Origin of the sequence: Streptomyces sp. NPDC058375, assembly GCF_042723425.1 — a bacterium.
GTDB classification, from domain to species: domain Bacteria; phylum Actinomycetota; class Actinomycetes; order Streptomycetales; family Streptomycetaceae; genus Streptomyces; species Streptomyces durocortorensis.
Genome location: NZ_JBHXJG010000018.1, coordinates 997 through 47,874, shown reverse-complemented (window position 1 = coordinate 47,874; position 46,878 = coordinate 997). Strand labels below are relative to the sequence as shown.

44 protein-coding genes, 3 pseudogenes and 1 riboswitch are annotated in these 46,878 nt (G+C 72.2%); of the genes and pseudogenes, 26 read left to right on the top strand and 21 right to left on the bottom strand.

Annotated features, from left to right (window positions below; genetic code table 11):
• Window positions 1-75 precede the first annotated feature (75 nt).
• The 8 genes from ACFWM7_RS05440 to ACFWM7_RS05405 all read left to right on the top strand — a co-directional run bounded on the left by ACFWM7_RS05440 (window position 76) and on the right by ACFWM7_RS05405 (window position 6,779).
• Window positions 76-990 (top strand): DUF881 domain-containing protein, encoded by a 915-nt coding sequence (locus ACFWM7_RS05440; protein WP_383255349.1) that lies wholly within the window; start codon window positions 76-78, stop codon window positions 988-990.
• Window positions 987-1,319, top strand: coding sequence for a small basic family protein (locus ACFWM7_RS05435; RefSeq protein ID WP_003970459.1), 333 nt, complete (start codon window positions 987-989; stop codon window positions 1,317-1,319). Before ACFWM7_RS05440 ends, ACFWM7_RS05435 begins: the two co-directional genes overlap by 4 nt.
• Window positions 1,320-1,324: 5 nt before the next feature.
• Window positions 1,325-2,134, top strand: coding sequence for a DUF881 domain-containing protein (locus ACFWM7_RS05430; RefSeq protein ID WP_383255347.1), 810 nt, complete (start codon window positions 1,325-1,327; stop codon window positions 2,132-2,134).
• A 190-nt stretch (window positions 2,135-2,324) separates the two neighbouring features.
• Complete coding sequence (locus ACFWM7_RS05425; RefSeq protein ID WP_383255345.1) at window positions 2,325-3,104, top strand: FHA domain-containing protein; 780 nt, start codon at window positions 2,325-2,327, stop codon at window positions 3,102-3,104.
• Window positions 3,105-3,146: 42 nt separating this feature from the next.
• A complete protein-coding gene (locus ACFWM7_RS05420; RefSeq protein ID WP_383255344.1) occupies window positions 3,147-3,890 on the top strand; it encodes a MerR family transcriptional regulator in 744 nt (247 codons plus the stop codon).
• 53 nt (window positions 3,891-3,943) lie between these two features.
• Window positions 3,944-4,417 (top strand): bifunctional nuclease family protein, encoded by a 474-nt coding sequence (locus tag ACFWM7_RS05415; protein WP_006123076.1) that lies wholly within the window; start codon window positions 3,944-3,946, stop codon window positions 4,415-4,417.
• A 170-nt stretch (window positions 4,418-4,587) separates the two neighbouring features.
• Window positions 4,588-5,214 (top strand): MerR family transcriptional regulator, encoded by a 627-nt coding sequence (locus ACFWM7_RS05410; RefSeq protein ID WP_383255341.1) that lies wholly within the window; start codon window positions 4,588-4,590, stop codon window positions 5,212-5,214.
• Between the two features lie 110 nt (window positions 5,215-5,324).
• A complete protein-coding gene (locus ACFWM7_RS05405; protein WP_383255339.1) occupies window positions 5,325-6,779 on the top strand; it encodes a DNA polymerase IV in 1,455 nt (484 codons plus the stop codon).
• On the opposite strand, the gene ACFWM7_RS05400 is transcribed toward ACFWM7_RS05405, so the two are convergent.
• Window positions 6,701-7,072 carry a PRC-barrel domain-containing protein gene (locus tag ACFWM7_RS05400; RefSeq protein WP_383255338.1) on the bottom strand — a complete coding sequence of 124 codons (372 nt, stop codon included), beginning with the start codon at window positions 7,070-7,072 and terminating at the stop codon, window positions 6,701-6,703. The two genes, ACFWM7_RS05405 and ACFWM7_RS05400, sit on opposite strands and share 79 nt — an antisense overlap.
• 132 nt (window positions 7,073-7,204) lie before the next feature.
• Window positions 7,205-7,302, top strand: a riboswitch (glycine riboswitch).
• A 193-nt stretch (window positions 7,303-7,495) separates the two neighbouring features.
• On the opposite strand from ACFWM7_RS05400, the gene gcvP reads away from it, so the two are divergent.
• Window positions 7,496-10,381: an aminomethyl-transferring glycine dehydrogenase gene (gcvP, locus tag ACFWM7_RS05395; protein WP_383255336.1), complete on the top strand. Its 2,886-nt coding sequence runs from the start codon at window positions 7,496-7,498 to the stop codon at window positions 10,379-10,381.
• 119 nt (window positions 10,382-10,500) lie between these two features.
• On the opposite strand, the gene ACFWM7_RS05390 is transcribed toward gcvP, so the two are convergent.
• Window positions 10,501-10,707 (bottom strand): DUF5999 family protein, encoded by a 207-nt coding sequence (locus ACFWM7_RS05390; RefSeq protein ID WP_205083960.1) that lies wholly within the window; start codon window positions 10,705-10,707, stop codon window positions 10,501-10,503.
• Window positions 10,708-11,034: 327 nt separating this feature from the next.
• Window positions 11,035-11,619 (bottom strand): hypothetical protein, encoded by a 585-nt coding sequence (locus tag ACFWM7_RS05385; protein WP_356561583.1) that lies wholly within the window; start codon window positions 11,617-11,619, stop codon window positions 11,035-11,037.
• Between the two features lie 484 nt (window positions 11,620-12,103).
• Between ACFWM7_RS05385 and ACFWM7_RS05380 the strand changes: the two genes are divergently transcribed.
• Window positions 12,104-13,609 (top strand): glutamate--cysteine ligase, encoded by a 1,506-nt coding sequence (locus tag ACFWM7_RS05380; protein WP_383255333.1) that lies wholly within the window; start codon window positions 12,104-12,106, stop codon window positions 13,607-13,609.
• A gap of 88 nt (window positions 13,610-13,697) precedes the next feature.
• Here the strand turns inward: ACFWM7_RS05380 and ACFWM7_RS05375 are convergent.
• A pseudogene (locus tag ACFWM7_RS05375) lies at window positions 13,698-15,481 on the bottom strand (substrate-binding and VWA domain-containing protein).
• A 200-nt stretch (window positions 15,482-15,681) separates the two neighbouring features.
• Here ACFWM7_RS05375 and ACFWM7_RS05370 point away from each other — a divergent pair.
• Window positions 15,682-16,461, top strand: a complete 780-nt coding sequence (locus ACFWM7_RS05370; RefSeq protein ID WP_383255331.1) for a CPBP family intramembrane glutamic endopeptidase — start codon at window positions 15,682-15,684, stop codon at window positions 16,459-16,461.
• On the opposite strand, the pseudogene ACFWM7_RS05365 reads toward ACFWM7_RS05370, so the two are convergent.
• Both ACFWM7_RS05365 and ACFWM7_RS05360 read right to left on the bottom strand, forming a co-directional pair.
• Window positions 16,458-17,146: pseudogene (locus tag ACFWM7_RS05365) on the bottom strand (integrase core domain-containing protein). The gene ACFWM7_RS05370 and the pseudogene ACFWM7_RS05365 sit on opposite strands and share 4 nt — an antisense overlap.
• A gap of 116 nt (window positions 17,147-17,262) precedes the next feature.
• A complete protein-coding gene (locus ACFWM7_RS05360; protein WP_383255329.1) occupies window positions 17,263-18,084 on the bottom strand; it encodes a PhzF family phenazine biosynthesis protein in 822 nt (273 codons plus the stop codon).
• A gap of 190 nt (window positions 18,085-18,274) precedes the next feature.
• On the opposite strand from ACFWM7_RS05360, the gene ACFWM7_RS05355 reads away from it, so the two are divergent.
• Window positions 18,275-18,838, top strand: coding sequence for a dihydrofolate reductase family protein (locus ACFWM7_RS05355; RefSeq protein ID WP_383255327.1), 564 nt, complete (start codon window positions 18,275-18,277; stop codon window positions 18,836-18,838).
• Here ACFWM7_RS05355 and ACFWM7_RS05350 read toward each other — a convergent pair.
• The 3 genes and pseudogenes from ACFWM7_RS05350 to ACFWM7_RS05340 all read right to left on the bottom strand — a co-directional run.
• Window positions 18,810-19,064, bottom strand: a complete 255-nt coding sequence (locus tag ACFWM7_RS05350) for a hypothetical protein (RefSeq protein WP_383255325.1) — start codon at window positions 19,062-19,064, stop codon at window positions 18,810-18,812. The genes ACFWM7_RS05355 and ACFWM7_RS05350 overlap by 29 nt on opposite strands.
• Entirely contained in the window at window positions 19,048-19,518 is a 471-nt protein-coding gene (locus ACFWM7_RS05345) for a DUF6400 family protein (RefSeq protein WP_383255324.1), read from the bottom strand. Before ACFWM7_RS05345 ends, ACFWM7_RS05350 begins: the two co-directional genes overlap by 17 nt.
• Window positions 19,519-19,546: 28 nt before the next feature.
• Window positions 19,547-20,788, bottom strand: a pseudogene (locus tag ACFWM7_RS05340) (MFS transporter); the annotation flags it as partial.
• A gap of 410 nt (window positions 20,789-21,198) precedes the next feature.
• On the opposite strand from ACFWM7_RS05340, the gene ACFWM7_RS05335 reads away from it, so the two are divergent.
• On the top strand, window positions 21,199-21,816 hold the full coding sequence (locus tag ACFWM7_RS05335) for a PadR family transcriptional regulator (RefSeq protein ID WP_383255322.1): 618 nt from the start codon (window positions 21,199-21,201) through the stop codon (window positions 21,814-21,816).
• Between the two features lie 138 nt (window positions 21,817-21,954).
• On the opposite strand, the gene ACFWM7_RS05330 is transcribed toward ACFWM7_RS05335, so the two are convergent.
• A complete protein-coding gene (locus tag ACFWM7_RS05330; protein WP_383255320.1) occupies window positions 21,955-22,386 on the bottom strand; it encodes an SRPBCC family protein in 432 nt (143 codons plus the stop codon).
• Between the two features lie 79 nt (window positions 22,387-22,465).
• Window positions 22,466-22,660, bottom strand: coding sequence for a hypothetical protein (locus tag ACFWM7_RS05325; RefSeq protein WP_383255318.1), 195 nt, complete (start codon window positions 22,658-22,660; stop codon window positions 22,466-22,468).
• A gap of 245 nt (window positions 22,661-22,905) precedes the next feature.
• Here ACFWM7_RS05325 and ACFWM7_RS05320 point away from each other — a divergent pair, with 245 nt between their 5' ends.
• From ACFWM7_RS05320 to ACFWM7_RS05310, 3 genes are all read left to right on the top strand, one after another.
• On the top strand, window positions 22,906-23,445 hold the full coding sequence (locus tag ACFWM7_RS05320; RefSeq protein ID WP_383255315.1) for a Clp protease N-terminal domain-containing protein: 540 nt from the start codon (window positions 22,906-22,908) through the stop codon (window positions 23,443-23,445).
• Between the two features lie 173 nt (window positions 23,446-23,618).
• Complete coding sequence (locus ACFWM7_RS05315; protein ID WP_383255313.1) at window positions 23,619-24,650, top strand: DMT family transporter; 1,032 nt, start codon at window positions 23,619-23,621, stop codon at window positions 24,648-24,650.
• A 160-nt stretch (window positions 24,651-24,810) separates the two neighbouring features.
• Entirely contained in the window at window positions 24,811-25,770 is a 960-nt protein-coding gene (locus ACFWM7_RS05310; protein WP_383255311.1) for a DMT family transporter, read from the top strand.
• A gap of 34 nt (window positions 25,771-25,804) precedes the next feature.
• On the opposite strand, the gene ACFWM7_RS05305 is transcribed toward ACFWM7_RS05310, so the two are convergent.
• The gene (locus tag ACFWM7_RS05305) at window positions 25,805-26,500 is read right to left on the bottom strand and encodes a pyridoxamine 5'-phosphate oxidase family protein (RefSeq protein ID WP_383255309.1); all 696 of its coding nucleotides are present in this window, start codon (window positions 26,498-26,500) and stop codon (window positions 25,805-25,807) included.
• Window positions 26,501-26,537: 37 nt separating this feature from the next.
• Here ACFWM7_RS05305 and ACFWM7_RS05300 point away from each other — a divergent pair, with 37 nt between their 5' ends.
• On the top strand, window positions 26,538-27,869 hold the full coding sequence (locus tag ACFWM7_RS05300) for an aminotransferase class I/II-fold pyridoxal phosphate-dependent enzyme (protein ID WP_383255306.1): 1,332 nt from the start codon (window positions 26,538-26,540) through the stop codon (window positions 27,867-27,869).
• A gap of 115 nt (window positions 27,870-27,984) precedes the next feature.
• Here ACFWM7_RS05300 and ACFWM7_RS05295 read toward each other — a convergent pair whose 3' ends face one another.
• The gene (locus ACFWM7_RS05295; RefSeq protein ID WP_383255303.1) at window positions 27,985-28,455 is read right to left on the bottom strand and encodes a pyridoxamine 5'-phosphate oxidase family protein; all 471 of its coding nucleotides are present in this window, start codon (window positions 28,453-28,455) and stop codon (window positions 27,985-27,987) included.
• Window positions 28,456-28,583: 128 nt separating this feature from the next.
• On the opposite strand from ACFWM7_RS05295, the gene ACFWM7_RS05290 reads away from it, so the two are divergent.
• Entirely contained in the window at window positions 28,584-29,252 is a 669-nt protein-coding gene (locus ACFWM7_RS05290) for a cysteine hydrolase (RefSeq protein ID WP_383255301.1), read from the top strand.
• On the opposite strand, the gene ACFWM7_RS05285 is transcribed toward ACFWM7_RS05290, so the two are convergent.
• Both ACFWM7_RS05285 and ACFWM7_RS05280 read right to left on the bottom strand, forming a co-directional pair.
• A complete protein-coding gene (locus ACFWM7_RS05285) occupies window positions 29,239-29,691 on the bottom strand; it encodes a Rieske (2Fe-2S) protein (RefSeq protein ID WP_383255299.1) in 453 nt (150 codons plus the stop codon). The two genes, ACFWM7_RS05290 and ACFWM7_RS05285, sit on opposite strands and share 14 nt — an antisense overlap.
• A gap of 226 nt (window positions 29,692-29,917) precedes the next feature.
• A complete protein-coding gene (locus ACFWM7_RS05280) occupies window positions 29,918-33,427 on the bottom strand; it encodes an NB-ARC domain-containing protein (protein ID WP_383255298.1) in 3,510 nt (1,169 codons plus the stop codon).
• A 377-nt stretch (window positions 33,428-33,804) separates the two neighbouring features.
• On the opposite strand from ACFWM7_RS05280, the gene ACFWM7_RS05275 reads away from it, so the two are divergent.
• The 7 genes from ACFWM7_RS05275 (at window position 33,805) to ACFWM7_RS05245 (ending at window position 40,007) form a co-directional block, all read left to right on the top strand.
• Entirely contained in the window at window positions 33,805-34,686 is an 882-nt protein-coding gene (locus ACFWM7_RS05275) for a HipA family kinase (RefSeq protein WP_383255296.1), read from the top strand.
• A complete protein-coding gene (locus ACFWM7_RS05270) occupies window positions 34,683-35,066 on the top strand; it encodes a DUF3037 domain-containing protein (RefSeq protein WP_383255294.1) in 384 nt (127 codons plus the stop codon). Before ACFWM7_RS05275 ends, ACFWM7_RS05270 begins: the two co-directional genes overlap by 4 nt.
• A gap of 259 nt (window positions 35,067-35,325) precedes the next feature.
• Window positions 35,326-36,087 (top strand): 3-oxoacyl-ACP reductase FabG, encoded by a 762-nt coding sequence (gene fabG, locus ACFWM7_RS05265; RefSeq protein WP_006122981.1) that lies wholly within the window; start codon window positions 35,326-35,328, stop codon window positions 36,085-36,087.
• 31 nt (window positions 36,088-36,118) lie between these two features.
• A complete protein-coding gene (locus ACFWM7_RS05260; RefSeq protein WP_383255291.1) occupies window positions 36,119-36,874 on the top strand; it encodes an SDR family oxidoreductase in 756 nt (251 codons plus the stop codon).
• A 118-nt stretch (window positions 36,875-36,992) separates the two neighbouring features.
• Window positions 36,993-38,573, top strand: a complete 1,581-nt coding sequence (locus ACFWM7_RS05255; RefSeq protein ID WP_383255289.1) for an ABC transporter substrate-binding protein — start codon at window positions 36,993-36,995, stop codon at window positions 38,571-38,573.
• A 104-nt stretch (window positions 38,574-38,677) separates the two neighbouring features.
• Window positions 38,678-39,361: a uracil-DNA glycosylase gene (locus ACFWM7_RS05250; protein WP_383255287.1), complete on the top strand. Its 684-nt coding sequence runs from the start codon at window positions 38,678-38,680 to the stop codon at window positions 39,359-39,361.
• 172 nt (window positions 39,362-39,533) lie between these two features.
• Window positions 39,534-40,007, top strand: coding sequence for a hypothetical protein (locus ACFWM7_RS05245; RefSeq protein ID WP_383255353.1), 474 nt, complete (start codon window positions 39,534-39,536; stop codon window positions 40,005-40,007).
• 56 nt (window positions 40,008-40,063) lie between these two features.
• Here the strand turns inward: ACFWM7_RS05245 and ACFWM7_RS05240 are convergent, their stop codons facing one another.
• On the bottom strand, window positions 40,064-40,537 hold the full coding sequence (locus tag ACFWM7_RS05240; RefSeq protein WP_383255286.1) for a hypothetical protein: 474 nt from the start codon (window positions 40,535-40,537) through the stop codon (window positions 40,064-40,066).
• A gap of 152 nt (window positions 40,538-40,689) precedes the next feature.
• The gene (locus tag ACFWM7_RS05235; RefSeq protein ID WP_383255284.1) at window positions 40,690-41,202 is read right to left on the bottom strand and encodes a DinB family protein; all 513 of its coding nucleotides are present in this window, start codon (window positions 41,200-41,202) and stop codon (window positions 40,690-40,692) included.
• A 143-nt stretch (window positions 41,203-41,345) separates the two neighbouring features.
• On the opposite strand from ACFWM7_RS05235, the gene ACFWM7_RS05230 reads away from it, so the two are divergent.
• Entirely contained in the window at window positions 41,346-42,251 is a 906-nt protein-coding gene (locus ACFWM7_RS05230; RefSeq protein ID WP_383255283.1) for a Gfo/Idh/MocA family protein, read from the top strand.
• Here ACFWM7_RS05230 and lnt read toward each other — a convergent pair.
• From lnt to ACFWM7_RS05210, 4 genes are all read right to left on the bottom strand, one after another.
• The gene (lnt, locus tag ACFWM7_RS05225) at window positions 42,175-43,887 is read right to left on the bottom strand and encodes an apolipoprotein N-acyltransferase (RefSeq protein WP_383255282.1); all 1,713 of its coding nucleotides are present in this window, start codon (window positions 43,885-43,887) and stop codon (window positions 42,175-42,177) included. The genes ACFWM7_RS05230 and lnt overlap by 77 nt on opposite strands.
• A gap of 376 nt (window positions 43,888-44,263) precedes the next feature.
• The gene (locus ACFWM7_RS05220; RefSeq protein ID WP_383255280.1) at window positions 44,264-44,776 is read right to left on the bottom strand and encodes a nuclear transport factor 2 family protein; all 513 of its coding nucleotides are present in this window, start codon (window positions 44,774-44,776) and stop codon (window positions 44,264-44,266) included.
• A 70-nt stretch (window positions 44,777-44,846) separates the two neighbouring features.
• Window positions 44,847-45,716, bottom strand: a complete 870-nt coding sequence (locus tag ACFWM7_RS05215; RefSeq protein WP_383255279.1) for a universal stress protein — start codon at window positions 45,714-45,716, stop codon at window positions 44,847-44,849.
• A gap of 43 nt (window positions 45,717-45,759) precedes the next feature.
• Complete coding sequence (locus ACFWM7_RS05210; protein ID WP_383255278.1) at window positions 45,760-46,848, bottom strand: ferric reductase-like transmembrane domain-containing protein; 1,089 nt, start codon at window positions 46,846-46,848, stop codon at window positions 45,760-45,762.
• Window positions 46,849-46,878 lie beyond the last annotated feature (30 nt).

The window sequence follows — 46,878 nt, the reverse complement described above, 5'->3', positions numbered from 1 at the left end:
GCCCCGGGCAGGGGGTCGCGGCACACCGGTGGGGCCATTCGGCGGCAGCCGGGATGACGTGCGACGATGTGCGGCATGTCGCAGCAGTCCCCCGATCGGAGCACCGCCCCGCCGCCCGCACGCCCCGACGCCTCCATGTCGCTGCTGAACAATGTGATGGACCACAGCCTCGACGACGGGTACGCGGAGGCCTCGGCGCGGCGCAAGGCCGACGGGAGCGCGGGGCTGCCCCGTACGCTCAAGTCGAAGCTCGGCCTGGCCGCCGGACTGGTGGTGGCCGCCCTGGTGGTCACCCTCGGCGCCGCCGAGGCGCGGATCTCCGCGCCGGTCGTCGCCAAGGAGCGCGAAGAGCTGATTGACCGCATCGACGCCGAGACGGAGGCCGCGGACACGCTGGAGTCGGATGTCGACAAGCTCCGCTTCGATGTGAGCGAACGTCAGCGCAAGGCCCTTGAGCAGCACGGCGGGGACCAGGGACAGTTGGTGGCCCTCCTGGCCGGTGCGACTCCGGTCGAGGGCCCCGGCGTGAAGCTGATCGTCGACGACGCGAAGGACACCGCCCAGGGCGGGGACGGGCCGCGCGAGTCCTCGGGCTTCGCCGACACCGGACGGGTGCGCGACCGGGACATGCAGCGGGTCGTCAACGGCCTGTGGGAATCCGGTGCCGAGGCCATCGCCATCAATGGGCAAAGGTTGACGGCGCTGTCGGCCATCCGGGCCGCCGGCGACGCCATACTGGTCGACAACAGACCGCTCGTACCGCCGTACACGGTGCTCGCGGTGGGGGACGGGAAGAAGCTCGCGACCGCGTTCCAGGAGAGCGCCGACGGCCTGTACCTGCAGGCGCTCAAGGACAGCTTCGACATCCGCACCAGCATCTCCGACCAGGCGAAGGTGCAGCTTCCGGCAGCGCCGAGCCTGATCGTCCGTACAGCAGAGCCGAAGGCCGCCGGCAGTGGTGCGGCAGACACAGGGAAGGGCACATCGTGATCGCCGTACTGGGCCTCGTCGTGGGAGTCGTGGTCGGACTGTTGGTCCGGCCCGAGGTGCCGGCGGTGGTCGAGCCCTACCTGCCGATCGCGGTGGTCGCCGCGCTCGACGCCGTGTTCGGCGGTCTGCGGGCCATGCTCGACGGCATCTTCGTCGACAAGGTCTTCGTGGTCTCCTTCCTCTCCAACGTCGTGGTGGCCGCGCTGATCGTCTTCCTCGGCGACAAACTGGGTGTCGGTGCTCAGCTCTCCACCGGTGTGGTGGTCGTGCTCGGCATCCGGATCTTCTCCAACGCCGCCGCGATCCGTCGGCACGTCTTCCGGGCTTGAGGCCGATGAACAACGACGAGAACCCCCGCAGCGAACAGCCGGAGGGCGGCGCGTCCGTCGCCCCGGACGCGTCCGCGACGCCGCCCGCCCAGGAGGTGTCCGGCCGGCAGCGGCTGAAGGCGGGCCTGTGGCCGCCGCGGCTGAGCCGGGCCCAACTCATCGTCGCCGTGCTGCTGTTCGGGCTCGGTCTGGGGCTCGCCATCCAGGTGCGGTCCACCAGCGACGACAGTGCGCTGCGCGGCGCCCGGCAGGAGGACCTGGTCCGCATCCTCGACGAGGTCGACGACCGGACCCAGCGCCTGGAGGACGAGAAGCAACGCCTGGACGACCAGCGCACCGAGCTGGAGAACAGCTCCGACCAGGCCGAGGAGGCGCGGAAGCAGACGCTGGAGAAGGAACGCCAGCTCGGCATCCTCGCGGGCACCGTGGCGGCACAGGGCCCCGGCATCACGCTGACGATCACCGACCCCGCGCGTGCGGTCGCGCCCGACATGCTGCTCGACGCCATTCAGGAGCTGAGGGCGGCGGGGGCCGAGGCGATCGAGGTGAACGGCGTCCGGGTGGTGGCCAACACGTACTTCTCCGGGGACGCCGGGGACGTCCAGGTCGACGGCAAGAAGATCGAAGCACCGTACGAGTTCACGGTGATCGGCAAACCGCAGGATCTGGAGCCCGCCCTCAACATCCCCGGCGGTGTGGTCCAGACGCTGGAGAAGGAGCAGGCCACGGTGCTCGTGGAGCGGTCCGACGACATCGTCGTGGACGCCTTGCGACCGGTGCAGCGGCCTGACTACGCTCGGTCGTCGTCCCCGTGAGCGGGGCGAGCGGGAGGGCCGGTCGACCGGGTCGGACGGTTGCGGGGGGTCGCCGCACCGGATTGGTGGTGCGTGGTGGAAACTGTCGGGTGGATACGGACGTTGTGAAGATGTCCGGGTCGGCAGGTGTGTTCATTCAGGGTTCGTCCTGCCCCACGGGCGGGTCTATGTCGGTCAAGGGGAAACGCCCGTGAAGTTGTTTGCGAAGTTGTTCGGGAAGAGTGCACGCGAGGACAGCAACAATGCTGCCCGCCACCGCGCGCCGCGCCACGGTCAGGGCGAGGAGCAGGAGGCGGAGCGTCCGCTCTTCCGAGACGAGGTGTCCGGCGCCCCGGGGGGTGACGGCGTGTCGTCTGTTGACCCTGCCGGTGCCGGGCGCATAGGTTTCGGCGCACCATCAGCCTCGAGTACGGGTGGAGGGTTCACCCCGGAGGGCTCGTCGATGCCCGTCTGTACGAGGTGCGGTCACCGCAACGCGGAGGCCAGCAAGTTCTGCTCCAACTGCGGCGCGCCGCTGCGGGGCGGCGTTCCCGAGCGTCCCTCGGAGACGACGTCGACGATCTCCATCTCCGGTCTCGAGGCGTACGAGGCGGAGGCGACGGGCCAGACCGCTCTGCCCTCGCTCTCCCCCGAGGCCCAGGCCGCGGTCGACGCCCTGCCCGGGGGCTCGGCGCTGCTGGTCGTACGGCGCGGTCCGAATTCCGGCAGCCGCTTTCTGCTCGACAGCGACCTGACCACGGCCGGCCGTCACCCGCAGAGCGACATCTTTCTCGATGACGTGACCGTGTCGCGGCGTCATGTGGAGTTCCGCAGGAGCCCGGACGGTAGCTTCACCGTGGGTGATGTCGGCAGCCTCAACGGCACCTACGTCAACCGTGAGCGCATCGATTCGGTCCCGCTGTCCAACGGCGACGAAGTCCAGATCGGAAAGTACCGCCTGGTCTTCTATGCGAGCCCGCGGGGCGTGTGACCAGCCCCCGGACTCCGTCCGGGGGAACCCCCAGGAAGGCCCATGCTGCGAACACCGACAGGCGGTGCCGGACACGGCACCGCCACCGCGGAAGCGCACCCGATGAGCATCGGAACGGTGCTCATCCAGCTGCGCGAGGAGTTTCCCGAAGTCACCATCTCCAAGATCCGGTTCCTGGAGGCCGAGGGGCTCATCGAGCCGCAGCGCACTCCTTCCGGATACCGGAAGTTCGCCCCGCGTGATGTGGAGCGCCTGGCGCAGGTGCTCCGCATGCAGCGGGACCACTACCTGCCGCTGAAGGTCATCCGGGAGCACCTGGACGCGCTGGCCCGGGGGGAGCAGCCCGTCCTGCCCTCGCCCGGTGAGCGGCGGGACCTCGCCGACGGGGTGTGGGAGACCGGCCCCGGCGCGGCGACCGCCGCCCGGATCGGGCGGGCCGAGCTGCTCGCGGCCGCCGAGGTCGACGAGGAGCGGCTGACCGAGTGGGAGTCCTACGGGCTCATCGTCCCGTCCCCGGAGGGCGGCTACGACGCCGAGATGGTGACCGTCGCCAAGCTGGTGGCGGATCTGGGGCGTTTCGGTCTGGAACCACGTCACCTTCGGGCCATGCGGGCCTCAGCGGACCGGGAGGCGGGCCTGGTGGAGCAGCTGGTCGCACCCCTGCGCCGGCACCGTAATCCGCAGACCAGAGCCCATGCCGAGGCCACCGCGAACGAGCTCGCCGAGCTGTCCGTACGGCTGCACGCGGCCCTCGTGCAGAGCGCTCTGCGCGGCCGTCTGCACTGACCTCGGCGGAGCCCGACTACCCAAACATGGCGAGCACGTCCTAGGGTTGCTGTGTGAACGAGCTCGACGTTGTCGGTGTCCGGGTGGAAATGCCCTCCAACCAACCGATCGTTCTCCTGCGTGAAGTGGGAGGCGACCGGTACCTCCCCATTTGGATCGGTCCTGGGGAGGCGACCGCGATTGCCTTCGCCCAGCAGGGCATGGCTCCCGCCAGGCCGCTGACCCATGATCTGTTCAAGGATGTGCTCGAGGCCGTGGGCCAGGAGCTCACCGAGGTCCGCATCACGGACCTGCGCGAAGGGGTCTTCTACGCGGAGCTCGTCTTCGCCAGCGGAGTCGAGGTGAGCGCGCGGCCTTCCGACGCCATAGCGCTCGCCCTGCGGACCGGCACGCCGATCTACGGCAGTGACGGCGTGCTGGACGACGCGGGCATCGCGATCCCCGACGAGCAGGAGGACGAGGTGGAGAAGTTCCGCGAATTCCTCGACCAGATCTCTCCGGAGGACTTCGGTACGAACAGTCAGTGACCGTCCCGCAAGGGGGTGCCGTCAGCGCATCCGACAAGCCTTTCCCGGAAATGAGACACGGGAAACCACCCTCAGGGTGATTATCACTCGGCGTGCCGAGTGTGGCGATCGTTGACGCACCCCGAGTGACTGCCTACCTTCGAGTGGGCAGGTCAAGGACGGAGGTCGGCGTGAGAAGCAGCGGCGACGGTACGGCGGCGGGTGGGCCGTATCCGCAGCACGGCAGTGGAGCCGACCACGCCATCAGGCAGCCGGCTGCGCCGGCAGCCGTGGCAGCGGGTGGCGTGGCAGCGGCGAGCGATGCCGGCGACATCGGCTATCGCGGACCGACGGCGTGCGCGGCGGCGGGGATCACCTACCGCCAGCTGGACTACTGGGCCCGCACAGGACTGGTCGAGCCCAGTGTGCGCCCGGCCTACGGGTCGGGAACCCAGCGTCTCTACAGTTTCCGGGACGTGGTCCTTCTCAAGATCGTCAAGCGGTTCCTGGACACCGGGGTCGCTCTGCAGAACATCCGCACCACGGTCCAGCATCTGCGGGCCCGCGGTTTCCAGGATCTCGAGCGCATGACGCTGATGAGCGACGGGGCCACGGTCTACGAGTGCTCCTCGCCCGACGAAGTCGTCAGCCTGCTCCAGGGCGGGCAGGGCGTCTTCGGGATCGCGGTCGGCGTCGTCTGGCGGGACGTGGACGCGGCGCTGTCGCAGCTGCACGGCGAGCGGGTCGACACCGGCGAGACGCTCGTCGGCCACAACCCCGCCGACGAGCTGGCCCGGCGGCGTAACCGCGCGGGCTGAGCACCCGGGCGAGCGGCACGATGCGACAGCACGACGGACACGGGACGGTCCGGCGCCCCACGGGGCGCCGGACCGTCCCGTTGTCAGTGCCATAGGGCAGCATCGACGGTGTGAGACCCGCGCCCACCATCCTTCACCTGGACATGGACGCCTTCTACGCGTCGGCGGAGCAGGCGGCCAAGCCGAGTCTGCGCGGCAAGGCGGTCGTGGTGGGCGGCCTCGGCCCGCGTGGAGTGGTCGCCACCGCGTCGTACGAGGCCCGGCGCCTCGGTGTGCACTCGGCGATGCCCACCGCGCAGGCCCGGCGGCTGGCGCCGAACGCGGCCTACCTGGTGCCCCGCTTCTCCCTGTACCGCACGGTGAGCGACCAGGTGATGGAGCTTCTGGGCCGGCTGTCGCCCCTGGTGGAGCCGCTCAGCCTGGACGAGGCCTTCGTGGACCTGGAGGCCGGCGGGACGGCGGACGACTCGGCCTCGGCCCGCGCGACGGGCGAGGGGCTGCGGGCGGCCATCCGGGCGGTGACCGGCCTCAGCGGATCCGTCGGACTGGCCGGTTCCAAGATGCTCGCCAAGATCGCTTCCGAGGAGGCCAAGCCCGACGGGCTGTTCGTCATCGAGCCGGGCACCGAGCGCGAGCTGCTCGCCCCCATGTCCGTCCGCATCCTGCCGGGGGTCGGACCGGCCACGGGCGACCACCTCCGACGCGCCGGGATGACCACCGTCCACGACCTGGCAGAGGCGGGCGAGGCGGAGCTCGTACGGCTGGTCGGCAAGGCCCACGGCCACGGGCTCTACCGGATGGCGCTCGGGCTCGACGACCGGCCGGTGGTCGCCGAGCGGGACGCCAAGTCCGTGTCGGTGGAGGACACCTTCGACGTGGACCTGCACGACCGGGTGCGGGTGCGTGCCGAGGTGGAGCGGCTGGCCGTACGGTGCGTGGAGCGGCTGCGGTCCGCCGACCGGTCGGGCCGCACGGTGGTGCTGAAGGTGCGCCGCTACGACTTCTCCACCTTGACCCGCTCCGAGACGCTCAGGGGCCCCACGGACGACCCCACCGTGGTCCGCGAGGCGGCGGGGCGGCTGCTGGAGTCCGTCGACACCACCGGCGGCGTACGGCTGCTCGGGGTCGGCGTCACGGGGCTTGCCGACTACACGCAGGAGGACCTGTTCGCCCAGGCCGCCGACGCCCGGGAGCTGGCACAGCGCACCCAGGAGCACCGGGCGCCGGTGGAGGGGGGCGGGGAGGAAGCCGCTCCGGAGCCCGAGCCGGACAGCGCGGAGCTGCTCGCCGCGCGGCGCTGGCCCGCCGGACACGATGTGCACCACGAGGAGCACGGGCACGGCTGGGTGCAGGGCAGCGGGATCGGCCGGGTCACCGTACGGTTCGAGGAACCGGGGAGCGCGCCCGGCCGGGTGCTCACGTTCCGGATCGACGATCCGCTGCTGCTCCCCGCCGACCCGCTGCCGCTCGTCCGCGAGGCGCCCGACTACTCCTCCTGGCCGGCCAGCCTGCCGAAGTCCCGGTCGGACGCGGAATCCTCCGTGGGCGGGGAGTCCAGCCCGTAATGCCGGTAGAGCTGCAGTTCCTGCTCGGGCGAGAGGTGCCGGCCGACGCCGAAGTCCGGCGCGCCCTTGATCAACGCCCGGTCGAAGGGGACGCGCAGCGCGTCCTCGACGAACTCGCTGGGCTCCAGCGGGACGAAGGCGTCCCTGCTGAACAGGCCGGTGCGCACGGCCGCCCACTCGGGCACACCCGTCGCGTCGTCGAGATAGACCTCATCCACCGTTCCGATCTTGGCGCCCTTGCGATCGAACGCCTTGCGGCCGATCAGGCGACGCGGATCGATATCGGTCTGCACGGTGCCTCCCACTGGTCGCGGCTGCTCAGGGTGGTTCCCGTCGCCCCACCAGCACCACAGAAGTGCAGATCCGTGGCGTCGGCCACTCGAGAGCTCCGGCGCGGTGGCCGCTGGTAGGCTGGCAGTGGCTGCTGACCCCGTGCGGGAGAGTCCTCCGGTGCAGAATCCGGAGGCGCCGAAGGAGCAACTCCTCCCCGGAATCTCTCAGGCCCCCGTACCGCACGGACGAGGTCACTCTGGAAAGCAGGGCGGATCCGTGCGGGCGCAGGCCCGAATGGACTCGACCCTCACCGACGGTGAAAGTCGGCACGCCCCCGGGCGGGCCGGTGAAGCTCTCAGGTTGAGATGACAGAGGGGGAGGCCGTTCGGGCACCCGCGCCGTGGTGCCCCTCGCAGGTCGTGACAGACCAGGAGGCCTCCACCATGACCCCCCGTCGCACTCCGCTCTCCCAGCTGGAGCAGGGTATTCCGTTCGAGCAGCGCCACATAGGGCCCGACGCCGGGGCCCAGGCGAAGATGCTCGCCCAGGTCGGCTACGGCTCCCTCGACGAGCTCACCGCCGCCGCGGTGCCCGACGTGATCAAGAGCGCGGAGGCCCTGAATCTTCCTTCGGCGCGCACCGAGGCGGAGGTGCTGGCCGAGCTGCGCTCGCTGGCCGACCGCAACCAGGTGCTGGCCCCGATGATCGGCCTCGGCTACTACGGCACCTTCACGCCGCCCGTCATCCTGCGCAACGTCATGGAGAACCCCGCGTGGTACACGGCCTACACGCCGTACCAGCCGGAGATCTCCCAGGGCCGGCTCGAAGCCCTCCTGAACTTCCAGACGATGGTCGCCGAGCTGACCGGGCTGCCCACCTCCGGCGCCTCCCTGCTCGACGAGGGCACCGCGGCCGCCGAGGCGATGGCCCTCGCCCGGCGCGTCGGCAAGGTGAAGAAGGGCGTCTTCCTGGTCGACGCCGACACCCTGCCCCAGACCGTCGCCGTGATCGAGACCCGCGCCGAGCCCACCGGTGTCGAGGTCGTCGTCGCCGACCTGAGCGACGGCATCCCCGCCGAGATCGCCGAGCGCGGCGTCTTCGGCGTCCTGCTCCAGTACCCGGGCGCCTCCGGTGCCGTCCGCGTCATCGAGCCCGTCATCGAGCAGGCCCACGAGCTCGGCGCGATCGTCACCGTCGCCGCCGACCTGCTGGCCCTCACGCTCCTCACCTCGCCCGGCGCGCTCGGCGCCGACATCGCGGTCGGCACCACCCAGCGCTTCGGTGTCCCGATGGGCTTCGGCGGCCCGCACGCCGGCTTCATGGCGGTCCGCGAGAAGTTCGCCCGCTCCCTGCCCGGCCGCCTCGTCGGCGTCTCCGTCGACGCGGACGGCAACAAGGCCTACCGCCTGGCCCTCCAGACCCGCGAGCAGCACATCCGCCGCGAGAAGGCCACCAGCAACATCTGCACCGCGCAGGTCCTCCTCGCCGTGATGGCCGGGATGTACGCGGTCTACCACGGCCCCGAGGGCCTGCGGACGATCGCCCGGCGCACCCACCGCCTCGCCGCGATCCTGGCCGACGGCCTGCGCAGCGCCGGGGCCGACGTCGTGCACGGCGCGTTCTTCGACACCCTGACCGTGCGCGTGCCCGGCAAGGCCGCCGACATCGTCGCGGACGCCCGCGAGCGCGGGGTCAACCTCCGCCTCGTCGACGCCGACCACGTCTCCGTCGCCTGCGACGAGACCACCACCCGCGCGCAGATCTCCGCCGTCTGGGCCGCCTTCGGCGCCGAGGGCGACATCGAGGCGCTGGACGCCACGGTCGCCGACGCGCTGCCCGAGGCGCTGCTGCGCTCCGACGCCATCCTGACCCACCCGGTCTTCCACCAGCACCGCTCCGAGACCGCGATGCTCCGCTACCTGCGCAAGCTCGCCGACCGCGACTACGCGCTGGACCGCGGCATGATCCCGCTCGGCTCCTGCACGATGAAGCTGAACGCGACCGCCGAGATGGAGTCGATCACCTGGCCCGAGTTCGGCGCGCTGCACCCCTTCGCCCCGGGCGAGCAGGCGCAGGGCTTCCTCACCCTCATCCGTGAGCTGGAGGAGCGCCTCGCCGAGGTCACCGGCTACGACGCGGTGTCCCTCCAGCCGAACGCCGGCTCCCAGGGCGAGTTCGCGGGTCTGCTGGCCGTCCGCGCGTACCACCGGGCCAACGGCGACGAGCAGCGCACCGTCTGTCTCATCCCGTCCTCCGCGCACGGCACCAACGCCGCCAGCGCCGTCATGGCGGGCATGAAGGTCGTCGTGGTGAAGACCGCCGACGACGGCGAGGTCGACATCGCGGACCTGCGCGCCAAGATCGAGCAGCACCGCGACGAGCTGGCCGTTCTCATGATCACCTACCCGTCCACGCACGGGGTGTTCGAGGAGCACGTCGCCGACATCTGCGGCGAGGTGCACGATGCGGGCGGCCAGGTCTACGTCGACGGCGCCAACCTCAACGCGCTGGTCGGGCTCGCCAAGCCCGGCAAGTTCGGGGGCGACGTCTCGCACCTCAACCTGCACAAGACCTTCTGCATCCCGCACGGCGGCGGCGGCCCCGGCGTCGGCCCGGTCGGCGTCCGTGCCCACCTCGCCCCGTACCTCCCCAACCACCCGCTCCAGCCCGCCGCGGGCCCGGAGACCGGTGTGGGCCCGATCTCGGCCGCCCCGTGGGGCTCGGCGGGCATTCTGCCGATCTCGTGGGCGTACGTCCGTCTCATGGGCGGCGAGGGCCTCAAGCGGGCCACTCAGGTCGCCGTGCTGGCCGCGAACTACATCGCCAAGCGGCTGGAGCCGCACTTCCCGATCCTCTACAACGGCCCGGCCGGGCTGGTCGCGCACGAGTGCATCGTGGACCTGCGCCCGATCTCGAAGGCGACCGGCGTCTCCATCGACGACGTGGCCAAGCGCCTGATCGACTACGGCTTCCACTCGCCGACCATGTCGTTCCCGGTGGCCGGCACGCTGATGATCGAGCCGACCGAGAGCGAGGACCTCGCCGAGCTCGACCGGTTCTGCGACACCATGATCGCGATCCGCGCCGAGATCGAGAAGGTCGCCTCGGGGGAGTGGAGCAAGGACGACAACCCGCTCGCCAACGCTCCGCACACCGCCGCCGCGCTCGGTGGTGACTGGGACCACGGCTACAGCCGCGAGGAGGCCGTCTTCCCGGCCGGGGTGTCCGCCGCGGACAAGTACTGGCCGCCGGTCCGCCGGATCGACGGGGCCTTCGGCGACCGGAACCTGGTCTGCTCCTGCCCCCCGCTGGACGCGTACGACGACTGAGGCAGCCTGTCGTAGGGCGTGCGCCGGGAGCGGCGTGCGCCGGACATGCGTCGGGGCCGGTGCGGAGTTCTCTCCGGGCCGGCCCCTTTTTCCGTACGACTTCTTCCGTACGGCCGCTCTCAGGCGGCCTTCACCACGCGGCCGGCTGCCAGCGGCCGGTGCGGGGCGATGATCTGCCCGTCGGGCAGCAGTTCGCCGGTGTCCTCGAAGAGCAGGACGCCGTTGCACAGGAGGCTCCAGCCCTGTTCGGGGTGGTGGGCGCTCAGGCGGGCGGCCTCCCGGTCGGGTGAATCGGCGGTGGGGCAGGTGGGCTGGTGCTGGCACATGGATGGGTTCTTTCGCTGCGTCGAGTCGAATGTCGTGCGGCTGGATGAGGTGTTCATGGCCGCCCCCGTATCAGTCGGTCCGGTCCCAGTGTTGCCCTACGGGGAAGATTCCGCAGGGATTTCGCTGCAGCACCCGTACTCCTCCCATGACGCATCACCCGCGCGGACGGTTCACCGCAACTGCACTGTCCCTTTGGGTGGTTCGGGGTGGCCGGATGGGGCTAGTCCGAGTGGGCAGCACAGCGCCCCCGCGGCGACCCCTCGCGCCGGCCCGGTGTCCGGGCGGTGCGGGGTCGCCGCGGGGGCGCTGTGCCGGGGCGGCGCCTGTCAGGCCGAGCTGAGGAGCGGCCCGGGGGCCACGCGCAGCGAGATGACGGGCAGTAGATCGGCGACCCGGTGCGGTCGATGGGCGGCGATGCCCGGCGGGGCCGGCGCCAGGGGCACCAGGACGTCCGTCGGCGCGAGCACCCCGCCGGCGGGATCGGCCTCGGTGTCGCCGTGCAGCCAGAGGGTGAGCATGTACAGCTCCGGGATGGACAGCAGCCGCGCCTGGCAGCCGGTGGCTGACGCCTCCGCCTGCCGGACGGCCAGCTCGGTCGAGGCGAGGTAGGGCCCCTCGAAGAAGTGCGAGAATGTCCAGCCGTCCGGGGTGAGCACGGTGTCCGCCGCGGCGACCGCGCGGCCCTCGCTCCGGATCAGGAAACGCCAGGCCGCGAGGCGTGTCAGCGGTGCTTCCCCGGTGGGAGCGATCCGGTCCAGCACATGCACGGGAAGCGGTAGTTCGGGGCTCAGCGGTCCCTGGACGGACCGGAGGGCGGAGGTTCGGGCTTCGCGGACGGCGGTGGGAGAACCGATGGCCGCGAGAACGCTGCGCAGGGCGGGCGCGGGAGCCGAGGGGACATGCAGCGGCATAGTGGGTCGCCTCTCACTTCGGAGACACGGTGGAGCTTGGGCGGGTGCAGACGGCGCTGTCGGCGTGCGGGCCAGAGGAGGCCGGTGACGGGCGAGTCGAATCAACTCTCTGCCTCGTTGAGCGGAGTTTATATGACGCGTGTTCACACAGTGTTTCCGCTAGCAGGCGGGGATATGTCGCACAAGGCGTCATCCGGCCTTCGAATCGCGGTATTCCTGATGATTTGATCTGACCCGGTCGGTGTCGACCTGGCACCCTTCCGGTGGCACGGACGGCCGAAACTCGTCGGCGTTTCCACCACGCATGCACCGGCCGAAAATGCCCGGTGCCGCATGCCGTGCGAATGTGCCTCCGGTCTCCCTCAACCAGACTATCGGGTATCGGAGGCCCGTGGGGGCGTTACGGATCACTCCCGCTGGGCATTATCGATCGTGATGCGAGCGGCCTGGGCCGCGGGCCGCCCACTGGAGGAAGGACCCCTCGATGGGGGAGAAGGTCGTGGCGGGAGCCTTTGACCTGTCCGATCGACAGGCATACCGCACGAAGCTCAACCGGTGCCTGGAGGGGCTGGGCAGACTCCTCGCGGAGCGGAGGTTCGACCGGCCGCGGAACCTGATGGGGCTGGAGATAGAGCTGAATCTCGCGGGCTCCGACGGGATGCCCCGGATGATGAACCAGCAAGTGCTCCAGCGCATCGCGAGCCGGGATTTCCAGACCGAACTGGGGATGTTCAATCTCGAAGTGAATATCGTTCCGCACCGCCTCGGCGGGCGCGTATTCGATCAGCTCTCGGAGGAGTTGCGGACCGGCCTCGCCTATGCGCACCGCAAGGCGGGGGAGGTGGACGCGGGGATCGTGATGATCGGAATCCTGCCCACCCTGGGGGAGCACGACGTGGTGTCCGCGAATCTCTCGGACGTGGACCGCTACACCCTGCTCAACGACCAAATGGCGGCCGCCCGGGGGGAGGATTTCGCCCTGGATATCGAAGGCGTCGAGCGATTGGTCTGCACCTCGCCCTCGATCGCCCCGGAATCGGCCTGCACCTCGGTGCAGCTGCATCTCCAGGTGACGCCGGCCCGGTTCGCCGACGTCTGGAACGCCGCCCAGGCGATCACCGGCGTCCAGATCGCGCTGGGCGCCAACGCCCCCTTCCTGTTCGGCAAGGAGCTGTGGCGGGAGTCCCGGCCGCCGCTGTTCCAGCAGGCCACCGACGTACGGCCGCCGGAGCTGGTGAACCAGGGGGTGCGTCCCAGGACCTGGTTCGGGGAGCGCTGGATCGGCTCCGCGCACGAGCTGTTCGAGGAGAACCTGCGCTACTTCCCGCCGCTGCTGCCGATCTGCGACGACGAGGACCCGCTGAAGGTGCTCGACGAGGGCGGGGTGCCCGAGCTGGGCGAACTGGTCCTGCACAACGGCACCGTCTACCGCTGGAACCGCCCGGTGTACGGGATCGCCGACGGCGTTCCCCATCTGCGGGTGGAGAACCGCGTCCTGCCCGCCGGGCCGACGGTCACCGATGTGATCGCCAACGCCGCGTTCTACTACGGGCTCGTGCGGGCGCTCGCCGAGGAGTCGCGGCCGGTGTGGAGCCGGCTGCCGTTCGAGGCCGCCGAGGAGAATTTCACCGAGGCCTGCCGGCACGGCATCGAGGCCGAGATGCTCTGGCCCCGGTCCGGCCGCTCCGGCGGGCTGGCCAGGATCCCCGCCGTACAGCTGGTGCTGGAGGAACTGCTGCCGCTGGCCGCCGCCGGGCTGGACGCCTGGCACATCGAGCCCGCGGACCGGGACCGCTATCTCGGCGTGATCGAGGAGCGCTGCAAGCGGCGCGTCAACGGGGCCTCCTGGCAGGTCGCCACGTACGACCGGGCCCTGGACGCCGGGCTCGGGCGGGAGGCGGCACTCGCGGCCATGACGCGCCGCTACGCCGAGCTGATGCACGCCGGGGAGCCGGTCCACACCTGGCCGGTGGGGTTCCCGGCGCCCTGAGGGCCGGCGGCTCGCGGGGGAGTGACGGGCCGGCTCGTGGCCCCGTCACTGCTGTGCGGCGCGCGGCCCGGGGGGTTTGCGGGAACCGTCACTCCTGGGCGGCGCGGCCGTTCTGGCCCGCCGCCATGATGGCCTGGAGGATCACCGCCTGAATCTCCGCCGGGTCGCTCACCTCGTAGCCGTCGCCGCCGGTGACCCGGGCGATCTCGGCGACCTCGTCGCGGTCCGCGTCCGGGCCCACCGCGATCGCGATGACCGGGACGGGGCGCTCCGGGTCGACGAGCTTCTTCAGCTCCGCTACGAGCCCGCTGCGCGAGACGCTGTTCGTGTCCTGGTTGGAGCCGTCGGTGAGGATCACCAGGGCGTTGAACTCCCCCTTCACTTACGTCGACCGGGCCTCCTTGTACGAGGCCGGCGTCGTGTCGTACAGCCCCGTCGCACCACCCGGCACCGGCCGCAGCCCCGCGAACGCGGCCGTGAGCTTTTCCCGGTGGGTGCCGCCGCCCTCGGCCTGATCGCCGAGCCGTTTCGTCTCCATGAGCCGCCGGCAGTCCTTCTCGCCGTCCAGCGTGGGGGCGAACTCCCACAGCCCGATCTCGTCGTTCGGGGTGAACTGGCCCAGCGCCTGGATCAGCGACTCCTTGGTGACGTCCATCCGGGACCGGTTCCGGCCCGGCACCGGCACGAGGGTCGCCATGGAGCCGGAGGCGTCGACCACCGTGGTCAGCCGGGCGTTCTGGACGGTGATCGTCCACATCCCGAGCGTCTCCCGCAACGCCTCCGCCGAGGGAGCCTCCGCGGCCGGTCCGGCGTACGGCTGGGGCTTTCTGCCGCCCGCCGCCGCGACGAGGGAGTCCTTCGCGATCCCGTCGCCGGCCCGGAATCCGTGCCGGGTGAACGTGGCCCGGGCCTCCGGGTCGCCCAGCAGGTTCATGAAGCGCAGGGCCGCGCGGGACTCCGCGGTACTCAGCCGCGCCCGTTCACCAGCTCGGACGGGTAGTCCAGCAGCGGAGTTCCGTCCTCGGGGTAGAAGAGGTCGAGCTTGCCGGCGCCGGTCGCCTCCGTGTTGTGCGCGAAAGCGGCCTGCTCGGAGATCAGGACCGCCTGGTTGCGCTTCGGATTGCCCTCCTCGGCCCCGGACGTGCTCCGCGCCAGGGTCTCCAGCACCCGGGCGTTACCGTCCGACATCCGCTCGGCGAGCACCTTCGCGGTCTGGGCGACCCGGGTGTCGCTGTCCCCGCCCTGCCGCGCGGACGAGGCGCCGATGCCGGAGAGCGCCAGCAGCCCGGTGGCGCTGCGCGCCGGGTCCGCGGCGCCGAGCCGCACCCGGTCCGAACCGAGGGTTCCGGCGACCAGCTCGGCCCAGGTGTACGTCTTGCCGGGCCAGCCCAGCGACCGTGAGGCGGACGGCACCACGGCCAGGGCCACCGGGGAGGAGGCCACCGAATCGGACGGGGATACGGGAACGCCCTCGCCCAGCCCCTTGGCCCGCTCCAGCCGCAGGTCGGAGTCGGGCAGCCAGACCTGGAAGTCGGGTTCCGCGTCGCCCGCCGCGAGGGCCTCGGCGACCTTGTGCGAGTCGCGGGCCAGCACCTCCACCGCGAGGCAGTGGCCGTCGGCCTTCACCTCGGCCGCGCGGGCCTGCTCGGCCACGGAGCGTACGGCGGGGGCGATGTCCGGGGACGCGACGACGGAGAGGTGCACGGCGGAGTCCTCGCAGGACTCGGAGAACGACAACAGGCCGCCCTTGGCCGCTACCGCCGTCCCCGTCGCCACGGCGAGGACGAGCAGGGTGGCGATGACGACCGTACGACGCCGGCGCCGGGTGCTCGGGTGGCCCCGGCGTCCCTCCGCCGCGTAGCCGTCGGGCAAGCTATGACGTCCCAAGTCGGTGGTACCCCTCCTTGAGGATCACACAAGGAAAAGGGGAACCCGGCCATCAGCGATGGTGGTCGTCCCCCGGCCTGTCGCGCATGATCTTCGTACCTGTATTCGAGACCCTGGCGGGACGGTCGGTGGGATGAGACGCGATTGCAGAACAAAAGGCAGGTGTACAGGTGGAGGCCGGGCGCGTGGCTGATTCTTTTCCCCAAGAGGCCGTGTCACGAAGGATCCTGCGGTCCGAGGTGGTGCTGGTCCTGGCGCTCTCCCTGGGGGCCAGCGCGGTGTCGGCTCTCATCAGTTTTGTCGGATCCCTGACGAAACCGGGAGGATTGAAGGACCAGGCGGCGACGCTCAACGGCTCGTACGCTCCGGGCCGTCCATGGCTTGATCTGGCATGGCAAATGTTCGGGATCGCAACGGCTCTGGTGCCGGTCGCGTTGGTCGCGCATCTGCTGATCCGGGAGGGGGCGGGCCTGCGGGCCATCGGCTTCGACCGGGCCAGGCCCTGGTTCGACCTCGGCCGGGGAACCCTGGTCGCGGCCGGCATCGGCAGCGCCGGCCTCGCCTTCTACCTCGTGGCCCGCGCCACCGGGTTCAACCTGACGGTCGTCCCCGAATCCCTGCCCGAGGTCTGGTGGAAGTTCCCCGTACTGATCCTCTCGGCGATCCAGAACTCCGTGGTGGAGGAGGTCATCGTCGTCGGGTATCTGCTGCGCAGGCTGGGGCAGTTGGGCTGGACGCCGATGGCCGCCCTGGTGGCCAGCTCCGTACTGCGCGGGTCGTACCACCTGTACCAGGGGATCGGCGGCTTCATCGGCAACCTGGTCATGGGCGTCGTCTTCGTGCTCCTCTACCGGCGCTGGGGCCGGGTGGGCCCGCTGGTCGTCGCGCACGCGCTCCTGGACATCGGGGCGTTCGTCGGATACGCCCTGCTCGCGGGGCGGGTGGACTGGCTGCCGACGCCCTAGGTGTATTGACCCGCAGGGTTGTTGACGCGGGTGATGGGTGGGTGGCCTCCGAGTGCGGTGGGTGCGGTGGTGGTTGTAGGTGTGGAGGAAGTCTGCCAGGGCTGCTGTGCGCTCGTCGTTCGAGGTGTAGGGCCGTTGGTAGGCCCACTCCTCGGCGAGGGTGCGGTTGAAGCGTTCGGCTTTGCCGTTGGTCTGGGGGCGGCCGGCCTGGCGGCCCAGGGTCCTGTGGCCGCCGCCTTCGGGGATCCGGCCGAGCTTCTTCACGTCGACGTGAATCAGCTCGCCGGGGCGTTCACGCTCGTAGCGTCGGACGACCTGGCCGGTGGGCCGGTCGAGGAGGCTCAGGCGGTTGAGGCCGTGCCGGGTGAGGACACGGTGCACCGTCGAGGCGGGCAGCCCCAGGATCGGCCCGGGTCGTGCGGGTCCGAGCTTGCGGTCCTGGCGCAGGCGGCATATCCGGGCTTCGGTTGCGGCAGTGGTTCGGTGGGGTGTCCGGTGTGGGCGGCTGGAGCGGTCGATGAGTCCGCCTTCGCCCTCGCAGTGCCAGCGCCGGAGCCACTTGTGGGCGGCGGGACGGGAGATGCCCATCTCCGCGGCGACGTACGGCAACAGGACGGCCAGAGCGGACACGGTCGACGAGCAGTCGCCTGCCGTGAACGGTCAGCCGGGCATTACGGTGGGACACGAAGGCCTCCGTGCGGTGAAGATTCGACACCTCCACCACACACGGGGGCCTTCGCCATGAGCCCAGCCGGCGTCAACAACGCTCATGATCAATACACCTAGGGCCTGCTCCGGGGTTCAGAAGGTGGTGAGCAGTTCGCCGTCGATCACCGTGACCGCGGTGCCGGTCAGCAGGGTGCGCTCGCCGCGCAGCGCGGTGCGGACCAGCCCCGAGCGGGCGGATGCCTGCAGTCCGGTGAGGTCGTCGCGGCCGAGGCGGGCCGACCAGAAGGGGGCCAGCGCGGTGTGGGCGCTGCCGGTGACCGGGTCCTCGTCGATGCCGACGCCGGGGAAGAAGCACCGCGAGACGTAGTCGTAGCCCCGGGCGGGGTCCTCGGCCGCGGCGGTGGCGATGATCCCGCGCCGGGAGTGGGCCACCAGCGCGGCGAAGTCCGGGGCGAGTGCCCGTACGGTCGCCTCGTCGCGGAGTTCGACGAGCAGGTCGCCGATGTGCTCGCCGGTGTCGTGCACCGATACGGGGTCCGCCCCGAGGGCGTCGGCCAGGCCGTGCGGTACAGGCTCCTCGGCCAGCGGGGCGGTGGGGAAGTCGAGGGTGAGGGAGCCGTTTGGGTGGGCGGTCGCGGTCAGGATCCCGCAGCGTGCGGCGAAGCGCACCGGGCCCGTGGCCAGGCCCGTGGTGTGCAGGACGTGGGCGGTGGCGAGCGTCGCGTGCCCGCACATGTCCACCTCGGTGGCCGGGGTGAACCAGCGCAGCGCCCAGTCGGCCGTGCCGCCCGGCGGCAGCGGGTGGGCGAAGGCAGTTTCGGAGAGGTTGACCTCGGCGGCGATCTCCGAGAGGCGTTCGGCGGCCGGGAACGCGCCGCCCTCCAGGAGGAGCACGCCGGCGGGGTTTCCGGAGAAGGGGCGGTCGGTGAACGCGTCGACGATACGAATCCTCATGCGGCGACCGTAGATTGCCTGTGCGGAGACGGGCCAAGGCCAATTCCGGGTGTCTGGCCCCTGCCCGCCGCGTCCGCCGGGGATCCGCCGGTCACCGATGACTCCCCGGGCCCGGGAGAGTCACCAGGAGGAGAGAACGTACGCACTCTCCATTGGAGGGCGTACGCACCCGGGAGCAGGAGAGAGTGGCATGCGCACCCTTGCGATCACCCAGAACATCACCGTCGACGGCTCGGTCGAAATGATCACGGACTGGTTCGATCCGCAGGGCCAGGCGGGCGAGGACATGAGCGACGTGCTGGAGGAGAGCCATCGCCAGGACGACCGCGCCGACGCGCTGCTCCTCGGGCGGCGGACGTTCGAGGACTTCCGGGGCTACTGGCCGCTGCAGACGGATGACCCCACGGGTATCACCGCCTACCTCGACCGGGTGGCCAAGTACGTGGTCTCCAGCAGCCTCACCGACCCCGGGTGGCAGAACTCGACGGTGCTGAAGGGCGACCCCGTCGAGGAGGTCCGCCGGCTCAAGGCCGAGGAGGGCGGCAAGGACATCGTCCTCACCGGCAGCATCACCCTGGCCCACGCGCTGATCGCGGCCGGACTGGTCGACGAGTACCGCCTCTTCGTCTATCCCACCGTCCAGGGCCGCGGCCGGGGCCTCTTCCCCGACGGCTACGAGGTGCCCCGGCTGCGGCTCCTGGAGTCGAGGGCGTTCCGCAGCGGGATCACCCTCCAGCGGTACGCCCCGGCCTGAGCTCGGCCGGGGTACGCCCGGGGCGGGTGTCGAGCGACCAGGTGTGCGTGCAGCAGGGGCACTGGAGGTGCAGGAACGGACCGTTGTCGGAGATCAGATAGCGCCAGTGCGCGCGGCATGTGCGGCGGTCCGCACAGGTCGCGCAGTGGCCGGTGTCGTCGCAGGCGGGGCAGGCCACCCAGGCGCGGCGGGCGATGTCCGCCTGCGGATCACTGGGCAGCCGCACGGCCCGGGTCCTCGTCCGGCAGGACACCGGCGGCCACCAGCCGGTCATAGGTGCGCTGCTGATCGGCGTCCAGCCCCGAGTAGAGCAGGGCGTGGGCCTCGTTCTCGCTGCGGAGAGCGGCCACCGGATCCCAGTCGGGCCCCCGTGCGGCGACGACCTCGGCGCGTCGCCGTGCTTCCTCGAAGGTCAGGTCAAGGTCAGGTCGATGGTGAAGGGGGTGAGCTCGGCTGTCCTGTCCTGGTTCATGGCTGCTCTTCCGGCGCGGGGGGTGAAACCTCACCACCTGTACCAGGCCTCCGCGACGCCGGGGAAGGGTGACCTGAGTCGCCAGGCGGGGCTTCGGACTCGCTGTCCCGGGGCTGCGTCCTCGGACGGACGGGCGAGGACGGGCTGCTGTCCGTACAGGGGTGCTCACGGTGGTCCGGTTCGCGCGCGGCCCTGTGGCGCGCGTCATCTCGCGGGTCTCCGTCCCAGGCGGGCGAGCGTCCCAGGCGTGCGAGCGGGGAGGCCGCCATGACGGCGGGGGACAGCATCATGCCCGCGGCCGTCACCAGGAGGGCGGCGCGCAGATCCCACTCCTGCGCGAGGAGGCCGCCGAGCAGCGAGCCGAGCGGGGTGAGACCCATCCCGACGAAGGTGATCGTCGCGGCCGCACGTCCCTGCATCCCGTCAGGTGTGACGGCCTGCCGCACCGACATGAGCGTGACGTTCACCAACTGGCTGAAGGTCCCGAAGACGAAGTTGACGGCGAGGAGCACGACAACCGTCGCGGCCGAGGAGCCGTGCAGGGCCGGCACGCACAACAGCGCCCCGTTGCCGAGCGCCGCCGCCGACAGGAGCACCCGGCCGTGGCCGAGCCGGCCCGGCAGCCGTGCGGCCAGGACGGACCCCAGCAGCGCGCCCGGCCCGGTCGCCGCGAGGGCGAGGCCGATGGTGGCGCCCGTCAGATGCAGTTCGCGCGGGAGGAAGAGCAGGTAGACGGTCATCGTGGCCGCGAAGAAGAGCTGGAAGGCGGCCGAGGCGAGGCACACGGCCCGCAGCCAGGGGTTTCCGGCCACGAAGCGAAGGCCCTGGTGGATCCGGTGCCGGACCCCGGCGGCTCGTTCCGGGTGCTCCCCGGCCGGTGCCACGCGCTCGGGTGCGGCCTCGGACCGGCGGATCCGCCGCAGGGACACGAACGACACCGCGAAGAACAGCGCGCCGGAGGCGGTGGCGACCGGCGCCGACAGCAGCGACACCAGCGCACCGCCGAGCGCGGGACCGCCGATCTGCGCCGCGGACCGGCTGCCTTCCAGCGCGCTGTTGCCCTGGACGAGCTGGTCGCGCCGCACCATCCGTACGAGGGAAGCCTGATACGCCACGTCGAAGAGGACGGACAGGGCTCCGACGGTGAACGCGACCACGAACAGCGTCGGCAGGCCGAGCAGCCCGAGGAGTCCGGCCACGGCGGCCGCGCCCAGGGCGACGGTGCGGGCGGCGTCGGTGAGCACCATCACCGTGCGGGCCCGCCACCGGTCCACCCACGCACCCGCGAGGAGTGCGAGCAGCAGGATCGGCGCCTGCCCCACCGCGCGGAGAGCGCCCAACTGGCCCGCGCCCGCGTCGAGCGTCAGGACGGCGAGGAGCGGCAGCACGACGAGCGTCGTGTGTTCGCCGAGCTGGGAGGCCGTCTGCCCGGCCCAGAGCAGGCGGAAGTCGCCGTCCCGCCACAGGCGCGACGGCATGGAGGAAGAAGAAGGGGAGGCGGAGGAGGCAGGGGAGGGCACAGGAAACCTCTGGGGTCGCCGAACGAGAACCGCAGCCCCGCGCGCGGAGGCGCGCCCGGGCAACGGGCGGGGAAAGGGCTCGCTGTGCCGCGACCTTGAGGGCAGCACGCGATGACGGGCCGATCCGGCCTACGACGTCAGCGCGCGCTCGGACGACCGGGCATGTCTCTCCTCCGTGGGGGTCACGCGTCTCCGGAACGCTAGCGCCCGGCGGCCGGGGGCGAAAGGCAATTGCGGGGAGGGGTGGCCCGGTGGCGCGGGGGATCCCTGCCGTCCCTACGTCGTTCCTTACGTCGTTCTTGTCATTCGATAGTTTCCGATATATCGTTGACGCATCGCGACAGGTCAATGATGGAAGGAGCGTAGAGATGCGTTCACGCGGACATGGGCACGGACATGGATACGAGCAGGGGCCGGGGCACTACGGGCCCGGTCATCACGGTCGAGGCGAGGGCGACGGCCGGCGGGCCGCCTTCGGGCCGTTCGGGCCGCCGTTCGGCGGTGGTCCCTTCGGGGGCGGACGCGGTCGGGGCGGAGGTCGGGGGCGGGCGCGGCGCGGTGACGTGCGGGCGTCGATCCTGGCCCTGCTGAAGGACCGCCCGATGCACGGTTACGAGATGATCCAGGAGATCGGCGAGCGCAGCGGCGGGGCCTGGCGGCCCAGCCCGGGCTCCGTCTACCCGACGCTCCAGCTGCTGGAGGACGAGGGGCTGATCGTCAGCGCCAGCGAGGGCGGCAAGAAGCTGTTCACGCTCACCGAATCCGGGCGGAGCGAGGCCGAGACCGGCCCCGAGGCTCCGTGGGAGGAGGCCGGGCGCGGTGTGGACTGGGAGGGTGCCAACGAGATCCGGCAGGCCGGCTTCGGTCTGATGGAGGCGTTCGGGCAGGTCTGGAAGACCGGCTCGGCCGATCAGCGGCAGAAGGCGCTGACGGTCATCAACGACGCACGCAAGAAGCTCTACCTGATCCTCGCCGACGAGCACTGAGCCGTGCGCGGCGGACGGTGCGGCGCGGCAAGCGGTACGTGAAGGGCCTCGCGGAAACGGATTCTGCGGGGCCCTTCACGTACCGGTGCGGGCGTGGATCACGGCGCGAGGAGATTCACGTACCGGTGCGGGCGTGGATCACGGGGCGACGAGCCCGCCCAGCTTGCGCAGCGACTCCTGAAGTGCCGCCGTCGCGGAGTCCTTGAGCTTGCCGCCCATCAGTGAGACCGCCGCGCCGGTGAACTCGCCGTCGATGCGCATCGTCGTGGCGTCGCCCTCCGGGGCCAGGGAGTACCGCATGGCCAGGTTGACCCCCATCGGGCCCTTCCCCCGGGTCGCCAGCAGGCGGCCGTCCTCCAGGGCGTCGACCGTCCAGGTCACCTCGGCCGGGAAGCCCATGAGCTTCATGTTCTCCTCGTAGGAGGCCCCGAGCTTCAGCTCGGCCGGCCCGCCCCCGGGGAAACTGGTGTGGGTGGCGTTCCACTCCCCGTACGACGAGAAGTCCGTCAGGCGGTCCCAGACCTTCGCGGCGGGTGCCTCGATACGTGCCTCGGCGCTGACTTCAGCCATGCGACCACCCCTGGTTCGTCCGGTATCGGTGTCGCGGAACGTAGCGAGGGCCGCGCTAACATTCAATATTGATGAACCGTCAGATTTGTTGGGGCTGCCGGTTCCGCCAGATCACCGCGGCGTCGAAGCGGTCCGACGCGCGGGGGTGGGGGCCGTCGTCATGGCAGTGGAAGGCCGCCCAGAAGAGATCGGCGGGCAGGGCGTCGTCGGGTGCGTACACGCGGTAGACGTACTGCAGCCCGTCCTGGGCGAGCAGGGCGACCATCCAGAACACCCGTTCCTCCCCTCCCTTTCCAGCGTGTGCGGTGTGGCGTGAGGGACGTGCGCGTGGGGGCCTGCGGTTGCCGCGGGGGCGTGCGATGCAAGGCGGCGCGCGCCTCGGGGGCCCCATGGTTGCGTCCCCCGGCACGATCTCATCCGCAAGGATGACGGACCGCACTCCTGTCCCCAACTTCGGTGGGATGCCCAATGGGTCGCCCCGGGGATGCCTTTCGGCCCCGGGACTGATGGGGTAGAGGTGTGCAAAACCGGACGCCGCGGATCCCCGAACAGCCCGCACCGAACCATCCCGAAGCCGATGCCCGCTTCACCGACGAACTGGCATCGGTGCTGACGGGTGCGCGCAGGCGTGCGCTGCGCGACGGGGACCGCCAGATCGACACCGCCCACCTTCTCCACTCGCTGATCGAGACGGACCCCGCGGTCCGCGAGGCCTTCGACGGCGGGCCCCAGCTGGCCAGGGTGCTCGGCTATCTCGTCCAGCGCAGCATCGGTTACGGGCTCCGCTGGCAGGGCTCCGTCGAGGACTCCGGGGCCGTTCCCGTGGTGCGCGACCCGGCCGCAGACGGCTGGTCGCCCGCGGCGCTGGCCGCGCTGGACGACGCGCTGTACCGAGCGGCGTCGCGCGGCGAGGCGCGGGCCGCCGGTCTCGATCTGCTCGCCGCGCTGGCGGCCGACGCCGATTCGCGGGCGGTGGAGGTGCTCGCCCGCGGGGGCGTGGACGCGCGGTGGCTGGCGGGCCGGGTGACCGTGCTCACGGCCGAGGAGTCCCGCCCCTGACCGTGTTCGCGGCCGAGGAGCCAGGCGCGTGACCGTGTTCGCGGCCGAGGAGTCAGGCGCGTGACCGTGTTCGTGGCCGTGTTCGAGGCCGAGGAGCGGCGGCGCGGCGGGGGCTCCGTCTCGACAGGTGTCACGGGGATGACGGTGCTGTCGACTACTGCCATGATGTGCCGATGCACGCGTCTTCGGGGTTTCAGGGCAGAAGCGCCGGGCTGGGCCTCGCCCTGCTCTCGGCCTTTGCGTTCGGCGGTTCGGGAGTGGCGGCCAAGCCGCTGATCGAGGCGGGGCTCGACCCGCTGCACGTGGTCTGGCTGCGCGTCGCGGGCGCCGCAGTCATCATGCTGCCGGTCGCCTGGCGCCACCGGAATCTCGTAACGGAACGCCCCGCCCTGCTCGCCGGGTTCGGCCTGTTCGCGGTGGCCGGGGTGCAGGCCTTCTACTTCGCGTCGATCTCCCGTATCCCGGTCGGCGTGGCGCTTCTGGTCGAGTACCTGGCGCCCGCGCTGGTCCTCGGCTGGGTCCGCTTCGTGCAGCGCAGGCCCGTCACCCGGGCCGCAGCCGTCGGGGTGGTGCTGGCGGTCGGCGGGCTCGCGTGCGTCGTCGAGGTCTGGGCCGGGCTCAGCTTCGATCTCCTCGGACTGCTGCTGGCCCTCGGCGCCGCCTGCTGCCAGGTGGGGTACTTCGTCCTCTCCGACCACGGCGGGCAGGACGCCCCGAACGGCGAGGGCAAGCACGCCGAACCTCCGCACCCCGTCGGCGTCATCGCGTACGGACTGATCGTCGGCGCGGCCGTCCTCACCGTCGTCGCCCGCCCCTGGGGCATGGACTGGGCGCTGCTCGGCGGCAGCGCGGGCATGAACGGCAACGAGGTCCCCGCCTGGCTGCTGCTCGGCTGGATCGTGCTGCTCGCCACCGTCCTCGCGTACGTCACCGGGGTCGTCTCGGTCCGGATGCTCTCGCCCCAGGTGGCCGGGGTCGTCGCCTGCCTCGAAGCGGTCATCGCGACCGGACTGGCCTGGGTGCTCCTCGGCGAGCATCTCTCCGCGCCGCAGCTCATCGGCGGATTCGTTGTCCTGACCGGTGCGTTCATCGCCCAGTCCGCCGCGCCGAAGTCGCCCTCGGGCCCGGTCGCGGCCGGGGCCGGCACCGGGGCGGTGGCCGGGCCGGTCGAGGGCGAGTTGTCCGGCGGCCGCGCCCCCCGTTAGTGTGCTGACCATGCATCTGACTGTGCTGCCGCCGCCTGTCGCCTAGCGCGCGCGGCCACTCCTGACGAAGACCGGGCTCGGGCAGTCCCCGAGCGGTTCGTCGCTGCCCGCGTGCGGAGCCGAGCGACCCACCACCCTGTTCTTCTTCCGGAGAAGCCACATGTCCATCCCTGTCGCATCCGCGCTGCCCGTCGGGCGGAGCATGCTGTATCTCGTCGTCGCCGGAGTCGCCTGGGGCACCGCCGGCGCGGCCGCGTCCCTGATCTTCCGGGTCAGCGATCTCGGCCCCCTCGCCCTGTCCTTCTGGCGCTGCGCGGGCGGGCTCGTCCTGCTCGCCGGGGCGCTCGCGCTGCGCCCCCGCCGCGCGCCGCGGGAGCCCGAGCCCCGGCGCCGCCGGCTGCTCCGCATCCTCGGCACCGGCGTCGGGCTCACCGTGTTCCAGAGCGCGTACTTCGCGGCGGTCAACATCACCGGCCTCGCCGTCGGCACTGTCGTGACGCTCGGCGCCGGGCCCGTCCTGATCGCCCTCGGGGCGCGCCTGCTGCTGGGCGAACGCCTCGGCAGGGGCGGCCTGGCCGCCGTCACCGGCGCGCTGACCGGGCTCGCCGTGCTGGTCCTGGGCGGCGAGGGCGGCGACGTCGTGCCGGCCGGGGTGCTGCTCGCGCTGGTGTCCGCCGCCGGGTACGCGGCGATCACCCTGCTCACCCGGTGGCTCGGGCGGGACGGCGGCGGCGGTGACGCGCTGACCACCAGCGCCTGGGCGTTCGGCATCGGAGCGGTGGGTCTGCTGCCCATGGCCCTGGCCGAGGGACTGGTGCCGCACACCGCCGAGACCGGGCAGGTGCTGTGGCTGATGGTCTACGTGGCGGCGGTCCCCACGGCGCTCGCCTATGCGCTGTACTTCGCCGGAGCGGCCGCCGTCCGAGCGGCCACCGTCTCCGTGATCATGCTCCTGGAGCCGGTGAGCGCGGCCCTCATCGCGGTCACCGTCCTGCGGGAGCGGCTGACGGCGGCCACCGTCTTCGGCACGCTGCTCCTGCTGACCGCCGTGGCCGGACTGGCCCTCGCGGAGGCACGCGGCGCGGCGGCCGCCCGCCGGGAGCAGGCCGTGGCGGTGTGAGGGCCTCTGCCGGAGCGCGGTGGGACGGCTTCCGTCAGAGCGCTGACAGGTAGTCCGGTACGCCGATGGCGGGATCGAGGTCGTCCGCGGGGACCGGCGCCGCGTAGCCCCCGGTGAGCGGCACGATGCCGGTCCAGTGGGGGAGGGAGCTGTCCTCGGGCTCGTCGTTGGGCCCGCCGGAGCGGACCTTCGCGGAGACCTCGTTCAGGTCCAGCCGGATCACCGCCGTCGCGGCGAGTTCCTTGGCGTCGGCCGGCCGGGAGTCCTGGGAGCGGCCGGGCACCACCTGGTCCACGATCGCGTCCAGGGCGAGCCGCCGCTCCTCGGGGTCGGTCACCGTCACGGCCGTGCCGTGCACCACCACCGAGCGGTAGTTGATCGAGTGGTGGAAGGCGGACCTGGCCAGTACGAGGGCGTCGACGCGGGTGACCGTCAGGCAGACCGGCAGCCCCGGATCGGCGCTCTTCGCCGACCGCAGCGGTCGCGAGCCCGTCGAGCCGTGGACGTACAGACGCTCGCCTATCCGGCCGAAGAGGGTCGGCAGGACGACCGGGGCGCCGTCGCGCACGAAGCCCAGGTGGCAGAGGTAGGCCTCGTCGAGGATCGAGTGGACCAGCTCCCGGTCGTAGGAGGCGCGGTCCTTGGACCGGGTGGGGACCGTACGGTCGGTGGGCAGGTAGGGGGCGGCGACGCCCTGTCCCGCGCTGTCGGGCGTTGTGGTGTGCTGCATTTGCTGAACTCCATTGCACTAGTGCATACTATCGTTTGTGCTAGGAGAGTATCGGATCAGTGGGCGGCGCGCATCGGAGATTGCCGCCAGCATCGAGCGCGGGGTCGGCTCCGGAGACCTCCCGCCGGGCCATGTGCTGCCCCCCATGCGGGAGTTGGCCGCGAGCCTGGAGGTCAACCCCAATACCGTCGCGGCCGCCTACCGGACGCTGCGCGAGCGCGGGGTGATCGAGACAGCGGGCCGCCGGGGGAGCCGGGTGCGGCCCGCCCCGGCCAGCACCTCGCGCGGATCCCTGCGGATCGAGGCGCCGCCGGGCGTCCGGGACCTCGGTGAGGGCAATCCCGATCCGGAGCTGCTCCCCGACCTCGGGCCGGCCCTCGCCGCGGCCGCGGCTGCCGACGCGGAGAGCCACGGTCTGTACGGGCAGCCCCCGGTGGTCGCCGAGTTCGCCGCGTACGCCCGTGCCGCGATGGACGCCGACGGGGTGCCCGCCGGGCCGCTCGCCGTGACGTCCGGCGCCCTGGACGCGATCGAGCGGGTCCTCGCGGCGCACCTGAGGCCGGGCGACGCGGTGGCGGTGGAGGATCCCGGCTGGGGCAGCGTGCTCGACCTCGTACCGGCGCTGGGGCTCCGTGCCGTACCGGTCGGGGTGGATGACTCCGGTCCGCTGGCCGCTGATGTGGAGCGGGCGCTGCGGGCCGGGGCGCGGGCCCTCGTCGTCACCTGCCGGGCGCAGAACCCGACCGGTGCGTCGCTGGACGCCCGGCGCGCCGGGGAGCTTCGCGCGGTCCTCGCCCGCCATCCCGAGGTGCTGCTGATCGAGGACGACCACGGGCACGCCATCGTCGACCTGCCGCTGCATCCGCTGGCCGGGGCGACGGCCCACTGGGCCTTCATCCGCTCGGCGGCCAAGGCGTACGGCCCGGATCTGCGGGTCGCCACGCTCACCGGGGACGCCGTCACGGTCGACCGGGTGGCGGGGCGGCAGCGGCTCGGCCCCGGCTGGGTCAGCCGGCTGCTCCAGCGCGCCGTGCTCCAGCTGTGGACTTCGGGCGCCGTCGACACCCGTGCGGTGTCCCGGTCCTACGCCGGCCGCCGGGACGCCCTCGTCCACGCCCTCGCGGAGCGCGGCGTGGTCGCCCGCGGCCGCAGCGGGATGAACGTGTGGGTGCCCGTGAGCGACGAGACCGGGGCCGTCACCCGGCTGCTCCACGCGGGCTGGGCGGTGGCCCCGGGCGCCCGCTTCCGGCTGGACACCCCCCAGGCGGTGCGGCTCACCGTCTCCCCGTTGACCGAGGCGGACATCGGGCCCCTGGCGGACGCGGTGGCCGCCGCCGCGGGGCCGGCGCGGCCGGTCAGCTACGGCTGAGACGGGCAGGGTGCGCTCCGGGCGCCTGTCCCTCCGGTTCCGCTGCGGCGACCCGGCGGGGGCGGCTCTGGGTGAGGGCCGCCCCGACGAGGACGGCCAGGGCGCCGGCCCGGGCTCAGGTGAGGTCGGCGAGCTTGCGGAAGTCCCAGGAGGTGAGCTTCTCCGGGGTGAGCCGCAGCCACGCGTGCCGTCCGTCGTGCGGCATCTCCGTCATACCGAAATACTTCACGGGGAACAGCCGCTCCGGCTCGACGAGTTCGGGGCAGGGTTCGCCCGTGCGGGGCGTCTCGCCGACGAACTCCGCCCGGCCGGTCAGCTCCACCCCGCGCAGCTCCCCGTACCCTTCGCCGTCGTCCACGACCACGGCGATCCTGGCGTCCTTGCGCAGCTGGGACCAGCGCAGGCTGCGCGTGATCGAGTACAGCCAGAGGGAGCCGCCGTGCCAGACGAACCACAGCGCTCCGATGTGCGGTGCGCCGTCCGGGCCGAGCGTCGCCACCCGGCAGGTGCGCTGTTCGGTGAGGAAGGCGTCCCGCTCCTCGGGCGTCATCATGATCCGGCGGCCTCGTCGCTGGGTGTCGGTCATGGTCGCCCTCTCCGCCGCTGTCTGACTGGGTGTCAGAAATCATGGACGCTCTTCCTTCGTGAAGCAATGGCCGCTACTCTCGCGCGCCCGGCCCGCCCGCGAAACCCGTCCCCAGGACAGGAGTGCCCGTGCCGTCGAGGCAATCACACGAGCGGCTCGCCGCGCTGCTCGACCCCGCCACCACCGTCCTGCTGACCGTCGAGTGCCAGCAGGGCGTCGTGGGGCCGGACAGCGCTCTGCCCGAACTCGCCGCCATCGCCCGCTCGTCGGGCGCGCTGCCCAACATCGCCCGTCTCGTCGCCGCCGCCCACGAAAGCGGCGTCCAGGTGATGCACGCGGTCGCCGAGAGCCGCCCCGACGGTCGCGGCGGCAACCGCAACGCCCGGCTCTTCCACGCCGCCGCCCGGCTGCCCGTCCAGCAGCACACCGGCAGCACCGCCGTCCGGGTCGCGCCCCCCATCGAGGTGGCCGACGAGGACCTCGTCGTCCGCCGGCTGCACGGACTGTCGCCCCTGGCCGGCACCGACGTCGACCCGCTGCTGCGCAACCTCGGCTGCCGCACGCTCGTCGTCACCGGCGTATCGGCCAACATCGCCGTCCCCAACGCCGTCTTCGACGCGGTCAACCTCGGCTACACGGCCGTCGTCCCGGCCGACGCCATCGCGGGGGTGCCCGCCGAGTACACCCCCGCCATGGTCCGTAACACCCTCGCCCTGGTCGCCACCGTCACCACGACGGACGCGGTCCTCGGCAACTGGAAGCGGCCGCGCAGGCAGGGGGCGGCTACGCCAGCCTGATCGAGTCGCCCTCGACGGTGATCTCACGGGCGGGCAGCGGCTGCGTGGCGGGCCCGCCGGTCGGGCTGCCCGTGGCGGCGTCGAAGGTGGAGTTGTGGCAGGGGCAGGTGATCGTTCCGGCCGAGACGTCCTTGACCGCGCAGCCCTGGTGGGTGCACGTGGACGAGAACGCCTTGAACTCGCCCGGTTTCGGCTGGGTCACCACGACTTTCTGTTGCGCGAAGACCACTCCGCCGCCCTCCGGAATGTCGGCGGTGGCGGCGAGCACCGCACCGCCCTGCTTGTCGCCCCCGCTCCCGGGCTGCTCGACCGTGTCGGAGCCTCCCGCGTCGTCCGATCCGCCGCACGCGGTGAGGGCGGCAGCCGCTCCCGCCGCTCCCACCGCGGCGACGACCGTACGGCGTCCGAGCAGGCTCCGGTGCTCCTGCGTTGCGCTCATCGCGGCATTCCCTTCGTCGGTGTCCCCGTCTCGGGCACGTCGGTCAGAGGTACGTGCCCCGCGACCGCGATGTTCACGCCGACGGCCGCGCCGTACACCGGTGGCCTGTCCCGGGTATCCCGAATACGGCGAGATGTGCGCCAGGTCCCCCGAGCCGTCCTCGCCGGCCCCCTCGGGCGGCTGACGGACGATCTCCGTCCGGCTCGGTGCCCCCGAGGACGCGACCTCAGGGCCAGAACTCATGGGAGTACAGGCCGCGTTCACCGACGGCGACGAGACCGCGGCCGAAGGGCAGCCAGGCGCAGGAAGTCAATGGCGTCTCGGCGCGGACACCGGCGACGGTCCGGTCGTCGACGGCGTCCCAGACGCGGAGCATGGAGCCGGCGGTGGCGATCCACCTGCCGTCGGGGGAGACGGAGAGGCCGTTGACGGGGCCGTCCGGGTCGACGACGGTGGACAGGCGTTCGCCGGCGAGCGGATCCCACTGGCTGACCTCTCCGCTCAGGGACGTGGTGAGGAGGCGGCTGCCGTCGGGCGTGACCGCGAGGCCGGTGAGTTTCTCGCTGAGCCGGATCTGGACCGGGTGGTGGGCGGGGGCGCGGTCCCCCGCGAGACGAACCACCTGCACCAGGGACTCGGTACCGGTCCGGCCGGACCGGTGGCGCAGCACGGCCAGCCAGGTCCCGTCGGGCGCGACGACAAGGGTGTGCGCCCGGCTTTCGGCACCCCACGGGCCCGGTACGGTGGCGGTCCGGGTCTCCGAGAGACGGTTCCACAGCTGGAGCGCTCCGGCGGAGTCCCCGACGGCGAGCCAACTGCTGTCGGGGGCGACGGCGAGAGCCTGCGCGGTGGTCGAGGGGCCCAGCGGAAGGACGGCGGGGTCCACGGCCACCGGCTGGTCGATGGTCCGGATCTCGACACCGAGCAGGTGGCCCGCCCCGTACCACCTGCCGTCCGGCGCAAAAGCGACCGGCCCTCGGTACTCCCCCTGACGGGACGACAGAGGGTTGCTCCAGGTGTCACCGTAGTGGTCGCAGAGCCGCGTGCTTCCGTCGCGGTGGGCGACGGCCAGCCGCCCGGCGTCGCCGACGCTGGTGACCGTTCGCATGCCCTCGCCGTCGCCGGAGCGGATTCGCTCGGGCCCTCTGCTGTCCCAGACCCGGACCGTTCCGTCCTCCCCGGTGCTGATGACCCGGCGGCCGTCCGGTGTGACCGCGACGGCGTGGACCGGGCCGTTGTGGGCGGTGTAGCGGGCGCGGCACTCCCGTGTCCGCCGGTCCCAGACCGCGGCGGTGCCGTCCTCGCCGCCGCTGGCCAGCCATGTGCCGTCCGGCGAGATGGCCACCGCGGTGGCGGGGCCTTGGTGCGCGGAGATCCGCGACCTGTCGTGGGGCGGCGTCTCGTCCCAGATCTGCAGAACGCCGTTCGCCTCGGCCGAGACGATCCAGCTGCCGTCCGGCGCGATGGCGATGGCGTTCACCGGAGCGCCGTCGGTGGATCCGCGGTCCTGCACCCGGGCGAGGTCCCCGGACATCAGCCGGACTTGTCGGCGGCTGCCGACGGCCAGCCACACACCGTCGGGGGAGAACGCCACACAGGTGTGCTCGTCACTCTGCTGGACGTTCCCGGCGAGGTGGTTCCCGGCCCAGTCCCACACCTCCAGAGTGCCGTCCGTGGCGACGACCGCGATCCGGCTCCTGGAGGCCGCCAGGGCCCGCACCGACGCCCTGCGGCCTCCGACCGGCCCGAGGGTCCGCATCGGCGGGGTGGCCCGGTCAAGGGTCCAGGTGTGGAAGGTACGGCCCGGCCCGCCCGTCACCAGCTGGGTGCCGCACGGGGCGACCGCGAGGACCCTGAAGCGTCCGGGTCCCCGGACGTCCAGGGTGAAATCGCCGCCGCTCTCCGGGTCGAGCCCCCGGGCCATCCCGTCGGCTGCGACGGCGACGAGCGACCTGCCGTCGGACCGGACCCCCAGGGACCACACGGGTCCGGTGCGGCCGAGGAAGGTGCGGAGCAGCGCCGGTTCGGGCAGGTCCGGCGGGGCAGCGCGGTTGCGCAGCAGCGGTCGGCCCTCGATCTCGTGGGCGGCCTGCCGTGCCGCGACCCTGTCGAGCCACAGCGGCAGCGACGCCAGGCGGCTGTACAGGACGTTCGTCAGGAGCTCGGGAGGGTTGGTCGGGGTGAGGAGATGGGCGGTGCGGGTGAGGTCGTCGGCGAGCCGGGCCGCGTGCCCCGTGGGGACGTCGAACAGGTCGGCCCAGGCCGCCAGGGGGCCGTGCTGGTCAAGTCGGGCCTCGATCCAGCGCAGGTCGCTCGCGACGCGCTCCGCGTCATCCGTCCGCCCTGCGGCAAGCAGGTGCTCGATGGCGTGGTCGAGCACGTATCCCTCGGACGACTGCCAGGGGCTGGGACCGAAGGCGTCGGCGAGCGTGCCGTGCAGTGCGGTCGCGGCCGGTGTGCCCAACTCCTTCTGCAGATAGTCGCGGAGCACGTCGTGGATCGCTACGCGGCCGCCGTGGTCAGGGGTGAGCGAGATGAGCGAGAGCTGGTCGAACGCGGCGCAGAGCGTACGGCTCTCGTCCTCCGTCAGACCGCCCGTTGCCGCCCACAGGCGGGCGATCAGCGGGACGGGGATCGACTCGTCCTCCGCGAAGACGGACAGCTCCCCGAGGCGCCGGCCACCGGCGGGCGGCAGCAGGGTCCGGGCCGCCTCCACCGTGGCCCGGACGGCCTGGGCGCGGCGGGCCGGGTCGTCCAGGTCGAGCGTGGCCGGGTCGGAGTCGACCACGGCGGGGCCGTGCGCGACGAGCCCGCGCAGGGTCTCCGCCGCCGCGTCCTCCGGATCGCTGCCGGTGGCGATCCGGCTGCTGATCAGCCGGTTGGTGAGGCGCAGGAGCAGGGCCCAGCGTCCGGTCGCCTCCAGGAGGTCGCGGACGAGGGGTTCGGGGAGCGCGGGCAGGTCCCAGGTGAGGACCGCGCGGGCCTGGTCGGGGGACATCTGGTCGACGCGGACGCGTTCGGTGCCGCGCGGCAGGGCGCCGGGAACCCGCGTGGTGACGAGGCGGACGCACCGGGAGCCGCCGCGCAGGAAGGGGGCCAGCTGTTCGGCGTCCCAGACGTCGTCGAGGAGGAGCAGGGTGCGGGGACGGTGGTCGAGGAGCCGGCCGAGGTGGTCGCCCGCCAGTCCCGGGTCGTCGAAGGCCGTCGTGTCGCCGGTGACGAAGCGGGTGGCCTCCGCCACCTTGGCGGCGATCGCCGCCCGGCCGCGCACGTCACGGCCGATCGTGACGACGTAGATCCGGCCGCGGAAGTGCCGCCGTACGCGCGGACTCGCGGCCACCGCCCGGGCGAGGACCGTCTTGCCGAAGCCGCCGGCGCCGTCGAGGGCGGTCGTGATGGCGACGGTACGACTGCCGCGCCGGGTACGGCACACCGCTTTGACGGTGCGGGTCCGTTCGGTGCGGTCGATCACCCAGTCCGGAACGGTCTGCGCGGACGGGGTGGGCGGATCGCCACCGGCCGCGGCGGGCCGCTCCTGCCGCCAGGCCAGGACGACGGCCACGAGGATCGCGGCGACGGCGAGTCCGGCGACCCACCACCAGGGCTGCTGCCGGACGCGGTCGAGCACGCTGGGCCAACGGTCCTGCGACGTGGCGGCGTTGGCCGCGAGCGAGGCCAGTACGGCCACGGCGGCCGCGATTCCGGCGAGCGATGCGCCCTTGACGGCACCGCGCACGGGCCACCTCCCTGTCCCGACGTGCCCTGACGATAGCCAGGGCGCGAGGCAGGTGTCAGCCGGTGGCGGCAAGTCCAGCCCGGGACGCCGGCCGTCTCGTCCCGGGCACCGACGCCGACCGTCGCCCCGGGCACCGACCCCGCTGGTACCGATCACCCTCGGTTACTATGCTCACTTCATGCCGGAAGCCGGCAGCGAGGGGCGCGGCACCGTCGACGGCCTGCCCGGGGGAGTGGGGGGCCGGCTCGTCGCCCGAGACTCCGCAGATGCTCCCCCAGCGCCGTCGGCCGGTGATGCCTGCCTCCGCGTCCAGGAGAGGCCGTCCGTCCGCGGAGGGTAAGGCCGAAGAGAGCCGAAGAGATGGGTGACCTGGGAAAGTGCTGGAAGAAGTCGTAGCGACCCGCTATGTCACGCCCCTGCGTGAGGGCGGGTCGCTCCCCGGGATCGTCGAGGCCGACGACCTCGGCACGTACGTCATGAAGTTCACCGGTGCCGGACAGGGCCGCAAGACCCTCGTCGCCGAGGTCATCTGCGGCGAGCTGGGCCGTCGGCTCGGGCTGCGGGTGCCGGAGCTGGTGACCATCGAGCTGGACCCGGTCATCGGGCTGGCCGAGCCGGACCAGGAGGTGCAGGAGCTGCTCAAGGCGAGCGGCGGCTTGAACCTCGGGATGGACTACCTGCCGGGCTCGTTCGGGTTCGACCCGCTGGCCTACGAGGTCGGGGCGGCCGAGGCCGGGCGGATCGTCTGGTTCGACGCGCTGATCAACAACGTGGACCGCTCCTGGCGCAACCCCAACCTGCTCGTCTGGCACGGCGACCTCTGGCTCATCGACCACGGCGCCACCATGATCTGGCACCACAACTGGCCGGGCGCCCAGGCCTCCGCCGCCAAGCCGTACAACGCATCCGACCACGTCCTGGCCCCCTTCGGGCCGGACATCGCCGCCGCTGCCGCCGAGCTCGCCCCGCTGGTCACCGAGGAGTTGCTCACCGAGGTCGCCGCCGATGTGCCGGACGTGTGGCTGGCCGACGAGCCCGGCTTCGACTCCGCCGACGAGGTGCGCCGGGCCTACGTCGCACCGCTGCTCGCGCGGGCCGCCACCATCCATGAGCGGATCACGCTGGACGCGCCGACCGCGACCCGGCCCTCCCAGGCCCCGGGCTGGCTCACCGAGCGCCTGCCGCCCCGGCCGAAGGGGGCCGCGGGCGACGACCGCGCCGCGGCAGCCGCCCGTACCGGCGAGGAGGCCGGCCGATGACGCGGCGCGATGTCTTCGAGTACGCGCTGCTGCGCGTCGTGCCACGGGTCGAGCGGGGGGAGCGCTTCAACGCCGGGGTGCTCGTCTACTGCCGGGCCCACTCGTTCGTGGCCGCCCGGACGCACCTCGACGAGGCGAAGCTGAAGGCGCTGGACCCGCATGCCGACGTCGTCGGGGTGCGGGCCGCCCTGCGCGCCGTCGAAGGGGTCTGCGGCGGTGGTGAAGGGGCCGGCCAGGCGGCGGGCGACGACGCCGGACGGCGGTTCCGCTGGCTGATCGCCCCGCGCTCCACGGTCGTCCAGCCCGGCGCGGTGCACAGCGGGCTGACCACCGACCCGGCCGGTGAGGTGGAACGGCTGCTCGACCTCCTCGTGCGCTGATCCGCGCCCCGGCGGACCTTCGCGGCACAACGGCGGGTGCTCCCGCCCGGTGTGACGTGCGGCCCGCCGGGGCGTGCGCCGTTGACACCGGGTGCCAGGGCTTCTAGCGTCTCGACTGCTGAAGGTACTAAGCGGTTGCTCAGCAATCGGGAGTCTCCCTGTCAGGGACTGCCGGGGACTGTCAGGGATGGGCAGGGACCGGCGGGGAAACGCTCCGATGTCCGCTGAGCCGCTATCCAAAGGGCGAGGAGAACCAAGCATGTCCACCACTGAGCAGCGCGTCGCCATCGTGACGGGAGCGGCACGGGGCATCGGCGCCGCCACCGCCGTACGCCTCGCGGCCGAGGGCCGTGCCGTCGCCGTACTCGATCTCGACGAGGCGGCCTGCAAGGACACGGTCGAGAAGATCACCGCCGCCGGGGGCACCGCGCTCGCCGTCGGCTGCGACGTGTCGGACGCCGGTCAGGTGGAAGCCGCCGTCGCGCGGGTCGCCGCCGAGCTGGGCGCGCCGACGATCCTCGTGAACAACGCGGGCGTGCTCCGCGACAACCTGCTGTTCAAGATGAGCGAGTCCGACTGGGACATCGTGATGAACGTGCACCTCAAGGGTGCGTTCCTGATGGCGAAGGCCGTCCAGGCCCACATGGTCGAGGCCAAGTTCGGCCGGATCGTCTCGCTCTCCTCCTCCTCGGCCCTCGGCAACCGGGGCCAGGCCAACTACTCCGCGGTCAAGGCGGGGCTCCAGGGCCTCACCAAGACGCTCGCCAAGGAGCTCGGCAAGTTCGGCGTCACCGCCAACGCCGTCGCGCCCGGTTTCATCGTCACCGAGATGACCGCGCAGACCGCCGAGCGCGTCGGCATGGGCTTCGAGGAGTTCCAGGCGGCGGCCGCCACCCAGATCCCGGTCCAGCGCGTCGGCCGTCCCGAGGACGTCGCGAACGCCATCGCCTTCTTCGCGGGCGACGACGCGGGCTTCGTCTCCGGCCAGGTCATGTACGTGGCCGGCGGACCCCTCAACTGATCCCGAACCGATCCGAAGGGCAGCGGACATCATGACGGTGCAGGACAGCGGAAAGGTCGCCCTCATCACGGGCGCCAGCAGGGGCATCGGCTACGGGATCGCCGAGGCGTTCGTCGCCCGCGGCGACCGGGTGGTCATCACCGGGCGGGGCGAGGACGCCCTGAAGGAAGCCGTGGAGCGGCTCGGCTCCGACCGGGTGGTCGGCATCGCGGGCAAGGCCCACGACGAGGCCCACCAGGCGGCGGCGGTCGAGCGCTCCATGGAGGCGTTCGGCCGGGTCGACTACCTGGTCAACAACGCCGGGACGAATCCGGTCTTCGGGCCCATGGCGGAGCTCGACCTCAACGTGGCCCGCAAGGTCTACGAGACCAATGTGATCTCGGCGCTCGGGTTCGCCCAGCAGACCTGGAAGGCCTGGCAGAAGGAGAACGGCGGGGCGATCGTCAACATCGCCTCCGTCGCGGGCGTCGCCCCCTCGCCGTTCATCGGCGCGTACGGGATGTCCAAGGCGGCCATGATCAACCTGACCGCCCAGCTGGCGCACGAGTTCGCCCCGGTCGTCCGGGTCAACGCGATCGCCCCGGCCGTGGTCAAGACGAAGTTCGCCGAGGCCCTCTACGAGGGACGCGAAGCGGAGGCGGCCGCCGCCTACCCGCTGGGCCGGCTCGGTGTGCCCGAGGACATCGGGGGTGCGGCGGCCTTCCTGACCTCAGCGCAGTCCGACTGGATCACCGGGCAGACCCTCGTGGTCGACGGCGGAATTTTCCTCAACGCGGGCGTGGGCTGAGCGCGGCCTGGACCGATTTGGCCCCGATTGAGTCAAGTGCCCCGCCGGGTCAGCGGATTGACCTGGTGGGGCGCTGCGGTATGGTCTGCCGACCCATGGCTGATCGAGGAGCGTGCACGTGTTCTACCGGGCCAGTCTGCAGGCTGCTGCAGCCCTAGCTTCCCTTTCTCTGCTGGCCGGCTGCGGTCTCCTTTCCGACAGCGGATCGGAAACGGACCAGAAGATAACCGTCGGGACGACCAGCTCCCCGTCCACACTCGATCCGGCGGCGGCCTGGGACGGTTCCTGGGAATTGATGCGGAACGTTTACCAGACCCTGGTGAGCTTCCCCACCGGCAGCACGAGCCCGGAGCCGGACGCGGCGGAATCCTGCAAGTTCACCGACGCCACGAGCATGGCGTACCGGTGCACGCTCAAGAAGAACCTCAAGTTCTCCAACGGCGAGAAGCTCGACGCCGAAGCCGTGAAGTACTCCATCGACCGCATCGTGGACATCCACTTCAAGGGTGGGCCGGCCGGGATGCTCGGCTCGCTGGACCGGATCGAGACCAAGGGCGACGACACGGTCGTCTTCCACCTGAACAAGTCCGACGCCACGTTCCCGTTCATCCTGGCCACGCCCGCCATGTCGCTCGTCGCCCCCGGCGACTACCGCAAGGACAAGATCCGCGACGACGGCAAGGTCACCGGCTCCGGCCCGTACCTCCTGGAGTCCTACGAGGGCCGGAAGACCGCCGAGCTCAAGAAGAACCCGGACTACAAGGGCTTCGCCAACCGGAAGAACGACGCGGTCACCATCCGCTACTTCGAGAAGTCCGCGGACATGGTGAGCGCGCTCAAGGCCGACGAGATCGACGCCACCTACCGGGGTCTGACCGCCGAGGAGGTCGTCAGCCTGGAGGACAACAAGGACGACAACGCCGGCCTCCAGATTGTCGAGAGCACCGGCGCCGACATCCGCTTCCTGGTCTTCAACCCGAAGGACCCGGCCGCCGCGAACCCCGCCGTCCGCAAGGCCATCGCCCATGTCGTCGACCGTGACGCGCTGGTCGAGAAGGTCTACCGGGGCACCGCCGAGCCCCTCTACTCCATGATCCCCAAGGGCATCGCCGGACACACCACGAGCTTCTTCGACACCTTCGGCGACCCGGATGTGAAGAAGGCGCAGAGCATCCTCTCCGGGGCCGGTATCACCGAGCCCGTGAAGATGACCTTCTGGTACACCACCGACCGCTACGGCTCCGCCACGGAGCCCGAGTTCGAGGAGCTCAAGCGGCAGCTGGAGGCCTCCGGACTGTTCAAGATCACGCTACGGGGCGAGCCCTGGCAGAAGTTCCAGGAAGGCTTCAACAAGGGCGAGTACCCGGTCTTCGGCCGCGGCTGGTTCCCCGACTTCCCGGACCCCGACAACTTCGTCGCCCCGTTCGTGGGCCAGGAGCCCGTCACCGGCAGCCCGTACATCAACAAGGAGATCACCCAGCAGCTGATCCCCGCCTCACGGCAGGAGAGCGACCGGGGCGCGGTCAGCAAGCAGTTCGAGCGGGCCCAGGAGATCCTCGTCAATGACGTCCGCCTGCTGCCGCTGTGGCAGGGCAAGCTGTACGTCGCCGCGGGCGAGGACATCGGCGGCGGCGAGCGGGCACTCGACCCGCAGACCGTCATGCAGATGTGGGAGCTGTACCGCAAGGCCAGCTGGTAGGGCCTGGCAGGGAGAATGACGACGGGCCTCCTCGGAGGCCCGTTGTCAGTGGTGACCGGTAGGTTCTGGGATCAAGAACCTGTTGCTCACCGGAGGTTGTGGACGTGACCGATATCGACCTGCTGCCCGAGCCCTGGCGCGGCGTCCTCGGCGAAGAACTGCAGAAGCCGTACGTCAAGGAGCTGGCGGACTTCGTCGAGGAGGAGCGGGCCAAGGGACCGGTGTATCCCCCGCGCGAGCAGGTCTTCGCGGCCCTGGACGCCACGCCGTACGAGAAGGTCAAGGTCCTCGTCCTCGGCCAGGACCCCTACCACGGCGAGGGCCAGGGGCACGGGCTCTGCTTCTCCGTGCGGCCCGGCGTCAAGACGCCTCCGTCGCTGCGCAACATCTACAAGGAGATCCAGCAGGAGCTGGGCCTGCCCATCCCGGACAACGGCTATCTGATGCCGTGGGCCGAGCAAGGCGTCCTGCTGCTCAACGCCGTGCTCACCGTGCGCGGCGGCGAGGCCAACTCCCACAAGGGCAAGGGCTGGGAGAAGATCACCGACGCCGTGATCCGCGCGGTCGCCGACCGGCCCGACCCGGCGGTCTTCGTGCTCTGGGGCAACTACGCGCAGAAGAAGCTCCCCCTGATCGACGAGGAGCGCCATGTGGTGGTGAAGGGCGCGCACCCCTCGCCGCTGTCGGCGAAGAAGTTCTTCGGCTCCCGCCCCTTCACGCAGATCAACGAGGCCGTGGCCGCCCAGGGGCACCAGCCGATCGACTGGCGGATCCCCGACCTCGGCTGACGGGTTCTTCGGCGGGACAGCCCCTAGGAATGTCTTGCTGATCAGGCCGGGCTCGCGCGCCCTGATCGGCAAGACACCCCCAAGCCCGTGTCTGACCGGTTATGCGGAAGCCCGGCGTTAGCGTCGGGACCGACGGACGGTGACCGGCTGGACGGGCGACGAGGAGACCGCAGTGGTGGAGCAGCAGGAGGCGTCCGACGACGCCGTCATGACCAGAATCGGCCAGGCCATCATGCTGCTCCACGGAGGTGACCGGGAGGAGGCCCGCAAGCGCTTCGGCGCGCTCTGGTCGGAGCTAGGAGCGGACGGCGACGCCCTGCACCGCTGCACCCTCGCGCACTACATGGCCGACACCCAGGACGACCCCGGCGACGAGCTGGCCTGGGATCTGCGCGCCCTGACGGCTGCCGAGGGGGCGGGCGGCGGTCGGGCCGCGGAGCACCGGGACATTCCCGCCGTCCGGGCGTTCTACCCCTCGCTGCACCTCAACCTCGCGGCGGACTACCTCAAGCTCCAGCGCCCCGACTCCGCCCGTATCCACCTCCAGCGGGCCCGCGCCGCGGCCGTATCGCTCGCGGACGACGGGTACGGCGGCGGCATCCGCGCCGCCATCGACCGCCTGGAGCTCCGCCTGCGGGAGCAGTGACCCACCGGGGCCCCGCGAGGGCCCGGCCCCCGCGAGGCCCCGGTGGCAGGAGAGCGTCAGCGGCCGTACGTCTCCGAGCAGATGCGGGCCTGCGGGCTGCCCGCGGGCCAGCCGCCGTACCCCCGGCCGAGCGCGCAGACGTCCGTGCCGCCGCCGGGGCCGCGTGGCAGGGCGGGCGCGGTGACGGGCGGGACACCCGGGATCCGGAGGGGCGTTCGGGGCCGGGGCGGGTCCGCGCGCTCCCGTGGGCGCGCGGCCCCCGCCGGTCCGGCGCGCCGGTCCTCTGCGGGGGAGTCGGCGGTCGGAGGCGCGGGGGAAGACGGCCGGGCGGGCGGCCGGCTCGGATCCGGCACGACCTCCAGCGCCTCACGGGCGGGGGGCTGCACGATCTGCGGGGCGACGTCCTGGGCCGGTCCGGTGGCCTCCGGACGCGGGGAAGGAATGGGCCCGGGCGCCACCGAGACGCATCCGGAGACAGCGGTGACCGCTAACCCGACCAGGAGTTTCGCGGTGATTCTGGTTCTCTGCACCTGGGCAACTCTGCGGTGCGGACCGGACCCGGGGGGCGCGGTGGGCCGGGAATGGCCCGCACGAGTGACCCGGTCAGCACAGCGCCCCGGACCGCGCCGCCGGGGGACGGTGCCACCGGTGTCCGGCCGCACTCGCCGGTGACACGGGGCGTTCAGACCCCGGTGGCGCCGTCCACGCGCTCGCGCACCAGGTCGGCGTGGCCGTTGTGCCGGGCGTACTCCTCGATCATGTGCGTGTATATCCAGCGCAGATTGAACGGTTTGCCCGCCGAACCGACGCCCTTGGAGAAGTCGTCCAGCCCGAACGCGGCGGCGCTCCTGCGCGCCGCCGCCGTCTCGGCCCGCCAGACGGCCTCCGTCTCGGCCCAGGTGGCGGTCTCCGACACCTGGAAGTCCGCGTCAGGGTCCTCCTCGGTGGAATAGAGGTCCGGCAGTTCCTCGCCCGCAAGGATCTCGCGGAACCAGTAGCGCTCCACCTCCGCCAGATGCTGTACGAGGCCGAGCAGGGTGAACGCGGAGGGCGGCACGGACGCCTCGCGCAGCTGCGCGTCCGTGAGACCCGCGCACTTCACGAGGAGCGTCTGGCGGTGGTAGTCCAGCCAGCCTTCCAGCATGGGGCGTTCGGCGGCGTCGATGGCGGGTTCGGGGCGTTCGGGAAAAGTCATGAGGGGCATGATGACCCATGATCATGGGTCTGGCCAGGGGTTTTATGAACGGACCGGCGGCAGGGGCCGAGGTGGTGGCGACGTATGCTGCCGGGGCGCGAACAGCCGCGCACAGCGGCGCGGCACGGCGACAGGGAGACCTCGTGAAGATCGGTTGCATCGGGCTCGGCGATATCGCGCAGAAGGCGTACCTGCCGGTGCTCACCGCCGTACCGGGGGTCGAACCGCATCTGCAGACCCGTACCCCCGCCACGCTCCAGGCGGTCGGCGACGCCCACCGCGTTCCGGCCGAGGGCCGTCACGAGACCCTCGACTCCCTCCTGGACGCCGGGCTGGACGCGGCGTTCGTGCACGCCCCGACCGCCGTGCACCCGCAGATCGTGGAACGCCTCCTCGACGCCGGCGTCGCCACCTATGTCGACAAGCCGATCGCCTACGAGTACGCCGAGTCCGAACGGCTGGTGACCCTCGCCGAGGAACGCGGCGTCAGCCTCGCCGTCGGCTTCAACCGCCGGTTCGCCCCGGGCTACTCGCAGTGCGCGGAGCACCCCCGCGAGTTGATCCTCATGCAGAAGAACCGGGTCGGGCTGCCCGAGGACCCCCGGACGATGATCCTCGACGACTTCATCCACGTCGTCGACACCCTGCGCTTCCTGGCCCCGGGCACCGTCGACCACACCACCGTGCGGGCCCGGATCGTGGACGGTCTGATGCACCACGTGGTGCTCCAGCTGTCCGGCGACGGGTTCACCGCGATCGGCATGATGAACCGGCTGAACGGGTCGACCGAGGAGATCCTCGAAGTCTCCGGCCAGGACACCAAGCGTCAGGTCCTCAACCTCGCGGACATCGTCGACCACAAGGGCCAGCCCACTGTGCGGCGGCGCGGCGACTGGGTTCCCGTGGCCCGGCAGCGCGGCATCGAGGCCTGCGTGCACGCCTTCCTCGACGCCGTGCGCCGGGGCGAGACGCTCAGCGCCCGGGATGCCCTGGCGACCCATGAGCTGTGCGAGCGGGTGGTCCGGGAGGCCCTGGAGCAGGCCTCCTGAGAGCCCGCAGCCCCTCGACGGCGCACAGCGCGGCGAGCGCCGCGAACGCCCCGTACACCGGCCAGTCGCCGAGCCTGCCGTAGAGCGTCTGCCCGCGGGCCAGCGGCAGGTCGAACACCTCCGCAGCGCTCGCGTCCGTGCCCAGCGGGCGGCCCACCCGCTCGCCCCGGGGCCCGTACGCCGCACTGATCCCGGTGAGCGTGGAGTGGACCATCGGGCGGCCGTTCTCGGCGGCCCGCAACGCCCCCAGCGACGCGTGCTGGGCCGGGGCCCAGCTGTCCTGGAACGTCGAGGTGGCGGACTGCGCGACGAGCACCTGCGCACCGTCGCGCACCAGCCTGCGGCTCATGTCGGGGAACGCCGTCTCGAAGCAGACCAGCGGGCCGATCCGCAGCCCCCGCGCCCCGTCCGGCAGGGTCATCACCACCTGTCGGTCGCCGCGCAGCCGGTCCTCGCCCGCCGCCTTGCCCACCGAGGTCGCCCACCCCAGCAGGGAACGGGCCGGGACGTACTCGCCGAACGGGACAAGCCGCATCTTGTCGTAGCGGTCCCCGGTCGGCCCGCCGGGACCGACGAGCACCGCCGACTTGAAGATGCCCGACCGCCCCGAGCCGTCCGTCTGCCGGGCGTCCACATTGACCAGCAGATCAGCGCCGACCAGACGGGACAGCTCCGCCAGCCGCCGCGCGGTCTCCGGGCGCTCCCAGGCCCCGGCTCCGATACTGCTCTCACCCCACACCACCAGGTCCACGTCCCGGCCCGCCAGCGGACGGGTCAGCTCCTCGCCCCGGTCGAGGCGTCGCGCGACGCTCCCCGCCCCCTCCACGACCCCCGGCTGCACGACGGCGATCCTGACCGTGCCGACGCTCGAAGGCCGGGGCGCCCAGGCCCACATCGCCGTGACGGACAGGGCGCACACCAGGAGCGCGACCACGGCGGTCGCACGGGCGGGGGGAGCGGCGATCAGCAGGGTCGCGCCGGTGTTCACCGCCAGCACCAGCAGACTCACCAGCCACACCCCGCCCACCGAGGCGACCCGCAGGGCGGGGGCGATCTCCCACTGACTCGCGCCGAGGAGCCCCCAGGGCCCGCCGAGGCCCTCCCAGGACCGGACCAGCTCGATCATCAGCCACCCGGAGGGCACGACGACCACGGCGGCCACGGCCCGCAGCGCGGAAGGCGCCCCGCCGAGCAGCCGGGAGACCAGCAGCCCCCAGGGCGCCCAGAGCAACCCGAGCACGGCGGCCAGCAGCACGATGAAGACATGGAGGCTCGGCATCAGCCAGTGGTGCACGGCGATGACGAACCCGATCCCGCCGATCCACCCGTCCAGCGCCGCCCGGCGCGGCGAGCGCGCCGTGCGGATCAGCAACAGCCAGGGGACGAGCGCCACGTAGGCGAACCACCAGAGCCCGGGCGCGGGAAAGGCGAGCGCGGGCAGCGTCCCGGCGAGCAGGGCCGCAGCGCCCCGGGCCCAGGGGGACGAGAGTGGCCCCGCGCCGGTGGAGTCCCGACCGCCTGCCGCCGGCGGCCCGCCGCCGGAGGAGCCGCCGGGGGTGCCGCCGCCGGGGGCGCTGCCTTCCGAGGCGTCGGCCGTGTTCCGGCCGACCGGGAGACGTCCGCCCCGGATTCGCATGCCGTACCCTCCTCGGTCGTGCGCGGGCGGGCGACCGCCGTCGCCGCGTCGACCCCTGGGTACCCAGTGTGGGGGAGGTGATCCCCACCGGACACAGGGCGCGGGCCGAGCGGGGCACGGACGGGCGGGCCCGGCGCCGCTGAGGGCGGCGACGGCGGTGCGACGGCAGGCCCCGCGGGCCCGGCGTCCGGGGCTTCGTGCCCGGGCGCGGGTTCGGTGCTTACGCGCCCGGGGCGTGCGGGACCTACGCACCCGGCCTCCGGGATCCGGGACCTACCTTCCCGGTGCGGGCCTGGTGCTTACGCGTCCGGAGCGTGGGGTGACCTAGGTGTCAGGAGCGCGTCCGGGGCCTACGCACCAGGCGCGCGTCCGGCGCTTACGCGTCCGGCGTCCGGCGCCACTTCTCGTGGACGGTGACCGTCCGGATCAGCCAGCCCGCCTCGGCGCGGTGCAGTTCGAAGGTGTAGCGGCCGCCGGTCACGAAGTCGGGTGTGGCTCCGCCGGGCGGCCCGGAATCAGGCTGCCCCGCAGCGTCCGCGCCCGAGCCGCTCGCCGCCTTCCGGGCCAGGCACATCGGGTTGAGGTAGTCGGCCCGCACCTCGGCCCGGTCGCCGGTGTAGCCGCCCAGGTCCTCCAGGTCGATCCGGCGGTTGACGATCAGGTGCTGGCGTACGGGGAAGAGGCGCATCGTCTCCTCCAGCCACCGGGCGATCTCCTCGGCCGGGCCCTCCACGCCGCCCGCGCCCCGGTAGTCCGCGCGGCCGTCCGGGGTGAACAGGGCGCCGTAGTCCGACCAGGCCCCGTCGTCGACGGCCACCGCGTACCCGGTGATCACCGCATCGATGGCCAGCCGGTCCATCACGGTCGCGAGTGCCACACGCTGTGTCATCGGTCAAGTCTCGGTCAAGCCGCCCGCCAGGCCAAGAGGTCGGCGTCGACCGGACGCACGGAGTGCCGGCTCAGCAGGGGACGACGGCGACCGGTCCCAGCGCGTGCGTGACCGCCGTCTGGGCCACCGGGGACAGCCCGAGCCCCAACGACTCGCCGCCCTTGCGGCGGCCGATCACCGTCAGGGCCGCCGTCGCCGACGCGGTCACCAGGGTGCGCGAGGCGGAACCGTTGACCGGCTCCCGCACGATCTCCACCCGCGGGTACTTCTCGTGCCAGCCCGAGGTCAGCTCGGCCAGGGTCCGGGCGGCCGAGCCCGCCGCCTCCTGCCGGTCCAGGACCGGGCCGCCGGCGAGCATCGAGGAGAACATCGTCCAGCCGTGGACGATCCGCAGCCGGGCGCCCGGCCGGGAGGCCGCGGTGGCGAAGGCGAACTCCAGGACCGCCTCGCTGCTCTCGTCGGCGGCCACCCCCGCCACGATGTCGGTGAAGGCGTCCGCGTCCGCACCCCCGTCGTCGTCCCCCTCCGGCCGGTCGTCCTGCACGACGACGACGGGGCAGCTCGCCATCGACGCGGTGGCGAGGCTGTTGGAACCGATCATCAGCGAGCGGAAACCGCCGAGCCCACGCGATCCGACCACGATCATCGACGCGTCCCGGCCCAGCGAGACCAGCGCCGCCGACGGGAAGTCCAGCGGGGCCAGCGTCGACGGCCGCAGCTCCGGAGCGATGAGAGCGCTGCGGCGTACGGACTCGGCCAGGAGCGTCTCCGCCTCGCGCCGCCCGGTCTCCTCGTCGACCTGCCGGGTGAGCGGGCGGACATGGACGATCAGCAGCGGCAGTCCGCGCCGCACGGCTTCTCGGGTGGCCCAGTCGAGCGCCTGCCGACTGTGCGTGGAGCCGTCGACGGCGGCGATCACGGGAAGATCGTTGGTGGTCATGCCTCCGAGCGTACGTCGCCGGGCCGACAGCCCCTCGGCCGTGTCAGTCGTGGTTGTGGGTGGAGGAGGTGTCCTCCGGGGGCTGGCTGCGGCCGCCGTCGCTGCCGCTGGCCACGACCGCGACCAGCGCCGCCACGATCGCCGCCGCCGCGAGCCGACCGCCCAGCCGCAGCGCCCACCCCGTGCGGGCCTTCGCGGTCGTCGCGGGTCGGCCGGGCAGCTTCTCGGAGCGGCGGGCGGGCCGCATCAGACGCAGAAGCAGCAGCGCGGCGATCGGGAGCTGGAGCAGCCAGACGCTGGTGCGGAACCAGCCGTCGTACCAGACGTTGGTCCCGTACAGCAGGGTGTGCCAGACGCTCAGGACGTAGACGACGATCACGAAGCGGTGCAGGACCCGCCACGTCTTGGGACCGATGCGGTGGCGTACGTAGAAGAGCAGGCCCAGCGGGATCGCGAGGTACAGGGCCGCCTGGCCGATGGGCATGGCGATCCGTCCGGTCCCCGAGTCGTAGCCGCCGGGGACGAAGGCCTCCACGAAGGCGGTGGCGACCGCGGAGTTCCAGGATGCCGTGTCGTGCCGGACCAACTCGGCCGCGAAGAGGAGGGCGTGGGCCGCGATCAGGGCCATGGTGTTGAGGCTGGTGGTGCGGTGCAGACGTTCCAGCCGGGGGCCCGACAGGGGCAGTCGGCCCGGCCGGGGCCCGGACAGCATCAGCCCGAGGATGACGGTGCCCCAGGCCCAGAGCAGGGCGGACCAGCCGAACGCCTGGCTGAGGAAGTACATCCAGAAGCCGCCCGCGTCCGCCATGAACGGCATCACGGTGACCGTGGAGGAGGTCTTGTTGCGGATGCGTATGTAGAGCAGGACGAAGACCGCCGCGGTGATGACGAGCGCCACCAGGCCGTCGGGCCACGAGGCCCGCAGATCGGAGCGGAGCGTCGGCCGTCTCGGCTCTCCCGCCCGTCGGGGGCCGGGGACCTGGCCGCCGTCGGGTGCGACGCCCTCGGCGGCCGTGGTCGTGGCCGTGACGGCTTCTGACCCGCCTTCGGATCCGGCGCCGGGGGCCGGTGCGGAGCCTTGGGGCGTCTGGGCGGCCGCTGCCGGTTCGGGGGCGGGGGGCGGGTTCGTCATGCGGCCTCTTCGGGGCGGGGGAGCGGAGGA

Bases quoted from the DNA above. Each gene is read 5' to 3' on its own strand.
- ACFWM7_RS05360 (WP_383255329.1), bottom strand. From the start codon at position 18,084: ATGAGGATTCGTATCGTCGACGCGTTCACCGACCGCCCCTTCTCCGGA.
- ACFWM7_RS05385 (WP_356561583.1), bottom strand. From the start codon at position 11,619: ATGCCGCTGCATGTCCCCTCGGCTCCCGCGCCCGCCCTGCGCAGCGTT.
- ACFWM7_RS05305 (WP_383255309.1), bottom strand. From the start codon at position 26,500: ATGCAGCACACCACAACGCCCGACAGCGCGGGACAGGGCGTCGCCGCC.
- ACFWM7_RS05390 (WP_205083960.1), bottom strand. From the start codon at position 10,707: ATGTGCCAGCACCAGCCCACCTGCCCCACCGCCGATTCACCCGACCGG.
- ACFWM7_RS05220 (WP_383255280.1), bottom strand. From the start codon at position 44,776: ATGACACAGCGTGTGGCACTCGCGACCGTGATGGACCGGCTGGCCATC.
- ACFWM7_RS05295 (WP_383255303.1), bottom strand. From the start codon at position 28,455: ATGACCGACACCCAGCGACGAGGCCGCCGGATCATGATGACGCCCGAG.
- ACFWM7_RS05380 (WP_383255333.1), top strand. From the start codon at position 12,104: ATGGGGGAGAAGGTCGTGGCGGGAGCCTTTGACCTGTCCGATCGACAG.
- ACFWM7_RS05285 (WP_383255299.1), bottom strand. From the start codon at position 29,691: ATGAGCGCAACGCAGGAGCACCGGAGCCTGCTCGGACGCCGTACGGTC.
- ACFWM7_RS05215 (WP_383255279.1), bottom strand. From the start codon at position 45,716: ATGACCACCAACGATCTTCCCGTGATCGCCGCCGTCGACGGCTCCACG.
- ACFWM7_RS05420 (WP_383255344.1), top strand. From the start codon at position 3,147: ATGCTGCGAACACCGACAGGCGGTGCCGGACACGGCACCGCCACCGCG.
- fabG (WP_006122981.1), top strand. From the start codon at position 35,326: ATGTCCACCACTGAGCAGCGCGTCGCCATCGTGACGGGAGCGGCACGG.
- ACFWM7_RS05310 (WP_383255311.1), top strand. From the start codon at position 24,811: ATGTCCATCCCTGTCGCATCCGCGCTGCCCGTCGGGCGGAGCATGCTG.
- ACFWM7_RS05330 (WP_383255320.1), bottom strand. From the start codon at position 22,386: ATGGCTGAAGTCAGCGCCGAGGCACGTATCGAGGCACCCGCCGCGAAG.
- ACFWM7_RS05270 (WP_383255294.1), top strand. From the start codon at position 34,683: ATGACGCGGCGCGATGTCTTCGAGTACGCGCTGCTGCGCGTCGTGCCA.
- ACFWM7_RS05260 (WP_383255291.1), top strand. From the start codon at position 36,119: ATGACGGTGCAGGACAGCGGAAAGGTCGCCCTCATCACGGGCGCCAGC.
- ACFWM7_RS05210 (WP_383255278.1), bottom strand. From the start codon at position 46,848: ATGACGAACCCGCCCCCCGCCCCCGAACCGGCAGCGGCCGCCCAGACG.
- ACFWM7_RS05345 (WP_383255324.1), bottom strand. From the start codon at position 19,518: ATGACGCGCGCCACAGGGCCGCGCGCGAACCGGACCACCGTGAGCACC.
- ACFWM7_RS05355 (WP_383255327.1), top strand. From the start codon at position 18,275: ATGCGCACCCTTGCGATCACCCAGAACATCACCGTCGACGGCTCGGTC.
- ACFWM7_RS05235 (WP_383255284.1), bottom strand. From the start codon at position 41,202: ATGACTTTTCCCGAACGCCCCGAACCCGCCATCGACGCCGCCGAACGC.
- lnt (WP_383255282.1), bottom strand. From the start codon at position 43,887: ATGCGAATCCGGGGCGGACGTCTCCCGGTCGGCCGGAACACGGCCGAC.
- gcvP (WP_383255336.1), top strand. From the start codon at position 7,496: ATGACCCCCCGTCGCACTCCGCTCTCCCAGCTGGAGCAGGGTATTCCG.
- ACFWM7_RS05440 (WP_383255349.1), top strand. From the start codon at position 76: ATGTCGCAGCAGTCCCCCGATCGGAGCACCGCCCCGCCGCCCGCACGC.
- ACFWM7_RS05430 (WP_383255347.1), top strand. From the start codon at position 1,325: ATGAACAACGACGAGAACCCCCGCAGCGAACAGCCGGAGGGCGGCGCG.
- ACFWM7_RS05335 (WP_383255322.1), top strand. From the start codon at position 21,199: ATGCGTTCACGCGGACATGGGCACGGACATGGATACGAGCAGGGGCCG.
- ACFWM7_RS05315 (WP_383255313.1), top strand. From the start codon at position 23,619: ATGCACGCGTCTTCGGGGTTTCAGGGCAGAAGCGCCGGGCTGGGCCTC.